General features: G+C 38.4%; 52 protein-coding genes (2 of these 52 cut by a window edge). 22 read left to right on the forward strand and 30 right to left on the reverse strand.

The genetic code is table 11. The annotated features are described in order from the left end of the window. From QL995_RS01315 to QL995_RS01340, 6 genes are all read right to left on the reverse strand, one after another. Nucleotides 1-399, reverse strand: the 5' end (the start) of a protein-coding gene (locus QL995_RS01315; protein ID WP_007580684.1) for an isocitrate dehydrogenase. 609 nt of this gene lie to the left of the window's left edge; only the first 399 of its 1,008 coding nucleotides appear in the window; the start codon lies at nucleotides 397-399; its stop codon lies off the left edge, out of view. A gap of 206 nt (nucleotides 400-605) precedes the next feature. Then, nucleotides 606-2,294 (reverse strand): hypothetical protein, encoded by a 1,689-nt coding sequence (locus QL995_RS01320; RefSeq protein ID WP_197236786.1) that lies wholly within the window; start codon nucleotides 2,292-2,294, stop codon nucleotides 606-608. An 11-nt stretch (nucleotides 2,295-2,305) separates the two neighbouring features. Then, a complete protein-coding gene (locus QL995_RS01325) occupies nucleotides 2,306-2,689 on the reverse strand; it encodes a DUF3192 domain-containing protein (RefSeq protein ID WP_024591078.1) in 384 nt (127 codons plus the stop codon). A 69-nt stretch (nucleotides 2,690-2,758) separates the two neighbouring features. After that, nucleotides 2,759-3,532 carry a flap endonuclease Xni gene (gene xni, locus QL995_RS01330; RefSeq protein ID WP_007580680.1) on the reverse strand — a complete coding sequence of 258 codons (774 nt, stop codon included), beginning with the start codon at nucleotides 3,530-3,532 and terminating at the stop codon, nucleotides 2,759-2,761. 10 nt (nucleotides 3,533-3,542) lie between these two features. Beyond that, nucleotides 3,543-4,886, reverse strand: a complete 1,344-nt coding sequence (gene ppnN, locus QL995_RS01335; protein ID WP_007580678.1) for a nucleotide 5'-monophosphate nucleosidase PpnN — start codon at nucleotides 4,884-4,886, stop codon at nucleotides 3,543-3,545. 65 nt (nucleotides 4,887-4,951) lie between these two features. Further along, nucleotides 4,952-6,487, reverse strand: a complete 1,536-nt coding sequence (locus QL995_RS01340; protein WP_007580677.1) for a GGDEF domain-containing protein — start codon at nucleotides 6,485-6,487, stop codon at nucleotides 4,952-4,954. A 204-nt stretch (nucleotides 6,488-6,691) separates the two neighbouring features. Between QL995_RS01340 and QL995_RS01345 the strand changes: the two genes are divergently transcribed. From QL995_RS01345 to QL995_RS01355, 3 genes are all read left to right on the forward strand, one after another. Then, entirely contained in the window at nucleotides 6,692-8,479 is a 1,788-nt protein-coding gene (locus QL995_RS01345; RefSeq protein WP_197116975.1) for a PDZ domain-containing protein, read from the forward strand. A 180-nt stretch (nucleotides 8,480-8,659) separates the two neighbouring features. Further along, nucleotides 8,660-10,750: a bifunctional diguanylate cyclase/phosphodiesterase gene (locus QL995_RS01350; protein ID WP_290291906.1), complete on the forward strand. Its 2,091-nt coding sequence runs from the start codon at nucleotides 8,660-8,662 to the stop codon at nucleotides 10,748-10,750. Between the two features lie 98 nt (nucleotides 10,751-10,848). Continuing rightward, nucleotides 10,849-13,020 (forward strand): S46 family peptidase, encoded by a 2,172-nt coding sequence (locus QL995_RS01355; protein WP_290291909.1) that lies wholly within the window; start codon nucleotides 10,849-10,851, stop codon nucleotides 13,018-13,020. Nucleotides 13,021-13,144: 124 nt separating this feature from the next. Here QL995_RS01355 and QL995_RS01360 read toward each other — a convergent pair whose 3' ends face one another. From QL995_RS01360 to QL995_RS01375, 4 genes are all read right to left on the reverse strand, one after another. Beyond that, nucleotides 13,145-13,321 (reverse strand): hypothetical protein, encoded by a 177-nt coding sequence (locus QL995_RS01360; RefSeq protein WP_165722958.1) that lies wholly within the window; start codon nucleotides 13,319-13,321, stop codon nucleotides 13,145-13,147. Nucleotides 13,322-13,849: 528 nt separating this feature from the next. Further along, nucleotides 13,850-14,053 carry a hypothetical protein gene (locus QL995_RS01365; protein WP_197188484.1) on the reverse strand — a complete coding sequence of 68 codons (204 nt, stop codon included), beginning with the start codon at nucleotides 14,051-14,053 and terminating at the stop codon, nucleotides 13,850-13,852. Nucleotides 14,054-14,577: 524 nt separating this feature from the next. Next, nucleotides 14,578-15,315 carry a hypothetical protein gene (locus tag QL995_RS01370; protein WP_290291913.1) on the reverse strand — a complete coding sequence of 246 codons (738 nt, stop codon included), beginning with the start codon at nucleotides 15,313-15,315 and terminating at the stop codon, nucleotides 14,578-14,580. Nucleotides 15,316-15,469: 154 nt separating this feature from the next. Further along, a complete protein-coding gene (locus QL995_RS01375; protein ID WP_290291916.1) occupies nucleotides 15,470-16,186 on the reverse strand; it encodes a restriction endonuclease in 717 nt (238 codons plus the stop codon). A 347-nt stretch (nucleotides 16,187-16,533) separates the two neighbouring features. Here QL995_RS01375 and QL995_RS01380 point away from each other — a divergent pair, with 347 nt between their 5' ends. From QL995_RS01380 to gntR, 4 genes are all read left to right on the forward strand, one after another. Further along, nucleotides 16,534-17,805 (forward strand): aminotransferase class I/II-fold pyridoxal phosphate-dependent enzyme, encoded by a 1,272-nt coding sequence (locus tag QL995_RS01380; RefSeq protein ID WP_290291919.1) that lies wholly within the window; start codon nucleotides 16,534-16,536, stop codon nucleotides 17,803-17,805. 257 nt (nucleotides 17,806-18,062) lie between these two features. Beyond that, entirely contained in the window at nucleotides 18,063-18,443 is a 381-nt protein-coding gene (locus QL995_RS01385; protein ID WP_002960288.1) for a BlaI/MecI/CopY family transcriptional regulator, read from the forward strand. Between the two features lie 11 nt (nucleotides 18,444-18,454). After that, nucleotides 18,455-20,071: a M56 family metallopeptidase gene (locus QL995_RS01390; protein ID WP_290291922.1), complete on the forward strand. Its 1,617-nt coding sequence runs from the start codon at nucleotides 18,455-18,457 to the stop codon at nucleotides 20,069-20,071. Nucleotides 20,072-20,276: 205 nt separating this feature from the next. Beyond that, nucleotides 20,277-21,287: a gluconate operon transcriptional repressor GntR gene (gntR, locus tag QL995_RS01395; protein ID WP_290291925.1), complete on the forward strand. Its 1,011-nt coding sequence runs from the start codon at nucleotides 20,277-20,279 to the stop codon at nucleotides 21,285-21,287. A gap of 107 nt (nucleotides 21,288-21,394) precedes the next feature. Here the strand turns inward: gntR and gntU are convergent, their stop codons facing one another. Next, nucleotides 21,395-22,738 (reverse strand): gluconate transporter, encoded by a 1,344-nt coding sequence (gene gntU / locus QL995_RS01400; RefSeq protein ID WP_010552956.1) that lies wholly within the window; start codon nucleotides 22,736-22,738, stop codon nucleotides 21,395-21,397. A gap of 150 nt (nucleotides 22,739-22,888) precedes the next feature. Here gntU and QL995_RS01405 point away from each other — a divergent pair, with 150 nt between their 5' ends. Continuing rightward, nucleotides 22,889-23,422, forward strand: a complete 534-nt coding sequence (locus QL995_RS01405; RefSeq protein ID WP_076924707.1) for a gluconokinase — start codon at nucleotides 22,889-22,891, stop codon at nucleotides 23,420-23,422. A gap of 55 nt (nucleotides 23,423-23,477) precedes the next feature. On the opposite strand, the gene QL995_RS01410 is transcribed toward QL995_RS01405, so the two are convergent. The 10 genes from QL995_RS01410 to hisG form a co-directional block, all read right to left on the reverse strand. After that, nucleotides 23,478-23,666 (reverse strand): DUF1289 domain-containing protein, encoded by a 189-nt coding sequence (locus tag QL995_RS01410; RefSeq protein ID WP_002960277.1) that lies wholly within the window; start codon nucleotides 23,664-23,666, stop codon nucleotides 23,478-23,480. 2 nt (nucleotides 23,667-23,668) lie between these two features. After that, nucleotides 23,669-24,223: a hypothetical protein gene (locus QL995_RS01415; protein WP_290291932.1), complete on the reverse strand. Its 555-nt coding sequence runs from the start codon at nucleotides 24,221-24,223 to the stop codon at nucleotides 23,669-23,671. Between the two features lie 109 nt (nucleotides 24,224-24,332). Continuing rightward, on the reverse strand, nucleotides 24,333-24,947 hold the full coding sequence (gene hisIE / locus QL995_RS01420) for a bifunctional phosphoribosyl-AMP cyclohydrolase/phosphoribosyl-ATP diphosphatase HisIE (protein WP_008138598.1): 615 nt from the start codon (nucleotides 24,945-24,947) through the stop codon (nucleotides 24,333-24,335). Continuing rightward, nucleotides 24,938-25,717 (reverse strand): imidazole glycerol phosphate synthase subunit HisF, encoded by a 780-nt coding sequence (gene hisF, locus QL995_RS01425; RefSeq protein ID WP_007580654.1) that lies wholly within the window; start codon nucleotides 25,715-25,717, stop codon nucleotides 24,938-24,940. Before hisF ends, hisIE begins: the two co-directional genes overlap by 10 nt. Then, nucleotides 25,699-26,433 carry a 1-(5-phosphoribosyl)-5-[(5-phosphoribosylamino)methylideneamino] imidazole-4-carboxamide isomerase gene (locus QL995_RS01430; RefSeq protein WP_290291937.1) on the reverse strand — a complete coding sequence of 245 codons (735 nt, stop codon included), beginning with the start codon at nucleotides 26,431-26,433 and terminating at the stop codon, nucleotides 25,699-25,701. Before QL995_RS01430 ends, hisF begins: the two co-directional genes overlap by 19 nt. A gap of 33 nt (nucleotides 26,434-26,466) precedes the next feature. Further along, entirely contained in the window at nucleotides 26,467-27,057 is a 591-nt protein-coding gene (hisH, locus tag QL995_RS01435) for an imidazole glycerol phosphate synthase subunit HisH (protein WP_002960265.1), read from the reverse strand. Next, entirely contained in the window at nucleotides 27,054-28,115 is a 1,062-nt protein-coding gene (hisB, locus tag QL995_RS01440; RefSeq protein ID WP_290291940.1) for a bifunctional histidinol-phosphatase/imidazoleglycerol-phosphate dehydratase HisB, read from the reverse strand. The genes hisH and hisB overlap by 4 nt, the downstream gene beginning before the upstream one ends. Then, nucleotides 28,112-29,221, reverse strand: a complete 1,110-nt coding sequence (gene hisC / locus QL995_RS01445; RefSeq protein ID WP_290291943.1) for a histidinol-phosphate transaminase — start codon at nucleotides 29,219-29,221, stop codon at nucleotides 28,112-28,114. The genes hisB and hisC overlap by 4 nt, the downstream gene beginning before the upstream one ends. Further along, the gene (gene hisD / locus QL995_RS01450; RefSeq protein ID WP_290291946.1) at nucleotides 29,211-30,512 is read right to left on the reverse strand and encodes a histidinol dehydrogenase; all 1,302 of its coding nucleotides are present in this window, start codon (nucleotides 30,510-30,512) and stop codon (nucleotides 29,211-29,213) included. Before hisD ends, hisC begins: the two co-directional genes overlap by 11 nt. A 5-nt stretch (nucleotides 30,513-30,517) precedes the next feature. Further along, nucleotides 30,518-31,417: an ATP phosphoribosyltransferase gene (gene hisG, locus QL995_RS01455; RefSeq protein ID WP_007580644.1), complete on the reverse strand. Its 900-nt coding sequence runs from the start codon at nucleotides 31,415-31,417 to the stop codon at nucleotides 30,518-30,520. A 419-nt stretch (nucleotides 31,418-31,836) separates the two neighbouring features. Between hisG and QL995_RS01460 the strand changes: the two genes are divergently transcribed. Continuing rightward, complete coding sequence (locus QL995_RS01460) at nucleotides 31,837-32,073, forward strand: hypothetical protein (protein ID WP_101163489.1); 237 nt, start codon at nucleotides 31,837-31,839, stop codon at nucleotides 32,071-32,073. 112 nt (nucleotides 32,074-32,185) lie between these two features. Here QL995_RS01460 and QL995_RS01465 read toward each other — a convergent pair whose 3' ends face one another. Further along, complete coding sequence (locus QL995_RS01465; RefSeq protein WP_356947980.1) at nucleotides 32,186-34,042, reverse strand: cytochrome c/FTR1 family iron permease; 1,857 nt, start codon at nucleotides 34,040-34,042, stop codon at nucleotides 32,186-32,188. A gap of 283 nt (nucleotides 34,043-34,325) precedes the next feature. Next, entirely contained in the window at nucleotides 34,326-35,609 is a 1,284-nt protein-coding gene (locus QL995_RS01470; RefSeq protein WP_007580638.1) for a sodium:proton antiporter, read from the reverse strand. Nucleotides 35,610-35,941: 332 nt separating this feature from the next. Between QL995_RS01470 and QL995_RS01475 the strand changes: the two genes are divergently transcribed. The 3 genes from QL995_RS01475 to QL995_RS01485 all read left to right on the forward strand — a co-directional run bounded on the left by QL995_RS01475 (nucleotide 35,942) and on the right by QL995_RS01485 (nucleotide 38,967). Beyond that, entirely contained in the window at nucleotides 35,942-37,858 is a 1,917-nt protein-coding gene (locus tag QL995_RS01475; RefSeq protein ID WP_101163490.1) for an ATP-dependent DNA helicase, read from the forward strand. Nucleotides 37,859-37,867: 9 nt separating this feature from the next. Continuing rightward, nucleotides 37,868-38,569: a tRNA (adenosine(37)-N6)-threonylcarbamoyltransferase complex dimerization subunit type 1 TsaB gene (gene tsaB / locus QL995_RS01480; protein ID WP_290291958.1), complete on the forward strand. Its 702-nt coding sequence runs from the start codon at nucleotides 37,868-37,870 to the stop codon at nucleotides 38,567-38,569. Between the two features lie 68 nt (nucleotides 38,570-38,637). Further along, nucleotides 38,638-38,967 carry a hypothetical protein gene (locus QL995_RS01485; protein WP_007580633.1) on the forward strand — a complete coding sequence of 110 codons (330 nt, stop codon included), beginning with the start codon at nucleotides 38,638-38,640 and terminating at the stop codon, nucleotides 38,965-38,967. Nucleotides 38,968-39,224: 257 nt separating this feature from the next. Here QL995_RS01485 and QL995_RS01490 read toward each other — a convergent pair whose 3' ends face one another. Continuing rightward, nucleotides 39,225-40,514, reverse strand: a complete 1,290-nt coding sequence (locus QL995_RS01490; RefSeq protein WP_007580632.1) for an alkaline phosphatase — start codon at nucleotides 40,512-40,514, stop codon at nucleotides 39,225-39,227. A 415-nt stretch (nucleotides 40,515-40,929) separates the two neighbouring features. Between QL995_RS01490 and QL995_RS01495 the strand changes: the two genes are divergently transcribed. The 3 genes from QL995_RS01495 (at nucleotide 40,930) to rnd (ending at nucleotide 44,731) form a co-directional block, all read left to right on the forward strand. Then, nucleotides 40,930-41,781, forward strand: coding sequence for an alpha/beta hydrolase (locus tag QL995_RS01495; protein WP_290291963.1), 852 nt, complete (start codon nucleotides 40,930-40,932; stop codon nucleotides 41,779-41,781). 115 nt (nucleotides 41,782-41,896) lie between these two features. Then, nucleotides 41,897-43,549: a long-chain-fatty-acid--CoA ligase FadD gene (fadD, locus tag QL995_RS01500; protein WP_007580629.1), complete on the forward strand. Its 1,653-nt coding sequence runs from the start codon at nucleotides 41,897-41,899 to the stop codon at nucleotides 43,547-43,549. A 51-nt stretch (nucleotides 43,550-43,600) separates the two neighbouring features. Continuing rightward, entirely contained in the window at nucleotides 43,601-44,731 is a 1,131-nt protein-coding gene (gene rnd / locus QL995_RS01505) for a ribonuclease D (protein WP_290291971.1), read from the forward strand. Nucleotides 44,732-44,883: 152 nt separating this feature from the next. Here the strand turns inward: rnd and minE are convergent, their stop codons facing one another. From minE to minC, 3 genes are read right to left on the reverse strand one after another with little or no spacing between them, the layout of a single operon-like run. Beyond that, the gene (gene minE, locus QL995_RS01510; protein WP_004334706.1) at nucleotides 44,884-45,147 is read right to left on the reverse strand and encodes a cell division topological specificity factor MinE; all 264 of its coding nucleotides are present in this window, start codon (nucleotides 45,145-45,147) and stop codon (nucleotides 44,884-44,886) included. Nucleotide 45,148: 1 nt separating this feature from the next. After that, nucleotides 45,149-45,958 (reverse strand): septum site-determining protein MinD, encoded by an 810-nt coding sequence (minD, locus tag QL995_RS01515; RefSeq protein ID WP_007583272.1) that lies wholly within the window; start codon nucleotides 45,956-45,958, stop codon nucleotides 45,149-45,151. 5 nt (nucleotides 45,959-45,963) lie between these two features. Next, entirely contained in the window at nucleotides 45,964-46,668 is a 705-nt protein-coding gene (minC, locus tag QL995_RS01520) for a septum site-determining protein MinC (RefSeq protein ID WP_007583271.1), read from the reverse strand. Between the two features lie 155 nt (nucleotides 46,669-46,823). Here minC and QL995_RS01525 point away from each other — a divergent pair, with 155 nt between their 5' ends. Both QL995_RS01525 and QL995_RS01530 read left to right on the forward strand, forming a co-directional pair. Continuing rightward, nucleotides 46,824-47,105: a YcgL domain-containing protein gene (locus QL995_RS01525; protein ID WP_007583270.1), complete on the forward strand. Its 282-nt coding sequence runs from the start codon at nucleotides 46,824-46,826 to the stop codon at nucleotides 47,103-47,105. Continuing rightward, on the forward strand, nucleotides 47,098-48,114 hold the full coding sequence (locus QL995_RS01530) for a lytic murein transglycosylase (protein WP_290291980.1): 1,017 nt from the start codon (nucleotides 47,098-47,100) through the stop codon (nucleotides 48,112-48,114). Before QL995_RS01525 ends, QL995_RS01530 begins: the two co-directional genes overlap by 8 nt. 39 nt (nucleotides 48,115-48,153) lie before the next feature. On the opposite strand, the gene QL995_RS01535 is transcribed toward QL995_RS01530, so the two are convergent. After that, nucleotides 48,154-48,699 (reverse strand): MarR family transcriptional regulator, encoded by a 546-nt coding sequence (locus tag QL995_RS01535; protein ID WP_010552940.1) that lies wholly within the window; start codon nucleotides 48,697-48,699, stop codon nucleotides 48,154-48,156. A 206-nt stretch (nucleotides 48,700-48,905) separates the two neighbouring features. On the opposite strand from QL995_RS01535, the gene adhP reads away from it, so the two are divergent. Then, a complete protein-coding gene (adhP, locus tag QL995_RS01540) occupies nucleotides 48,906-49,916 on the forward strand; it encodes an alcohol dehydrogenase AdhP (protein ID WP_197188195.1) in 1,011 nt (336 codons plus the stop codon). Between the two features lie 79 nt (nucleotides 49,917-49,995). Here the strand turns inward: adhP and QL995_RS01545 are convergent, their stop codons facing one another. Then, entirely contained in the window at nucleotides 49,996-52,416 is a 2,421-nt protein-coding gene (locus tag QL995_RS01545; protein ID WP_290291988.1) for a TonB-dependent receptor, read from the reverse strand. Nucleotides 52,417-52,634: 218 nt separating this feature from the next. After that, on the reverse strand, nucleotides 52,635-53,912 hold the full coding sequence (locus QL995_RS01550; protein ID WP_197150106.1) for an amidohydrolase family protein: 1,278 nt from the start codon (nucleotides 53,910-53,912) through the stop codon (nucleotides 52,635-52,637). A 153-nt stretch (nucleotides 53,913-54,065) separates the two neighbouring features. Here QL995_RS01550 and QL995_RS01555 point away from each other — a divergent pair, with 153 nt between their 5' ends. The 4 genes from QL995_RS01555 to QL995_RS01570 all read left to right on the forward strand — a co-directional run. Further along, on the forward strand, nucleotides 54,066-55,907 hold the full coding sequence (locus QL995_RS01555; RefSeq protein ID WP_290291992.1) for a DUF885 domain-containing protein: 1,842 nt from the start codon (nucleotides 54,066-54,068) through the stop codon (nucleotides 55,905-55,907). Between the two features lie 97 nt (nucleotides 55,908-56,004). Continuing rightward, on the forward strand, nucleotides 56,005-56,517 hold the full coding sequence (locus QL995_RS01560; RefSeq protein WP_165736055.1) for a YcgN family cysteine cluster protein: 513 nt from the start codon (nucleotides 56,005-56,007) through the stop codon (nucleotides 56,515-56,517). Continuing rightward, on the forward strand, nucleotides 56,517-57,032 hold the full coding sequence (locus QL995_RS01565) for an RNA methyltransferase (protein ID WP_290292000.1): 516 nt from the start codon (nucleotides 56,517-56,519) through the stop codon (nucleotides 57,030-57,032). Before QL995_RS01560 ends, QL995_RS01565 begins: the two co-directional genes overlap by 1 nt. A 74-nt stretch (nucleotides 57,033-57,106) precedes the next feature. Further along, nucleotides 57,107-57,671 carry the 5' portion of a transporter substrate-binding domain-containing protein gene (locus tag QL995_RS01570; protein WP_197237184.1) on the forward strand. 329 nt of this gene lie beyond the right edge of the window, so the window shows 565 of its 894 coding nt (coding positions 1-565); its start codon is at nucleotides 57,107-57,109; its stop codon lies off the right edge, out of view.

Consider the following 57,671-nt stretch of genomic DNA (forward strand, 5'->3'; position numbering starts at 1 on the left):
ACTTACTATTTGGCCTGCACCTGAGTACATACCTTGCGTATTTTCACGAATAGTAATGATATCAATATCGTCGTAACGTGCTTTAGTGCCAACAAATGATTTAACAGGGCGTACGTTAGCGTATAAACCAAATTGCTTACGAAGTGTAACGTTAATAGACGTAAAACCTTCACCTACAGGCGTTGTTAATGGGCCTTTAAGAGTGATTTTGTTTCTAGCTATTGTATCAACCGTGTCTTGTGGAAGTAACTCACCTGTTTTTTCAAGTGCAGCTAGGCCAGCATCAACAAATTCATAATCAAAGTCGCAACCTGCGGCTTTTAATATTTCAAGTGCTGAGTCGATAATGCTCGGACCGATGCCGTCGCCTTTGATCACTGTGATGGTTTGTTTGGCCATTGACTTTTCCTTTAAAGAGTTTGATTTGCACATAAATTATTACCCTGAGAGGGTAATCGCTTGTTAGATCATTTATGTGAACGTGCTTGAAAATTTAAGGGCGCATTTATATCAACTTATCACCCATTTTGCTAGTTTATACAAGAAATACTGGGTATACACCAAAGTTATAATGGGTATAAAGACGTTAAATAGGGCCCCATAAATTAAATACTATTAAATAACGCGAGAGATTCTAATTTTTGATTAAAATCAGTTGGGTTTTGCCAATTTAGTATTTTCAGTTGTTCGTTTAATGTTTGCAGTTGCCACGCTGTTAGCGCGAGTTCTGGTTTAAAAACACTCTGAGCAACAATTTTAAGTGTGATCCAGAGTTTATGAGAATCAGTTAAGTGTTTTTTAGGTGTTTGCTCTGCTTCTAAAAGTGCCGTTGTCCATGGGTTGTCACTTAATAAATGAGTAAGCTGTTGCGTTAGTTGCTCGTTATTAATTGAATCTACTCCAAAAAATGAGCAAATAGGGGCACTCAATGTTTTATTTGGTGTGTCGTCAATCAGCGTTTTACGAGAAAGCTGTGTACTGCATTGCGTTAATAAAAAATGAGCATAAGCATATAAAGGTAATGTAATGTGTTCAAACTGGTCGTGTTTATTTTTACTGACTAATAAGGCCATTATTTTCACTAAACCATTTAATCTGTTAGTAACGTAGGCTTGTAGAGGGTGTGGGGTAACATTAACTAATTGTTCAAAAACAACTCTTTGAATTATCGCGGGCGCATTATAATAACCGACCATCGATAAACTATGCTTTAAGTCTTTAGCGGCCTGATGCTCCTTATTATAAGGTTTTACTGCCTCACATAAATTAGCAACTACCTGAGGGTGAGCCGCCATTAGCTGGTTTAGCCCTTTATAGCTATATTCGTGCTGTGACTTAATATTACTTATTAGTTCAAGTAAAGACTGTGCTTTATCAACGCCAACCACACTTTTTGACTTAACATGTTCACTGTTAAACACTTTGAAGCTAATGGTTTTATCAGCGCAATGCCATTGTTTTGGGTTGTCGTTAAGGGTTGCTTTAACGCTAAACCAAGCCAATTTATTTGGATTAGCGGTACTAATTAAAATATGTTTTTGCTGCGCATCAGTCGCTAAATAAATCATGGTTTGCTCTGCATAAAAAACGCGGCTTCCCGGTAACAGTGGCCCCAAATGAGCTATAAGTGATTTGATTAGCTGCAGTGCAAACAAATTTGGTGTGCGAATATACAAGTCAGTAAGTGCTTTAAATAAACTCATGTGTTTATTAGCCGTATTACTAGTAATGTTCATACTAATAATATTTGCTAAAGCAATTAGTGTTATGCCCCCATCGTAAAGCATTATTTTAGGAGCACTTACCAATGCTTGTTTATATTTACTTAACTTAGCTAATAATTGCGTAACGGGTTTGGCAGAATCGCCACTGGATAACATTACTTTAGCAGCTAACTGATGACGCATTTTCCATATGTTTTTATCAGAGTCTTGAAAAGGTGTTTGCTCACAGAGCTTGTTTAATTGCGCTCCAACACATAAATGCTCAATGAGTGAAGCCGCTATGTATAGCTCGCTTAGGGCATTATTATAATGTTGAGATTTACAAAGTGCAGCGGTTATTACACTCTGACTAACAACTAAGTTGGTGGCATAAGAATAATTAGGATTATAAAGTGTTAAACGAGCTTGTAATGCGAATGGCTGTTCGCTATAGAGCACTCTATATTGCTCAGCTAGCTTACTTGCCATGGGGTATAAGGCTGTCCATTTTTGTTTATTGTTATAATAGCTTAAAAACAGCTGCGTATTATTAAGCAGCTGCTCTAAAGTAGTTGAAACAGCTTCATCCATTAAACCTTCACCTAATTTTGTTCTTGATATTTATTATATGCACTAGGACCCCATAAAAATAGCTGCCCATTTTTAAATAATAACCCAGTACATTCATCCATAGTGGTTATACCGTCAGATGTTTTATGCTGTGTACGGTAAAAAACTATCTGAAATACCTGTTCACCATCTCGTTTGGCATAAGTAAGGTCGGGGCTGCCTAAATAATCAAGCACAGTATTTAGTGTTGTTGGCTGCTCAAGTGATAGTTTTTCGATATAACGTTTATTAAAAGCTTCTCGGTCTTGCCAGATCATAGCCTGAGGATCGTCTTTATAAAAGGTGATCACCAACGCTGCTATCAGTGCATATAGCCCTAAACCTAAGATTAAATATCGGATAAATTTTTTCAATATGGTTTACTCTGACTCCGGTAACTAATAATAGTATACGTTTTGTAATGTTTAGAGGCTATTAACTTGCGACTAATTAAGTCTTAACTGCTTTAAACTAAAGCCTAAATTTATATCGGTGCGTAAACTAACCAAGTGCTTTGAGATTACGTACATATCCATATTAGCGGCTAACTTTGCTTTAATACTCGGGCTTAGAGACTCATCTTCGGCCGCATGCTCAATTGAATTATAGTTATTAACTATTTGCTGCGCAGACTTAGTACCTATTCCTTTTACTCCCGGAATATCATTTGTTTTATCGCCCGCTAATGCCCAAAAATCAACGAGCTTATTTTGCTCAACACCAAAACGCTCTTTTATACTTGTCTCATCTAAATAGAGTTTTTTAAAGTAATCATAAACTGTAATGTAGGGGCCTAAATAGGGTAAAAAACCTTTATCAGTAGAGACAACAGTATTAGCTATTTGATTATTTGATGCCTTAAACGCAAGCGTTGCAATAATGTCATCGGCTTCATCGTTAATAGGCTCAAATACAACAATACCGGTTTCTTCTATTGCGGTTTTAAAGTGCTCTAAGGCATCTTTTAGCACTTGAGGCATTGGGGCGCGGGAGTGTTTGTAGTCTTTATAAAAATGATAACGCCAGCTTTTGTCACCATCAAATACCGCAATCGCATGGGTTGCATTACTTGTATCTAAAAGCTTTTTACACGCATGAGCTACACGTGCACAGCACGTTTGTATCATTTGTTCATCACTGTGATGTTTTTGATTAGCGTCAACGGCGTAAATGCGCCTAATTAAATTAAGCGCATCAATAAGAAGTAAATGGGGTTTCAAACTATAAAACTCATGCTTTTATTTTGTAACACGGAATGTATTTGCTGCCAGGGAGTTTCATACGGCCTTGATCAACAAATGCTTGTAATAACGTATCCATATTTTCCATAAGGGCAGGCTCGCCACTTAAAATGTATGGACCGTTTTGCTTAATGGCTTTAACGCCTTCGTCTTTTACATTTCCAGCTACAATACCTGAAAAAGCTCTGCGTAAATTAGCCGCTAATAACTGCTTTGGTTGATCAAGATGTAAATCAAGACTTGCCATATTTTCGTGTGTTGGTGCAAAAGGTTGTTGAAAATCGTTATCGATTTTTAACGTCCAATTAAAGTAGTAGGCATCGCCTTCACTTTTACGGTAATCACGAACATTGGCCATAGCCGATCTTAGCTTTTGTCCAACTAACTCAGGATTATCAATAATAACTTCAAACTTATCTAATGCTTCTTTACCAAGCGTCATTTCAACAAATTCACACAGCTCTTTAAAGTACGCTTCACTTTCTTTAGGGCCAGTTAAAATAACAGGCAAACATTGTTTGGTGTTATCTGGATGAAGTAATATGCCTAATAAATATAGCAATTCTTCAGCAGTACCTGCGCCACCAGGAAAAATGATAATAGCGTGAGCTGTTCTTATAAAAGCTTCAAGGCGCTTTTCAATGTCAGGTAAAATAACTAATTCGTTAACAATAGGGTTTGGTGGCTCTGCAGCAATAATGCTTGGCTCTGTTAGGCCTAAGTAACGGTTATTGGTATTGCGCTGTTTTGCATGGCCAATAGTGGCACCTTTCATTGGGCCTTTCATGGCACCAGGGCCACAACCAGTACAAATATTTAATCCACGTAAGCCAAGCTCGTAACCTACTTGTTTTGTGTATTTATATTCAACTTCGTTTATAGAGTGTCCGCCCCAGCAAACAACCATACTTGGCTCGCTATTAACACGCAAAGCACCTGCATTTCTGAGCATATCGAATACCATATGAGTAATGGCTTTTTGCTCTTTTAAATCTTTTTCGTATTTTTGACAAATAAACAAAATATCGCGAATAACAGAAAATATATGCTCGTGAATTCCGGTAATTATTTCGCCATCAACAAATGCGGTTTCGGGTGGGTTTTCAAGCTCAATTTTAATACCTCGTTCGCGGCTTACTAAACGAATATCAAAATCTTTGTATTTGTCGTATATATCGCTACTTTCGTCGGTATGGCTACCTACATTAAGCACTGCTAGTACGCAGTTTCTAAATAACTTATAACGCTCACTAGCAGAAGATTGCTCTAATAAATCAACTTCTAATTGCGACAGTAAATCTAAAACCCCAGTTGGGTTTAACTGTATTAACATAGACGTTCTCCTTACTGCTAAATCGTAAAAAACTACTTGTCATAAAATCTATAATGGCTATGACATTATTTACTGGTACAAAGTCTATCTCGTCCTGAATTTTTGGCCTCGTAAAGAGCATCATCTGCTCGATCAAATGCCTTTAACAGAGTATCGCCTTTTTTGAACTGAGTTGCACCTACCGAGATTGTGATCTCAATTTGTTTTTCTCTAAATTTAAAAGGTATATTTTTAATTACCTTTCTTACTTTATCCAGAGGTAATGTTGCGTTTTCAAGCGACACACCTGGCATTAACAGCACAAATTCTTCACCGCCGTAACGCGCTATAAAATCGGACTTTCTTACCGATTTTTGCAACGCTTTTGATATAACCTGTAAGGTAATGTCACCTGCGGTATGGCCAAATCTATCATTGATAGATTTAAAGTGGTCAACATCAATAACCGCAAGCGTAACATCTGATGGCTGCACATTAAACAAATGCATTTCGTGATTGTAACGTTCATCAAATGCAGCTCGGTTAGGCAGTTTTGTAAGCCCATCAAGTAAACTTTTAAAGCGCTGTTCGTTTAAGCGTTTTTTATACGTTGTTAACTTATCTTCTAAAGTAACAATTCGTTTGTTTATTTCACTAAAGCTAGTGCTAAGCATTTCTCTGTCTTTTCGTTCTAACTTTTCTTTTGCTAGAAAATCTTCGCTTAGTGATTTTAATTCGTTATCTACGAGTTCTTTTAAAGATGAAATTGACGTTGCTTTTTGTGTTTGTTCGTTGAGGTTTTTAATTTTTAGTTCAATACTTTTATTCAACGAATCAAACTCAATACTCATCGATTCTGAGTGTCTACTAGTAGAGACAATAGAATTATGTAGATCTTCGAGGGTTTGATTTAATGAAACTAAAAAGCTTTGTGCAGATTTACGCTCTTTGCTAATGTTTTTTACTACAACTTCAATTATGTTAATCGCAACATCGAGTAATGCATCGATTGTGTCACTTTCCGTAATATTATTTTTTATACTATTAATTTGTAGTGTAGCTTCTTCTTCAAGTATAAGTTCGTTAGCCAGCTCAAGTAGTTTTTTTGCACGAGCTTGTTTTACAGGGCGCTGATTATCGGCTTGAGGGTCTTGCTTAGTTAGCAATGCTTCATGATAAAAAAGAATAAGTTGATCAAGTAGCGGAATGTACCCATGGGTTGACTGAACGTTATTAATCTCTTGATCGAGTAAATTTCTCAGGGCTCTGCGAGTATCGTCAGGTAAACCTTTAGTTTTTTGTAACTGTTTACCTGCATTTTGTACACTGTTGAATAAATCACGTTGCTGAGCTTGCTGAATCGATTCTTGATTCTTAAGTAATATCAAAGTTTCACTAACAAGAGGAGAGAGATCTTCAAAGCTCATACCTTTATTGAGTGCACTTCTAAATTTAGCAAGGCGATTATCTAACTCAATATCAAGCCCTTTACAGCTTAGCGAAAGTTTAGCTGCAAAGTCGCACAAAATATCCACTTGATGTTTGCGTGCACTCTCAATAGCCATACGAGCATCAATTGCTTGTTTGAGTTTTTTATCTGTTGGATTAGATCTTTCAGACACCTAAGCGTACCGCCATCAAATTAATTTTATTATCTTCAGTTTACAACAAATTTTTATTATGTGTAGTTATCTAGTAAAAAACTTAGAAATTTTAATAAGCTACTACGTATAAACTCGTATACGGGGCAATTTGTCGTATTTAATTCACTTTTAAATAGGGGCTTGCTAGTCTTGCAGGCAATTAAGTTTCCACTAAGAGTCTCTATGAAAAAGTTATTAGCCCTATCTATTTTAGCTGCATGTTCAGCACCTGTATTTGCCGACGTAAATTATTCTTTAGAAATCTCACAACCACAACATCATTTAGGCGATGTAAGTGTTGAGTTTCCAAAAACAGCGCAAGCACATCTTGATATAAAACTTCCTGCGTGGCGAACGGGTCGCTACGAAATGCTAAACCTTGCCAATGGCATTCGTTACTTCAAAGCTAAAGATGAAGATGGCAAAGAGTTAAAATGGGAAAAAATTGATCACAGTACATGGCGTGTACACCTTAATGAGCCAACCGAAGTTAATATTGACTACCAGGTGTATGCAAATGAGCTTGGTAAGCGCGCTCGCCACATTGACGACAGCCATGCATTTATAGATGCATCAGGCTTTTTTATGTTTAGTGAATCATTCCGCCAAGAGCCAGTAACCGTTAATTTAGAAGTGCCTAAAAAGTGGCGCTCTGTATCGGGTATGGATAATTTAAAAGGCAAAAATTCATTTAAAGCAGCAGATTACGACGTGCTTGTTGATTCACCAATCGAAACGGGTATTAACCAACTACACACATTTGAAGTAGATGGCCGTGAATACGATTTAGTTATATGGGGCGACGGTAACTACGATGTAGAGCAAATGCTTACTGATCTTAAAAAATTAGTTGCTACTGGTAATGTAATTTGGGATGGCTATCCATATGAACGTTATGTATTTATGGTACATGCTACGTCGGGTGCTGGTGGTGCAACAGAGCATTTAAACTCAACAATTATTCAACGTCCACGCGATAGATTTGGTAGCCGCGAAGATTACCTAGCCTTTATTAGCACCGCTGCGCATGAGTTTGTTCATACGTGGAATGTTAAAGCATACCGCCCTCAAGGTTTAGTGCCGTACGATTACACTAATATGAATTACTCTAAACTGCTTTGGATTGCAGAGGGTTCAACAAGTTATTTTGAAGATCATTTAATGGTTCGCTCTGGTATTGAAACCACAGATGAATTTTTTAAAGTGATGAGTAAAACTATTAATCGTCATTTACAAACACCGGGCCGTGAAGTGCAAAGCGCAAGCGAAACAAGCTTTGATAAATGGATTAACCAAGGTGGCGATCATGCACGTAACTACAGCACTAATATTTATTCTGAGGGTTCATTACTTTCATTAGTTTTAGATATCGACTTGCTAGAAAAAAGCCAAGGTAAAATAAGCTATCGCGACGTACACAAAGCACTTTATAACAATCATAAAATGCCAGCTGGTTTTACAGATGTAGATGTACTTAATATCTTAAAAGATTTAACAGGGCGTGATTACTCAAGCTGGTGGCAAGAAAATGTTGAGTCGCCTGCAAGTATTAACTTTGACGACTTACTTACTAAAGTAGGCTTGAAATTTGAACGTCCTGAAAAAGCAAAAGCGCTTGCAAGCATTGATGCTACCGCTAAAAACACAGGCGAGTTACTTACGTTAAGTTACGTTCGCCGTGGTGGCAGTGCGTGGAAAGCAGGTTTAACTACCGATGATAAAATTGTCGCTATAAACAAACATCACGTAGGTAAAGATTTAAAAACCAGCTTAGAAACGTTTAAAAAAGGCGATAAAGTAACCATTGACTATCTTCGTCGCGATGCTCTTGAAAGCTTAACATTAGTATTATCAGAAGATTTTGATAAGCCTAAAAAAGTAGTTGCTGATAAAGAGGCAACGCCTGAGCAAAAAGCACTATTCAAAGCATGGATTGGCGTGGAACATCCAAATGATGTGACAAAAAAATAAATTCAGTTTTTATAGCGTTTAAATATAGTTAACAATTATTAAAAAAGAGCTTCGGCTCTTTTTTTGTTTTGTATAATGGCGTATATAATGTACATGGAAATTTAATATTAAAATTAAATTTAATTATTATTTAGTATTTCTCTATTATTAAATAAAATTATTTATGGATATAGCCTCAAAATGAAATTAGATAACCCGACTTCAAACTTAACCCATCAATTTGTAATTAACGACTATTTGCATCAGTTATTTGATGCGGTAAATGTTATTTCTGTTCAAGGTTATGACAATCAACGTCGTGTTATTTATTGGAATGAAGGCAGTGAGCGACTTTATGGATATACCAAAGAAGAAGCCATAGGACAAAAAATAGAAGACCTTATAATTCCAGAGCCAATGTGTGAATTAGTTATTAACGCACATAGTGATTGGGTAAAAAAAGATATAGAAATTCCAGCATCTGAAATTATCTTACAAGACAAAGATGGAAACAATGTATCGGTTTTTTCCAGCCATGTTATGTTTACAAATCAATATAATACAAAACAAATGTACTGTATTGATATTGATTTATCTGAGGTTAAAAAGGCACAAGCAGATGCGTCATTTAATGAGCATATGCTAAAAACTATTTTTGGAGCAATTCCTGACTTATTTTTCTTGATGGAAAATGATGGAACTATTATTGAGTATCATGCCAGTAATGAGACCGATCTCTACACCAAGCCAAAGCAATTTATTGGTAAAAAAATGGGTGATGTACTCCCTCAAGATGTAGCCAAAAAATTTGAAACTTATATCAGCCTTGTATTAGAAAAAGAGCAGATGATGAGCTTTAAATACGAACTAGCTTTGCCCCATGGGCTCGTTTTTTTTGAAGCAAGAATAAATAAAATAACAGAACATAACCAGTTAATGGTTATTATTCGAGATATTACAGAACAGCATAAATCAGATGAAATAATTAGACATCAAGCGTATTACGATAGTCTAACTTTACTCCCAAATCGTTTTTTAGCACTTGATCGTTTGTCGCAATTACTTATTGAAGCACAAAGAAATAACGAGAAAGCGGCAGTACTGTTTTTGGATTTAGATGATTTTAAAAAAATAAATGACTCTTTAGGCCATGAAACAGGAGACAAACTTTTAATTGAATCAGCGCAAAGGCTGCAAGAGGCACTGCGAAAAGACGACACGGTAGGGCGCCTAGGTGGAGATGAGTTTATCGTATTACTACGAGGTATAACTGATCACCATGCAGCGCTAAAAATTACTGAAAAACTGGTCAATAACTTTAGAGCCCCTTTTAAAATTGAGGGCCGGGAACACATACTAACAGCGAGTATTGGTGTAGCCATATACCCAGAAAATGGTACAACCGTTGCTGATTTATTACGAAATGCTGACACTGCAATGTATCAAGCAAAATCATATGGTCGTAATACTTATTCATTTTTTACTAAAAAGATGAACGTAATTATTCAGCGCCGACTCGTAATAGAAGAGCAGATGCGTGGCGCCCTTGAGCGTAATGAATTTGAGTTATTCTACCAGCCCCAATTTGACGCAAAAAATAAACACATCATTGGTGCAGAAGCGTTATTACGCTGGCATAACCCTGTGCTAGGTAATGTAACACCCGATGAGTTTATACCTATTGCCGAAAATACAGGATTAATTGTACCTATTGGCAAGTTTGTAATTAGTCAAGCATTACACTTTTTAAACACATGGCAAAGTACCTGTAAACGCCAACAAAAATACACCATGGCTGTTAACTTATCTCCTCGTCAATTTAGAGACGTAGGGTTGCTCAGTTTTATTCAAAACTCATTGAGTGAAGCAAACGTAAACCCCGAAAGTTTAGAGCTTGAAATAACTGAGGGAGTATTGATGAGTTGCCACACTAATGTTGTTGATATACTGACTGAAATTACTGCATTAGGCATTAACTTATCAATGGATGACTTTGGTACAGGTTATTCATCATTAAGTTATTTGAGAGAATACCCTTTTAATGTACTTAAAATAGATAGAAGTTTTATTGACGGTATTGTACTAAACAATGAAGATTGTAATCTCGTAAAGGCAATTATTGCCATGTCGCACAGCTTAGGACTGACAGTGGTAGCCGAAGGTGTAGAAACAAAAGAGCAGCATACTTTATTGAACGAATTAGGTTGTGATTTTATGCAAGGCTTCTATTTTAGTAAACCAATACCAGCAAAACAGTTTCTTGATTTTTCGATGAATTTTGATAAAAAGTAAGATTAAACACTCGATTGTAACAATTCATTGCACGGCTATTGACCTTATTGTCCCATCGCGAGTAACCTGTTATAGAAACAAATAAAAAGGATTCTATAATGCGTTTAAAACCTCTTGTAGCTACATTAGTAGCCACATTTTCTTTATCACTTTCAAGTAGTGCCATAGCCGACGAAGGCATGTGGCAACCACACCAACTTCCAGAGTTAGAATCAATTTTAAAAGCCAAAGGGCTTGAAATTGATGTTGAATCTATTTCTAAATTAACCGAATTCCCAATGAATGCGGTAATTAGCCTAGGTGGCTGTACAGCATCGTTTGTATCGCCTAAAGGTTTAGTTGTGTCAAACCATCACTGTGTTTATGGCTCGGTACAATACAACTCAACACCTGAAAACAATATTTTAGAAAATGGCTTTTTAGCTAAAAGTCCTACAGAAGATTTACCTGCAGCGCCGGGCTCACGCGTATATGTAACAAAAACGGTTACCAACGTAACAGATGAAGTAATTAAAGGTACTAACGAGTTAACAGCAAAAGCACGCTACGACGCACTCGAAAAAAATGAAAAAGCGCTAGTAGCCCAGTGTGAAGCCGACGAAAGCTATCGTTGTAATGTGTATTCGTTTCATGGTGGTTTAGAGTTTTACCTAATTAAGTCACTTGAAATTAAAGACGTACGCTTAACTTATGCACCGGCAATGGGCGTAGGTAAATACGGCGGCGATATAGATAACTGGATGTGGCCGCGCCACACAGGCGACTTTGGTTTTTACCGCGCTTATGTAGGCAAAGATGGGAAACCAGCTGAGTACAGCGAAGACAACGTACCTTACGTACCTGACTCTTACCTAAAAGTAAGTGCCAAAGGCGTGCAAGAAGGCGACTTTGTAATGGTTACAGGCTACCCAGGACGTACTAACCGCTACCGTATAGCAACAGAGGTAGATAACGTATTTAACGACAGCTACCCTAAAGCACGCGTTCATAACTCAAAATACGTGTCGCTTATTGAAGAAAATTCAGAAGACGGCAGTAAAGCGCGTATTGCATACGAAAGCACCATTGCAGGTTATAACAACTATATTAAAAACTATGGTTCGATGATCGAAAGCTTCAAAAAAGGCACTATGCTTGAGCGCAAAAAACAGTTTGAGCAAGAGTTAACACAATGGATCAATAGTGATGGTGAGCGTAAAGAACAATACGGAAGCGTATTAGGTGAGCTATCTGAGCTAATTGCGCAATCACAAGAGCACAGTGAACGCGACCGCATGTTAGGTTATGTACATCGCTCACAAATGATCAGTACAGCACGACGTTTATACCGCCTAGCTTATGAAAAACAACAGCCAAATAGCGAACGTGAATCTGGTTATCAAGAACGTGACTTACCTCGCATTAAAGCAGGGCTTGAGCGCATGACGCGCCGTTATGATAGCAAAGTAGATAAAGCTATTTTACTGCACTTTTTAGAGCTGTATGCAGCACTTCCAAAAGAAGAGCGTTTTAGCGACGTTGATAACGTATTTAAAGTACAAAATGGGTTTGATAAAGCAACCCAAAGCGCGTTACTTGATAGCATGTATGAACAGTCAAGACTTGATAATGCCACTGTTCGCAATTCATTGTTTGAGCAATCGTTTAGCCAGCTAAATCAAAGCCAAGACCCATTTGTGCAGTACGCTAAAGCAATATTTAAAGTAATGAAAGCAGAGGAAGATAAATCAAAAGCACTTGCAGGTAAATTACAAGCAGCTCGCCCAGAGCTAATGAGCGCAATCATTGCGTTTAACAAAGCTAAAAACAAACCTGTATACGCCGATGCTAACAGCACACTCCGTGTTACCTATGGCACCGTAGGCGGCTACTCACCTCAAGACGGCTTGGTAGCAACACCGTTTACCTCGCTTGAAGGATTACTTGCTAAAAACACCGATGTTGACCCATTTAATGCACCTAAAAAGTTACAAGAGCAAATTAAAGCCAAGCTTTACGGTGATTACACGGGTGGCATGAATACAGTACCCGTTAACTTTTTATCAAATGTAGACACTACCGGTGGTAACTCAGGTTCGCCAACACTTAACGGCAAAGCAGAGCTTGTTGGTTTACTGTTTGACGGTGTTTACGAAAGTATTATTGGTGATTGGGATTACAACCCTGAGCTTAATCGCTCAATCCACGTTGATTCGCGCTACATGCTGTGGGTAATGGATAAAGTAGATAATGCACAAAACTTGTTGGACGAAATGACAATCGTAAAATAAGTAATTAGTGAGATAACAGAAGGGCGCTTACCGTAAAGGAAGCGCCTTTTTTGTTGATGTTTGATTCGTTTATGACTGCTAAGTGCCATGATCGGATAATCGAAACCTTAGTCGCTTGTTATATTTAAATTTTACGCTCAAAGGCTAGATATAAAGTTGCAAATAAAAAACCACTAAAGCCTTTTTCCATTTTTGATAACACCCACCCATCTCTTGCCAACTCGTTTGCTTTAGCGTTTGCTCTATTTAACATACCACCTGTAGCCCAGATTTGAGAAACTGCAATAAACTTATACTCCATGTAACACTCCTTTAAATATAACTGCTTTTTCAGAGGACTCTTTCTCTATTTTTAAGCGAAAACGTCCTTATTTTATGAACTTCTATTAATAGCAAAAAGCATAAGTTATTGCTAGCTATATATATTATGCATATGATGGGTTATTTGAACATATAAAAAAGGGGGGAAGTAGTCATTAATTAATTACTCACTCAATGACTAATTCTCGCTCACAGCACGCTTAAGCAAAGTACCACTTGCTGTCATATAAATAGAAATTAGCAAAGACGACCTCATTTTCTTACCTTTTTTGTTGGTGTTTGATTCGTATATTTATGACTGCTAAGTGCCAGCTGCTGACCTTCAAGGCGTGAATCTAAAACTTTGTTGGGTGGCGCCTTCTGCTTAACCAACCTACATTTTGACGTAGGTCGGATAAGTGGCGAAGCCACGCCATCCGACACAGTAAAATACCTTGCTAATTATTATCAATATTTTTTGTCCGCATTTTTTAATTTGCCTTGTTAACTGGCTTTAAATTACTGTAATTTATTTAGATGGGTTTTTACCGTACCTATGCCCGTGCTTGTAAAATAAATAAAAATGAACGATGAACATAAATATAAAATAAAGTACACCGAACAGTAACCCTTTATTTAAACCTTCCGCCCAACCAATCATGCTTCCAGAGAATAAAGCAACACCAAAATGAGTAAGTAATATTTGAAAATGTATTCTCAAAAATGCTGACAAATTATTACTCCCTACTAAAAATATGCTCAATACTAAAGAGCCAGTTAACAGTTATATCAGAGGACACTTTGCCTATTTTAGCGTGAGAACGTCCTTATTTTATGAGTTTCTATTAATAGCAAAAAGCATAAGTTATTGCTAGCTATATATATTATGCTTGGGGTGGGTTATTTAGTCATGTAGTAAAGGGGAAAGTATCCTTTTAGTATTACTTAGCTGATGGCAAATCTTCTGAATTGCCGGTTATCGCTCGACACCGACTATTAGCTGAGTGCCAAAAGCTAACCTTCAAGGCGTGAATCGATACTCTGTTGGGTGGCGCCTTCTGCTTAACCAACCTACATTTTGACGTAGGTCGGATAAGTGGCGAAGCCACGCCATCCGACACAGTAAAATACCTTGCCAATTATTATCAATATTTTATGTTGTCGACTGGCTGGAGAGTGCCACGAGCAGACATTGGTAATGAGGCTGTAGAATAACTCTAACAACCAACAGTAAATTTTCCTGCTTTATACCGTCATTTATACACAATACTTACTTTTTTCACTTTTAGAGAAACCTGCAATTAATGCAAGCTTGTTAATGCGTTTTTCAATTTTATTATCTTCCGTGTAATCAACCACTTTTGTAATTAGTAGATACGACTGATTAAAAATAAATGAAAACTCAGTGCCATTTTTTTCTACTATAATAAAGCATTCCTCAAAGATATTTTCAACATGACTATTTTGTGATAAATCTTCAAAGGGGTTAGTTCCGTGCTTTGCTCTGTAGCTAGATAAAAGCTCTTTAATTAAGTGTGGACCACCCCAGGTAACCAAAACAATTTTATTATCCGTACTTAGTAAGCTTCCATGTTTTTTAAAATATTCTCCTTTTGTAAGGAATAGTCCATATTTATATATATCTTCGCCTTTAAATGGCAGTTTTACTTCCATCCCATCAGGGTGCTTAGTGGCACTATCTAACATAGAGAGGACCGTTTTATTTTTTTTACCAACCATTTTAGCTAATTTAGATATGGCTTCACGACCACTACTACCGGGTACATTTATTCTTGATAAAAGACCAAAAAGCTCATCAATTTTACTTTTTTCTGAATTACATTTCCTGCAAACATGAAAATCACCTTTGGCATTCGTTCTCGTTTTACTTACTGCTATTTGAGGAATTAAATGCTCAACAGAGCGGCCATCATCGCTATTTTTAGACTTTCTAACTTCTTTACCGCAATAGACACAATTTTTGTTTTTTATCATATTTTAAATAATCAGTTTAGTGGGACAAAAGTCTTTGAGTATAAGGCATGCTAACACTGCATTAAACGGGTAGAAATCGTGGGTTAATACTTGTAGCGAAACGAAACGTAACCACTAAAAAGGGTGAGGAGCAAAGTTCCGTTTTAGCAACTTGTTAAATGCTGGGTATTACACGCTTGATTTTCGCCCAGTTTAAGGCTTCGTAGACTAATTCCTGGATATATTTTACTAACATATCTTCATCTGTAATGATTTCCTCTATAGGTGAATAATTCATATTTAATGAAGAGTAGTCAGAAATAACAAAAATTTTATATTTTTTAGTGCCTAACTTTAAGTCTTGTAAGCTTTTGTGTGCTTGGATTAGGTAATAATTGAATACCACTGCCTTTTGACCATCAAAACCATACTCCAAAAAACCAAAACTATATTCTTCAGATGGCTCTGTAAGATTAGAGTATATCCTGCACGCTTTTATTAACTTTACCTCTGCAGATTCCCTTTGCATTTTCAAAAAGTCATCTGTAGCATTTTGGGCGAAATCATCTAAGGAAGTTAAAGTTATATTGCTCTTAAGTGCTTGCTTGATAGCACCTGATTGAAAGCCAGTTTTTGAAACAAGAATACCTCTATCAGCTCCGACATCATCAACGATAGCTTGAAGTGCTAAAACTTTCTCTTTGGGAACAGCTGAATCCCAGTATTTACATTCAACAACCCACTTGGACGGCACTCCAAATTTTTTAAAGGTTACAAGTACATCAATGTCATGTTCTCCTCGAGCACCTTCAAGTTTTTCTTCGACAAGAGCTTTACACCCTAGGCTTCGAAATACTTTAGCAGTTTCTTCTTGATAAATTCGCCAATCCAATTTATTTCTCCCGAATGCAAGGTAAAGCACTTAACAGCTTTATCAGAGAGCACTTCCCTATTTAGCGCGAAAACGTCTTTATTTAATGAAATTACATTAATAGCAAACAGTTTAAGTTATTGCCAGCTATAAATATTATGCCTTCTGTTATTTATATAAACATGTAAAAAAGAGGAAAGTGTCCCTGACTCTTATTAAGTTAATGACAACTCATTTGAATGTCCGGTTATCGCTCCGAGCTGCCTTTAACTTAAATCAAATCACCTTAACACCCTTTAATATATTTCATGTGCATTTTATAACCAAGAAGTGCTAGGTTAGTGGTAAATTAATTGAAGGGAATAATTATGAAATTAGAGTCATTAGCACTGCACCACGGTTACGAATCTGAGGCAACGACCAAGTCGGCAGCCGTGCCTATTTATCACACTTCTTCTTATACATTTGATAACACGCAGCATGGCGCTGATTTATTCGATTTAAAAGTACCTGGAAATATTTACACCCGCATAATGAACCCAACCAATGCCGTACTTGAACAACGTATTGCAGCAATGGAAGGGGGTATTGGTGGGCTAGCTGTTGCCTCTGGGATGGCTGCTATTACGTATGCTATTCAATGTTTGTGTGAAGTCGGTACTAATATTGTAAGCACCAGCCAAGTATATGGTGGCACGTATAACTTATTTGCACATACACTACCTAGGCAAGGTATTGAAGCACGCATGATTAAAGCCGATGACTTTACCGCGTTCGAGAATGCAATTGACGACAACACCCGCGCTGTTTTTTGTGAATCTATTGGTAATCCTGCAGGTAATATTGTTGATATTGAACGTTTATCACGTATTGCACATAGCAAAGGTGTGCCGCTTATTGTTGATAATACCGTGGCTACGCCGTATTTATGCCGCCCATTTGAGCTGGGCGCTGATATAGTGGTTCACTCACTTACAAAGTATATAAACGGGCACGGTACTGCTATTGGCGGCATGATTGTCGACTCAGGAAAATTTGATTGGAAAGCGAATGCTACACGTTTTGCAATGATGAACGAGCCCGATCCGTCGTATCACAATGTAGTTTATACCGAAGCTTTTGCTGAAGCTGCATTTATTGGTCGCTGCAGAGTAGTGCCACTTAGAAATACTGGCGCAGCGCTTGCCCCTAAAAACGCATCTGACATTTTAATCGGCCTTGAAACCTTAGGCTTAAGAATGGATCGCCACTGCGAAAATGCACAGCAGTTAGCTGAGTATTTAGAAAATCATCCAAAAGTGCTTTGGGTTAATTACGCAGGGCTTAAATCAAGCCCGTATAACGAAATGAGTCAAAAAATTACCAGTGGTAAAGCATCGGGTATTTTAAGCTTTGGTATTGCTGGTGGCCTAGAAGCAGGTACTCGTTTTATTGATGCGCTAAACATGATTTTACGCTTAGTTAATATTGGCGATGCCAAGTCGCTTGCGTGTCATCCTGCATCAACTACACACCGCCAACTAAATGATGAAGAACTTGCTAATGCGGGTGTAAGTCGCGATTTAATTCGTTTGTCGGTTGGTATTGAGAACATTGCTGACATAATTGCCGATGTAAGCCAAGCGCTCGATAAGGCATAGTTACCTCACTACCTTTCATAAAAAACTTTAAAGCATAAAAAGCGTTAGTTGAAATAAACTATCGTTTTTTATGTTTTTCTAAAATCTATTAATAAGTATACCTCTTTATTTTATCTACCTTTTTTATAAAACCTTCCCAAGACTTTTATATTTATACCGTTTGTTTTTTATTCACATGTCAATTTTGTATTGACACTAAGATTACTTACTACTACATTTGTAACAGTACCACTACAAGTGTAGTAATAGGAGCGACAATGAAACTTAGTGATTTTGAAATGGATATTATGCAGCTGCTCTGGCAGGAAGAACCCTGTACCGCGAGTCAACTACATAAGGTGCTTTTAGCTGATAAGCAAAAAGATAAAAAAGTAGCCTATACAACAGTTAAAACTATTGTAGATAGGTTAGAACACAAAGGAGCGATTGAGCGTTGTGGACATGAAGGGCGAGCTATTGTTTTTAGAACAATAGTTACTCAAGACACATTATCGGAGCAAGCTATGCCTAGTTTTATGCAACGATTTTTTAAAGGTAATTCTCGTAGTTTAATTGCCCACTTTATCAAAGAAGAAAAACTAAATGATGAAGATATAGAATATTTACAAACGCTTTTAAAAAATAAAAAGTTAGATTAAAGGAGAGGGTAATGACGGATTATTTACTAACTTGCACACTTATTAGCTTATGTATTTTGCTTACAGTAAAAGGGCTAAAAAATGCCCCAGCACGATTAAACTTTTACATTTTAATGATTGTCTTGGCATGTTGGTTTGTCCCTTGGCAGTACTTTTCCCAGTTACCCTTATTTGAAGGGGCAAATCGTTACACATTTAACGTGGCGCAATTGATTCCCGATGTTAAAGCACTAATACCGAATGCTGAACAAGTAGCAACTAAGGACGAATTACAAAGCGATATGGGTATATGGGACTTATTGCCATCACTTAGTAATGTTTTTATGGTTTTAGTTTTAGCTGGTTTTGGATTGTTTTTATTACGCGTGGGCTTATATGTAAAGCTTATAAAAAATTTATACATTAACTCAAAGCCAAGTCCTGAACTTAACCACATCAACAATCAGTATCCAATTAGACTAACAACCCATACAGAACCTGCTTTTGCTACCGGGTTAATAAAGCCTGTTATTTGGTTAGAGTCGACGATGACACACCGTAAAGAATTAGACTCAGTCATTCAACACGAGGTAACTCATTTACAACAAGGCGATATTTATTGGACGTGGCTTATTTGTTTTATAGAAAGCGTTTTTTGGTGGAATCCTATTTGCCTAAAGTTAACTGGTTTGGCAAAAGAGCAACTCGAACTTAGCTGTGATGAGTTGTGTATGCAAAAGTTAAAAGGTAAATACCAATTGGATTTAGCCAGTTTATTGCTACAAGAGCAAAGTGCTAAAAGCTCGCCTAACTTTTTTACCCCCCCACTTTTGAATATTGCTCATTCTAAGAGTTTTAATATTCAGAGGATCAAAATGTTAAACAAGGAAAAAACAATGAAAAGTAAATATTTGGTTATGGTTGCGGCGGCAATGTCTTTTAGTGCTTTAGCTGCAGCGCAAATTGTAGACGGTAGTTCAGATAATAAACAGCCAAGTAATAATACGTCTCAGGCTCCTGTTAAAAGTGAAGAATATAAACAACAACTTGCACAGCTTCTAAAAAGTGCTGCTGGGGCAAAAAGTGATACACCTGAACTGTTAAACCAAGCTGCGCAAGGCATTCAAGATTGGCACTTGAATAGAGACAAACTTACGGGGTTTGAAGAAGCTGAAATCAAGCTACAAAGCTTTAGGCTGCTAAATCACGTTTACTCTAAACTTGAGCAATATGAAGACATACTGAGTGCTTACGAAAAATGGTACGAGCCGGGCAGTAACCCACCTTACTTTTTAAAAAATTCACTAGCAACGGCCTATATACAGCTAGGGCGTTATGAGCTTGCTGTTGCAGAGCTTGAAGATTTAGCAAAACAGCTTGAAGGTAAGCTACATGTTGGCTCTGCTGATAACTTAGCACTGGCATACATTTACCTTGCTGATTACGATAAAGCGTTAAAAACCCTAGAGCAGGTTGATGAAAAAGACAATGTATACGGAAATATCCTTAAATATTATGTTTATGATAAACAAAATAACCGTAAAAAGATGGATGAAATTAAAAGTAAAATTCCAGAAGTATTTGCAGTTACCCCCGCGTTATTACCACAAAGCGGTGTACCTGGTTCGCAATTGTTGAGATTGCTATAAGTTTTCAATTACGATGAGGCTCGGAGTATCTGAGCCTCTGTTTAATGTTATTGGTACAAATACAGTTTTATTCATTAAAATAGATCTAGGTTATTTAAATCTCTTGGGTAATCGCTTAGCGATAACCTAAATAAAAATGGCTAAAAGTAGTGATTTTTCACAATAGTTGGTATGTTACAAGTAACATTTTATTTAATTGTGTGTGATGAAAAAAAACAAACGTTCTTCTCTTCAAGATATTGCCGATGCGGTTGGTGTAACCAAAATGACGGTTAGTCGTTATTTACGTAACCCCGAAAAAGTATCAGAGTCTACTCGCACTAAAATTAGTGCAGCTATTGATACGCTAGGTTACATTGCAAATAAAGCCCCTGATTTACTCTCTAATGCTAAAAGCTATTCTATTGGTGTACTAGTCCCATCGTTAACGAATCACGTGTTTGCTCAAGTTATAAGAGGTATTGAAGATGTGACAGGGCCTGCAGGATATCAAACAATGTTGGCCCATTATGGTTACAATCCTGAAATTGAAGAAAGACGGGTTGAGTATTTATTGTCGTACCACGTTGATGGTTTAATTTTATCAGAAACCACACACACAGACAGAACGCTAAAAATGATTGAAATGTCAGGTGTACCTGTGATTGAAATAATGGATACTCATCACTCTCCTATGCAGCAAGCGGTTGGTTTTGATAACGTTAAAGCAGCTTTTGATATGACGACAGCACTTTTAAATAAAGGCTATCGCAATATTGTTTATATAGGTGCGAGGCTCGATGTACGAACACGCCTAAAATTTCAAGGTTATTCAGATGCTATGTTAGCTAAAGGCTTTACGCCTAAAAGTGTGATGACTGATCAAGCTTCATCTTATAGTTTAGGCGCCGAACTTTTACAAAAAGCGCGTACTGACTACCCAAATACTGACTGTTTGTTTTGTACTAATGATGATTTAGCAATTGGGGCTATTTTTGAGTGCCAGCGAAACAATATTTTAGTGCCTAGCCAAATGGGGATTGTGGGTTTTCATGGTCATGATATTGGCCAAGCAATGGTGCCTCAATTAGCAAGTGTGATCACCCCTCGTTATCAGATTGGTAATGTTGCGGGAAGAGAGTTGTTGAGCCGGATTAATTCCGATTTGGACACTAGCATGAATTATAAGCAAGTAATTGATACTGGTTATATAGTTCATCTAGGTGAGAGTGTTTAAATACTCTAATTATATGAGCCTAATTACATGAGCTTAATTACCTAAGCCTAAATAACAAAAAGGCTCAGGTAATTTTTATATGTGTGATAGCTCTACGCACTGTAAATTTACAAAAACAGAGAAATAATCATAGCGACAAGTGCGCCAACAGTACCAATAATGGTTTCCATTACTGTCCACGTTTTAAGAGTTTGCATTTCGCTCAAACCGAGATAGCGACTCGCTAACCAAAATCCTGAGTCGTTTACATGGGAGAGCACAATAGAGCCCCCACCAATAGCGATGGTGACAGCGGCAAGCTGCGCTCCATCAAGGCCTAAAGGCTGAAGCATTGGAATAATTAAGCCACACGCTGTAAGCATAGCTACTGTCGCAGAGCCTTGAATAACCCGCACAGCGGCTGATAATACAAAAGCGAGTATTACAATCGGTAAGCCTGAGCCAGCTAAGTAATTACCCAGTGCAGTACCTACTCCTGAATCAACTAATACTTGTTTAAATACCCCACCGGCACCAGTGACAAGAATAATAATTCCTGCAGGTTGTAAGGCACTACCACAAATTTCCATGATTCTAGCATTAGGGACACCGCGCCTTGCACCGAGCAAATAAAATGCCATTAGGCAGGCAACTAAAATTGCTGTAAATGGATGACCTATAAAGGCTAACCAATTATATAAATCAGAGTCTTTTTCAACAAAGCGACTACCAATAGTATTTAAACTAATCATAATTAATGGCAAAGCAATCAAACCTAATGCTAATCCAAAACTAGGTGTGCCTTTACCAACTCTTTGGTTATCGTCGATTTGTTCGTGCTGTGGGAGTTCTACATGAATAGATTTAGAAATAATAGAGCCCCAAATTGGACCCCCTATAATCATTGCCGGTATGGCAGCAATAAGGCCAAATAAAATCATATAACCATAGTCAGCGCCTAATTGAGAGGCAACCAAAATCGGCCCTGGCGCAGGAATAAGAAACGCCTGACAAGACGCTATTCCAGCAAGTAGCCCAATACCAATTTTAACAACGCTGCCACCGCCTTTTCTTACCACTGCAAAAACAATACCGATTAAAAGTACAACGGCCACATCAAAAAACAGGGGGAGGGCACAAATAAAGCCCGTAAAGGTAAGCGCCCAATTAGCGTTTTTTTCTCCAAAACGGTGTAAAAGTGTGTGGGCAATACGATCCAGCGCACCGGTTTCTTCCATTACTTTGCCAAACATGGCGCCTAAAGCGACCACCACCGCTACAAAGCCTAGCGTTCCAGCCATTCCCTTTTGAATTGTAGCGGCAATTATTTCAGGGCTCATTCCTGAAAATAATCCTGCAATCATAGAAACAAGGATCAAAGAGACGACAGCATGTAGTCGTACTTTCATTACTAAGAAAAGCAATAAAAATATGGAGCCTGCCGCTGTTAGTATTAATGATAAATCTGACATTTTTCCCTACTTATATTCAGTGTGAATTATGATGTTTAGTGTGTGTTTAACTTCACTTTCGCATTTGTTACGGGTAACATGTTACCCGTAACTCAATATAATATATACATTGAAAATAATTAATTATTAAATTAAGGCGAGGGTAAATACATGAGTAACACAAATGTAGGTCGTGTTTATATTGTAATGGGGGTTTCAAGCACAGGAAAGTCAAGTGTGGGTGATGCATTAGCAAAGCGCATTGGCGCTAAATTTATCGACGGAGACGACTTACATCCCAAGGCTAATATATTAAAAATGTCATCTGGGCAGCCTTTAAATGATGCTGATCGTGTGCCTTGGCTAGAAAGAATACGTGATGCTGCATTTAGCATTGAAAAGAAAAATGAAATTGCGGTAATAGTCTGCTCTGCATTAAAAAAGAAATACCGAGAACAAATATGTGACGGAAATATAGGTATTACCTTTTTACATCTTTATGGTGATTTTGAACTGGTTAAAAGCCGTATGCAGGACAGAAAAGGGCATTTTATGCCTGTTGATTTACTCAAAAGCCAATTTGAAGCGCTAGAAGTACCAAAAGAAGATGAGCCCAATGTTATAAATATAGATATTAATAACTCATTTGAGCAAGTAGTCGAAAGCTGTATTAGCGCAACTAAAATGAATAGCCACAACAAGTAAAAAGTTTTTAGTTAATCAGTTAACTGTTACTTTTAACATTTAGGGGCTTTATTTGTTATGAGTTAGCATCTGCTCGTGGTGTTTCTAAAATCGCTTTTTTTTCATCTTCAGATAATATTATCCAATCAAAAATTTCTTCGTTGGTACGCCCACACCCGGTGCAGTAACCGCTGCGCCTTTCGCATATTCCTAGGCAATCGGTTTTAAATTTAGATGGTTTTTTGTTTTGATTTAATTGGCGCATTATTAAAGTCCTAACGGTGGAGCAATTTCAAAGCGAGTAGAAAACCCATTACCTTCTTGATTAGTAGCAAGTGTAATTACTGGGGTTATAGTATCAAGTACAAAGGTGCTGTAAATTGAACTTGCTGTTTCTTTTTGGCTTTCAAACCAACCTGTTTTGGTTAAGCATTGGCGTAATTGCTTAGCCAGTTTTTGATGGGACTTTACGGTTTTCGTTTGTGTATTAACAGGTGTTTGGCATTGGTAGCTTGCTTGCTCTGACTTATTTAAAGTAACTGTACAGGTTGCTCCAATCATATGAGTATTAGTACGCCACTGATTAGTGAACTGGTTATCTACTTTATCTGTTTTGATTGAATTAAAACCAGACTCATAACCATTTATTAGGTTATTTATGATGCTGCATTCATTGGGTGTTACTGTGGTTTTTACAGACTGATTCGTTGTAGTAGTGGTTGCTGTAGTTGTAGTCTGATTAGTTTTACTGGTACAGCCCGCTAAAATAAACGCGATAACTAAAATAAATGCGACAATAGAAGGAGTAATATAGTTTTTCATAGTTCACAGTAACCGATTAATTTAGCCACGCACTATATCACACGTGATTTACTGTAAAAATAAAAAGACCCATAAGATATGAGCCTTTTTCAATTTGCTTTAGCAGGTGCTATTTATGGCGACCTTGCAAGCATTTAACTACATCTTCAAGGGCTAAGCCTTGGCGTTGTAGCAATACTGTAAGGTGATAAATTAAATCAGCAGATTCGTTTGTTAGCTCATCGTTATCGTGTTTCATAGCGGCAAGGGCAACTTCTACGCCTTCTTCACCTACTTTTTGACAACTACGGCTTAAGTCTTTTGCAAATAATGATGCTGTGTAGCTTTTTTCAGGGTCGTCATTTTTACGCGCAACAATCACATCTTCTAACTGTGCTAAAAAGCTTAAACTTGGTTTTGCTTCATCACCAAAACAGCTTTGTGTGCCTAAGTGGCACGTTGGACCTTCTGGGTTGGCAAGTACTAAAATTGAATCGTAGTCACAATCGGTATGCACAGATACTACGTTTAAGTAGTTTTCTGATGACTCACCTTTAGTCCATAAACGCGATTTTGAACGCGAGTAAAACGTCACTTTATTACTCTCAAGCGTAACGTTTAGTGCTTCGCTGTTCATAAAGCCTTGCATTAAAATAACACCAGAGCGGGCATCTTGAATAATAGCAGGGATCATGTCACTTTTAGCGAAATCGACTTGAGCTTGGTTTTGTTGTGTTACTTGCATAATCTTGCTGCCACTTGGTTATCTGTTAAAAATTGTTTTAGTTCGCCAATGTTAATCACATTTTTATGAAAAACGCTGGCGGCTAATGCACCATCTACTTTGCTTTGTTTAAATACATCAACAAAATCTTGCATTGATCCCGCACCGCCAGAGGCGATTAAAGGAATGTTACATAGCTCGCGAATTTTACTTAACTGCTCGTTGTCGTAACCGTTACGAACGCCATCTTGGTTCATACAGTTTAATACAATTTCGCCTGCGCCTAAGTCTTGTACGCGTTTAACCCATTCTTGTGTTTTATAACGTGTACGGCTTGATGCATTAGGATCGCCAGTTAATTGGTAAACTAAATATTCACCAGTCGTTTCATCAAAAAAGCTATCAATACCGACAACAACACATTGCTTACCAAACTCATCGTGTAATTCTTTAATAAGTTCAGGGCGTGCAATAGCAGGGCTGTTAATGCTTATTTTGTCAGCACCGCGCTCTAAAACACGCGCTGCATCAGCCACTGACTTAATACCGCCGGCTACACAAAATGGAATATCGATATTGCGTGCAATACTCTCTACCCAGTTTACATCAAGTAGGCGTTTTTCAACGCTTGCACTGATTTCGTAAAAAACCAGTTCATCGGCACCAGCTTCGCTGTAGGCTTTAGCCATTGTCAAAATGTCGCCAACAATTTCATGGCCTTTAAACTTAACGCCTTTAACTACTTGACCGTCTTTGACGTCTAAACATGGGATTATGCGTTTTGATAACATGCCAATGCCTCCTCAACGCTAAATGCGCCATCAAGCAATGATTTACCTAAAATAACGCCGCCCACACCTAGCTCTTTAAGTTTTTTAATGTCGTCAAGTGAGCTTACACCCCCTGAGGCTTGCACTTTGATTGCGCTGTTATGGCGAGTTAAATCTTCGTAAAGCTCAAATGATGGACCCGTCATGGTGCCATCTTTACTGATGTCCGTGCATAAAAAGTCAATAACACCTAAGCCCACGTAAAAATCTACCAGCTCAAGTAAACCAAATTCAGATTCACTTAACCAACCGTGTGTAGCAGGTGCCCAGCCCGTGGCTGTTTTATTTACATCAAGGGCAATTACAAAGTGCTCTGCGCCAAATTGTTCAATCCAGGTTTTTACTTGTTCGCGTTTTTCTACTGCCATTGAACCAATAACAACTTGGTTTGCACCGGCTTTTAGCCAATCACTTACATCTTGCTCTGAGCGAATACCGCCGCCCACTTGGTACGGTACGTTAAGTGCTTTGGTTGCAGCTTGAATATGTTTCCACTGTTTTTTACTTGGATCGCGTGCACCTTCTAAATCAACAAGGTGCAGTTTACCTGCGCCGCTGTCGGCGTATTCTTTTAAACGCGCGCCAAGTTCGAAAGGGTAAAACTGTGCTGTGTCGTACTTACCTTGATACAAGCGCACAATTTGATTTTGTAATACGTCTAATGCTGGAATAATCACAAATAATCTCTTTTTTGTTAGTTAATGGGCAGCTTACAACTGCCAATCAACAAAATTTTGTAATAAACGTGCGCCAACTTTTGCGCTGCGCTCTGGGTGAAATTGCATGCCTGCGTAATTGTCTTTTGCAACAATGGCTGAAAAGGTTTGACCGTATTCGCCGCTCACGAGTGTGGCGTCATTTACAGTGTGCGCAAAGCTGTGAACAAAATACACTTGCTCATCAAGCGTTAGCCCTTTAGTTAATGCATGCTCTTTATTAACGCTTAAGTTATTCCAACCCATATGCGGCGACGTTAAGTTGCCTACATCAAGTGCTTTTACTTGCCCTGGTATTTTACCTAGGCACTGTACGTTACCTTCTTCGGTGCTTTCGCACAGTAACTGCATACCTAAGCAAATCCCCATAAGCGGGCGCTGGTATTCATTTATAGCTTGTTGCCAGCCGTTATCTACTAGGCGTTTCATAGCAACTGACGCGTGACCTACACCTGGTAATATAGCGCGCTCAAAACCCGCTAATTGCTCTGGTGAAGTAATTACTGTTGGCGTTTGGCCTAAGCGTTCAAACGCAAAGCGTACTGAATTTATATTGGCACAACCGGTATTAATTATGGCAATCATAAACATCCCTTAGAGCTGGCTGTTTGTTGGGTCGTGTCTTGTGCTACTGCCATGCGAAGTGCACGTGAAAATGCTTTAAATAAGCCTTCTACTTGGTGATGACAGTTACCGTCGCTTACCGATAAAATAAGGCTAATGGCGGCGTTATCACTTAAGCTTTTGAAAAAGTGCTCAACCATTTGCACGTCTAAGTCGCCTGCTTTTTCGCGGCTAAAGTTAGCGTTTAATACAAATGATGCACGGCCCGATAAATCAATTTGTGCTTCAGCTTTACACTCGTCCATAGGAAGCGCAAAACCATAGCGTGCAATTTGCGATTTAGTACCTAGGGCTTGTTTAAGTGCTACACCTAAGGCAATACCAATGTCTTCAACAAGGTGGTGCTCGTCTATGTGTAAATCGCCTTTGGCTTTAATGTTTAAACCAATGTTTGCGTGCGTGCGAATTTGATCAAGCATGTGATCAAAAAAGCCAAGGCCGGTGTCTATGCTGCCATTTTTAGTTTGATCTAGGTTTATTGCCACATCAATTTGGGTTTCTTTGGTATTGCGTGTAACACGACCTTCGCGGTTTGCAGTGGTCAATTTAGTTACTATCGCACTCCAATCGCCGTCGTATAAAATACCTTCACAACATAAGTTTTGAGCAAGGCCAATATCAGTTTCACGGTCGCCAATAACAAAAGAGAGCGCTAAGTCTACTTTGCCTGAGCGCATAAGCTCGGTAAGTAATCCTGTTTTAGGTTTACGGCAATCGCAGTTTTGCTCGTTAAAGTGAGGGCAAATTAATACTTCGTCAAAGCTAATGCCTTGGCTTTGCATTATGTCCATCATTTTGTCTTGTGCAATATCAAAGTCAGCAGTAGGGAAGCTATCTGTGCCCAAACCATCTTGGTTAGATACCATAACTAAACGGTAACCTGCAGCTTGTAATTGTAACAACGCAGGAATAACACCAGGTAAAAATGCTAGCTTTTCAAGGCTATCTACCTGTTTGTCGGTAATTGGCTCTTCAATAATAGTGCCGTCGCGGTCTATAAATAAATAGGGGTTACTCATGATACTTCGTTTCCTGCTAAAGATGCTGTGGAAGCTGGCGTTTGTAAGCCATCTAACCAAATTTTTACTTGTTCAAGTTCTTGTTCACTGCCAATTGAAATTCGTAGCCAGTCGTCTTCACCGTATAGCGTAAAAGCGCGCATAACCAAACCTTGCTCAAGTGCAATTTTAAAATAGTTTTTATCGGCTAATTCTAAAGTAACAAAGTTACCTTCACCAGTGAGAATTTTTAATGCAGCAGGGGAGGCGTTTAGCCAATCTACCAACTTAGCTTTTAAGCTATTTAAAATAGTAACTTGGCGGCGCATTGATGTAATTGCATCAGGTGCAATTGCTTGCGCTGCAATACTTGCTACTACGCCCGATACCGGATACGGCGCAATGACTTTACGAATTGGCGCAAGAGTTGCTGCTTGTGCAAGGGTAAAGCCTGTTCTGAGGCCTGCCAACGCAAACGCTTTAGAAAGCGTGCGCAAAACTACTACATTACTAAATTCATTAATAAGCTTAGTCGCGCTTTGCTCTGGGCAAAATTCTATATAGGCTTCGTCAACAATAACTAATGCAGAACCCGCAAGTGCTGTTGCAATCGCTTTTACTTTATCAAGTGGCGTTAAGCTGCCCGTTGGATTATTTGGGTTACAAATAAATACTAGTTTTGAGCTGCCAACAGCTGCAACTATTTCGTCAGCACTGCCACTTAATAATAATTCTTGGGTAAGCGCGTTAATACCAACGTTGTGTGTATCGGCGGTAACTTTGTACATGCCGTAGGTTGGTAAAAATAGCGCAATACTATCTTTAGCTGGCTCACAGTATGTGCGCACTAAAAGCTCAATGCCTTCATCTGCGCCGCGCGTCATTAATACATTTTCGCTTTCAAGCTCTGTATAAGCGGCGTAACGGTCAATAACCAGTTGCGGTTGTGGATCAGGGTAGCGATTTAAATCCTCAATACTCAGTTCAAGATTTTTAGCATACGGGCTTTCGTTAGCATTTAGCCACGTAGTACCGGTTAGCTTCTCACTTTTTGCAGAGCTGTATGCAGCAAGGGCTGCAATATTCTTAGGTAATAAGCTAGACGCTTGTGCGCTCTCATTGCTCATTTTTAATTGCCTCTAAACGAATTGAAACCGCATTAGCGTGGGCATCAAGGCCTTCTGCATCTGCAAGTGGTAAAATAGCTTTTGAAAGCTGCGTTAAACCACTTTTACTAATTGTTTGCACTGTGTATGTACGAAAAAAATCAAGTAAGTTTAAGCTCGAGTATGTTGCACTGTAACCATATGTTGGTAACACGTGGTTAGTTCCCGATGCGTAATCGCCTGCAGATTCTGGCGTGTAGTCACCTACAAATACTGAGCCTGCGTTTTTAACTTTATCTAGGTATGGTGTTGCATCGCCTAGTTGTAAAATTAAGTGCTCTGGTCCGTATTGCGCCGATACATCAAATGCTTGCTCAATTGAATCAACTAAAATAAGTGAAGAATTAGCGAGCGCTTGCTCGGCTGTTTCTTTGCGACTCAAATTAGCCAACTGGCGTGTAAGTGCCTGCTGAGTTTGTTCTATTATACTTTCGCTGTTACATAATAAAATAACTTGCGAGTCTGCGCCGTGCTCTGCTTGTGAGAGTAAATCGGCGGCTATAAATTCTGGGTTCGCACGTTCATCTGCAATAACAAGTACTTCAGACGGACCTGCTGGCATATCAATTGCCATACCTGGAATAGTTTGCGCAACGAGCTGTTTAGCCATTGTTACAAAGCTATTTCCTGGGCCAAATATTTTGTTAACTTTAGGAACCGATTCGGTGCCATAAGCCATTGCTGCAATTGCGCCTGCGCCACCACTTTCTATTAAAGTAGTAATGCCACATAACTTAGCTGCATATAAAATAGCAGGGTTAATCGCTTTATCACCTTGTACTGGTGTAGCAAGTACAACGGTTTTTGCGCCGCTTAACTGCGCTAATACACCCTGCATAATAACCGACGATGGCAGTGGAGCACTGCCACCGGGTACATAAATACCGACTGCTTCGATGGCTTGATATTTCAGTTCACATACAACGCCTGGTTGGGTCGATAATTTAATATCTTTTGGCAATTGCGCTTCGTGAAAACGTTTAACGTTTGCATAAGCGGTATCAATTGCGTATTTAAGCTCTGCACTTAGTGCTTGCTCTGATGCGTTAATTTCATCAAGCGGAACACATAAGCGAGGGTTAGATCTATTATCAAACTCTTTAGCCATGCTAAGTAAGGCTTCATCGCCTTGCTCTTTTACGTTAGCTAAAATAGTTTTGCATATAGCTTCAACCTTGGCACTGGCAGAAACTGCAGGGCGCATTAGCGCCGCTGCTTGTACTTGTGAAGATTCCTCATTCCAACGAAGCATGGCACTTACTCCATCATTTTTTCAATTGGCATAACTAAAATAGAGTTAGCGCCTAAGGCTTTTAACTGCTCCATTGTTTCCCAAAATAATGTTTCGCTGCTTACCATGTGAAGTGCTACGTATTCATCGTTACCAGCAAGGGCAAGTAGAGTAGGCTGACCAGAACCTGGTAAAATTTCACAAATTTCATCAAGTTTGTTTTTTGGTGCGTGTAGCATGATGTATTTGCTTTCTTTAGCTTGTCTAACACCACGTAGGCGCGGCATAAGCTTATTGATTAGTGCTAGTTTGTCAGCATCTTGAAGATCTTTATTTTGAATTAAACAGGCGTTTGATTCTAAAATTGTTTCGCCTTGAATCAAGCCGTTAGCTTCAAGTGTTGCGCCAGTAGATACTAAATCACAAATTGCATCAGATAAACCCGCACGCGGTGCTACTTCAACAGAACCCGTAAGCATTACTGTACTTGCGTTAATGCCTTCGCGCTTTAACCACTGAGTTAAGATTTCTGGGTAGGTAGTCGCAATACGTTTGCCTTCAAACCAGCTCTTATCGCGAGCGCCAAGCTCTTGTGGCCATGCAAGTGCAAGACGACAGTAACCAAAGTCTAGTTTTGAAAGTTTGGTTACTTCACTTGGAACACCTTGGCGTTCACGTTCTGCTTGAACTTCTACTAGTACGTTTTCGCCAACTATGCCTAAGTCACATACACCGTCCATTACTAAACCCGGAATATCGTCATCGCGCACACGTAGTACGTCAATTGGCATATTAGTTGAGTGTGCAATTAAGCGTTGTTCACGAAGGTTAAGTTTAACACCTAACTGTTTAAGCAGATCTTGACAATCTTTAGATAGGCGGCCGCCTTTTTGGATGGCGATACGTAGACGATTACTGTTGTTCATTATTCATTTTCCTTTAATTTAAAAACTAAAAACCCCGAGGGGAACCTCAGGGCGAAAATGAATCAATGTTATTTGAATCGCCAGAGGTTCCTTTTAGGAATAACCTCTCAGCGAAAGACCTGACAGGTTATTCCGGTGAATGGTGGTGATGATGTACTGTTGTCAGGTTTAAGCGCATTTTTTATCCTATGTAACTGCCCGTTGTTTTGTTAACGTGCAGTTGTTATCTGTTTAAATAAATTTCGCATTCATAAAAACATAAACAGCTATATTATGGCAAGTTTTTTTTAGCTTAATTAAAGCATATGTTATAACTGTCGATAATATTAAGATAATAAGCGCAATTTTCGCCAACAATTGGTTGTTTATCACTCAAACCAAGTGGTTAACGAATAAAATGAAAAAATAAGGAAGTACTTATGGATATTATGATCCCTTATTTAGGAAGAATAACTAGGCTAGAAGTTGAGTCAAAAAGTGCTTTTCATATTGCGGGTGTGCAAAGTGGGGCTGCCGCTGAAAAAGTTGAACTAGAGAATAAAAAAAGGCGTGAGTTACAAAAAAAGAAAAAGCTCAATATGCTTGATGATCAAAATAGTAAAAAAAAGTCTAACGTAGATGATGACGAAAACACCCATTTAGATACATGGGCTTGATAATACCAACTTTACTAAATACATAAGCAATTAACTCAAAAAGGCCCTTGCGGGCCTTTTTACTATGTATTTTGCTTATGCCAATTAGCTTAAACTTTTAAGCAGATTGGCATTACTCTTGGTTTTTGCTTTTAAATATATAAAAGCTAAATATAGCGAACACACATACTTGAGCCACAATACCTTGCCATGTTGACTTTATACCAAGCCATGCAATATCAAAGCTCATTGGTAGCGGCGCAATACCTATTATGTCGGCCTCTTGTAATGCAATAACGGCTTTGCCCATAAGCACAAACGAGAGTGCAAATAATAGGTAAGTGGTAATGGCAAAAAACTTAGCAACCGGTAATTTAATTGAGTACTTAATCAATACCCACGTAATAATAGCCAGTATTGCTACAGCTATCGCAAAACCCGAAGCAATAGATGAATATTGAGCAGGCGAGCTTTGCGTTAATAAAGACTGATAGAACAGTACGGTTTCGAATACTTCACGGTATACGGCTATAAACGAAAGCCCTGCTAAACCCCATAATGTACCCGATTCAAGGCGCTTATCTATATTGTCTTTGATGTATTTTTGCCATTGCTGCGCACTGGTTTTACTGTGCATCCATACGCCAACATAAAGTAAAATTACAGCGGCAAACAATGCACCAGCACCTTCCATAACTTCGCGACTTGCACCACTTATTTCTATTAATGTTTGCGCCGCAGCCCACGTTAAACCACCAGCAATAAGTGCGGTTACCCAACCAACATGTACATATTTAAGCGCGTCTTGGCGTTTAGTTTTAATAAGTACGGTCATAAGGGCAATAATAACGAGGAGTGCTTCTAGGCCTTCGCGTAGTAATATAACTAAACTCGCTGAGAGGAGTGCACCATCAGTTAGTTTGGTTTCGTTTAGCATGCTATCTGCTTTAGCGAGTTGAGCTAGCGCTGCACTTACTTTTTCGCCAACGATGGCTGTATCTTTCTCGTTTTTAAATGTTTGGCGCAGGTTCATCAGTTGTACTTCGATATTTTTACGCAGTGTTTCGTCGTAGGCATTTAAGTTGTTTTCAACAAGCTCAAAGCCATCTAGGTAAGCGCTAATTGCTAAATCACTTGCTTGTGAGTAATTGCCTTTAGCATGCGCGGCTTGCGCTGCAAGTAACTGCGTGCGAGTAACCGTTATCGGATTCTTTTTACCGGTAAATAGTTGCTCTGGATTACCACGAAGCCATTTAACGTAATGTGCTTGTGTTTCACTTTGACCTGCCGATAATTGTGCAGGGTTTAAGTTTACAATCTGCGAAGCGGTAATGTTTTGCTCTAGATTTTGTGGTTTTTGAACATCTTTAAATGCCAAGCTACCTACATAAAAAGCTAAAGACCAACGTTGTTGTTCATTAAATTGAGTAAAAGCAACCATTGGCGTGTCGTTAATACCATTACTTACAGCGTCAAATAAACCCATTAATGAGCGGTTAGTTGCACGTTCTTCATCGGTAAAGTTGGTAGGCTCTGGCGATAAGTTTTTTGCAAGCGGGCCGTCGCCTTGACCACTTGGGCCGTGACACATTGAACAGTTAGCAGCAAAAAGCGCTTTAGTTTGCTCGACAGGAAGTAGTGATGTAGGTAACGATAGTTGCGGCATAAAGGTCAGTAGCGACTCACGAAGCGCTGAGCTTGCTGCACGTACATCGGCAACACTCGCTTTATTGGCAATCGCTGTATGCAGGGCTTTAGCTTGTGCTTTTACTGTATCAAACTCATTTGTTTGGCTTGATAGCTGTCCAGCTTGCTCAATAATAACGTGCGAAAATTCAGTCATTTCTTGATATTCGTCAGGATCAAGTATTTCACCATTCCCAACAGCTGCCACGTAATCAACACCTACATACTCTGCAAGCTGTGCAATTTGTTTTATTTTTGTTTGCTCATTAGGCGAGGCTGAAACACTAAAGCTTGCCATGACCATTATAAAAAGCATAAAAAAACATTGAAATTGTCGTTTGCTCAGAGACACCAAATTTAAAAACATGTGAGAATTATTTATGGACATCGAAAAGCCCTGTAGAGGAAAAGTCAAAATTATAATTGTTTTCATTTGCATTTCAAGCGGATTAATTTAAACAAAGCAGATAAATAAAAAGGATAACAATTTATAGAACTTTAAAGTGTTTTTGTAACACGTGAGTAACAGTAACCAAGTGATTTTTATAATAACTTGGTTACTGAATATGTTGCAGACAAAGCATTTATTACTTGGCTTGCTCAGCTGACTTAATGCTGCTTTGAATAAGCGGCGAAATAGTTAATCCTTGTACAATAATAGAAAATATAACCACTACGTAAGTAACAATAACGATTAGGTTATGTAGGTCTGAACCGCCTACAAAAACTTGCTCGCGTGGGATTGCTGCCGCCATTGCCAGAGCAAGGCCACCACGTAGTCCACCCCAGGTCAAAATTTTAACACTGTGTTTATCGTAAGTTCTAAAGCGTTTAAAAATTACAAATGGTGCGCCTACACTTATAAAGCGTGCTAGCAGTACAACAGGTACCATTAATAACCCTAAACCAATTTCGCCAAGCGTGATTGGCATAGTGACTATTAGCATACCTATTATTAAAAACAGTAGAGCATTTAGAAAGCTGTCGGTTGCATGCCAAAAATCTTTTACGTAGCGGGTGTCTTCGGGACCCGTACGCTCGGTTGCTTTAGTGCGGGTAATATTACCCATTAATATGCCACTGGTTACCATGGCAAGTGCGCCAGATATTTCCCAAATATTTGCTGCAGCAAAACCTGCTGTTGGGATAGTTAAGGTAATTAATAAGCGAATATTTACATCGCGGCTATTAATAATTAAAAAGTGGCCTACTAATGCAATGACTAAACCAAACGCAATGCCCCCTATTGCATCAACAAAGAATAGCTCTGCTATGTCACCAAATTGTGCATCTGTGCCATAAAAAGCAACAGAAAATATAGTGGTAAATATAACTAAACCAATACCATCGTTAAATAGCGACTCACCTTCTACTTGAACTGAGATGCCTTCTGGCGCTCGCATTTGTTTAATAATAGCAAGTACAGCGATAGGGTCGGTTGGGCTAATAAGCGCACCAAACAGTAAACAATAAATAAAAGGGACATCAAAACCAAAAACTGAAAATAAATAAAAGCTTAAATAACCCACTATAAATGTGGAGGCAATGGTTGAAAACAATACCAGGGCAGTAATTTCCCACCGCTGCTTACGCAGGGCAAGTAGGTTTATTTCGAGCGCACCCGCATAAAGTAAAAACCCCAACATGCCTTTAAGTAGTAACTCGTTAAAGTCAATACTGGAAACAATTTGGGTCATTGCTAATGCGTTCTGATCGCCTAATAATTTTACTGCAATAATCAGTAATAAAGAAATAACCACAGAGCCGGTAGTAATGGCAATAGTAGTTTGCATTTTGAGGATGTACTGGTTTGCAAAGGCTATAAAAATTGCAATTGCAGAGAGAAAACAAATGAGGTACCAAGCATTCATTGATTAACCTTAACTATTTTTTAAACGACACACAAAAAGGAGGATTATAAACCCGCGTATGTTACTCCTGTAATATTTGAGAGTCACAGTATTTATGCCTAAATATAGCTTTTAATGAGGATTGTTTTTAGTAAGAGTTAATAGGAAATGTGGCTTTGTAAATATTGTCATTATTAAATTAAATGTACGTTATAAATACAGTGTTTGTTGTAAACTTTAGTGGTTAATCACATTATTGAAACGTGTGTTGCATCATAAAATAAAAGTCGATTTTGTAATTACTTGCCCTAAATGCTTTGCTTACGTAAAATCCCGCTATTATTTATTTTAAAGTGATTGGTATTATCAAACAGCTGTTTAGTGCAACCGGACCTTTGGCGTCATCGTTAGATGGATATACGCCTCGCCAACCACAAATTGATATGGCAGTAGCTGTTGCAGATGCATTAAAAAACAGTTCGCAATTAGTTGTTGAAGCAGGCACGGGTACTGGTAAAACATTTGCATATTTAGCCCCTGCACTTAAATCAAAAGGCCGAACGATAATATCGACTGGTTCTAAAGCCTTACAAGAACAGTTATACCACCGCGATTTACCTCAATTAGTGAAAGCGCTTGGTGCTTCTAAAAAAACCGCCTTATTAAAAGGGCGTGCCAATTACTTATGTACCTACCGACTTAATCAGCATGTTGCGCATGTACCTACTGATGACTCCGACGTAATGCACCAACTAGCGATGGTGGCTAAGTTTGCCAGTGAAACGCAATCAGGCGATTTAGCCGATTGTATTGGTATAGAAGATGACGCGAAAGTACTGCCTTATGTAAATTCAACAGCCGATAATTGCTTAGGTAAAGAGTGTCCAGATTTTCAAAGCTGTTATATACGCAAAGCACGTTTAACTGCGGCCGATGCCGACGTAGTTGTGATTAACCATCATTTATTTTTTGCCGACATGGCCGTAAAAGAAAGTGGCTTTGCTGAGCTTATGCCAAAAGCTGACGCGTATATATTTGATGAAGCCCATCAGTTAAGCGAAATTGCCAGTGATTATTTTGGTGAGAGTATTAGTACTAAAAAGCTGGTGGATTTAATTAATGATTTACGTGCTATTTATAGAGCCGAAATTCCCGATATGCTGCAGCTAGGTAAAAGCTTAAATAAGCTTGAAACAAGCGTTGCTGATTTACGATTACAGTTTGGTGTTGATGGCAGTAGAGGCGATTGGCGAGAAAAGCTAAGTGATAAACAAATATGCGCGGCGCTTCACCGCGTCATTAGTGATTTAGATTTTGTTTATCAAGTACTTAAACTTTGCCTAGATAGAAGCGACAAAATTGAGCACCCGTTTGAGCGTGCACTTGCGTTTAAAGGGCAGTTAGAGCGGGTTTTTGATACAGCCCAAACCGGTTTTAGTTACTGGTATGAAACAACGCGCCGTTATTTAACTATTAATATAACGCCATTAAATGTATCAGCTAAATTTGCTCAAATGATGCAAGACACGGGCGCAGGCTTTGTATTTACTTCAGCAACACTTTCGGTCGACAACAAACTAGAGCATTTTAATGCAAGCCTTGGTTTAAAACCAAAGCAAAGCATGATGGTAGATAGCCCATTTGATTACCCTAATCAGGCGTTGCTGTGTTTACCGCGTTACTTACCTGAATCGCACGCTGATAATATGCCCCATGCAATTGTAAAATTAACACTTGAGCTTATAAAGTCAGCGCAAGGGCGTTGTTTTGTGTTATTTACGAGCTATCGAATGATGCACTTAGTTGCCGAAGGGCTCACTACGCAAATAGACTACCCAGTTTATATGCAGGGGCAAATGTCTAAGCGTATTATTTTAGAGAAATTTACCCGCCATGGTAATGCTGTATTACTTGGCACGGCTTCTTTTTGGGAAGGTGTTGATGTACGCGGCAGCACGTTAAGCTGTGTTATTATAGACAAATTGCCATTTGCAGCCCCTGACGATCCATTGCTTCAAGCTAAAATGCAAGATTGCCAAATGCAGGGAAAAGACCCTTTTTCACACATACAATTACCGCAGGCTGTTATTGCGCTAAAACAAGGTGTAGGGCGTTTAATTCGAGATAGTAAAGACAAAGGCGTACTTGTAATATGCGATAATCGCTTAGTTACACGCCAATATGGCCAAGTATTTTTAAAAAGCTTACCGCCGATGCGCCGCACGCGAAGCTTAGAAGATGCCAATACATTTTTAAAACAAATTAATTAGAGTAATAAAATGATCAAAAGTAATATTCTTGCCCTTGATGCTTCAACTGAAGCACTTTCAATTGTTTTACATTTTCAGGGCCAAACATTTCATCATTTTGAAGAATGTCCGCAGCAACATAGCCAAAAAATACTTCCACTTGTGGATGAGCTATTAACTAAAGCAAACTGTAAATTAAAAGACTTAGATGTCATTGGTTTTGGGCAAGGCCCGGGTAGTTTTACTGGTGTGCGTATTAGTGTAGCAATAGCACAAGGTTTAGCGTATTCAACTAATTTGCCGCTTGTAGGTGTGTCTACTTTGGCTATTATGGCGCAACAAGCATTTGAACAAAACGGTAGTCTTAGTGTTTATCCAAGCATAGATGCACGCATGGGTGAGATATACTTTGCACATTACCAAGCGCAAAATAATCTAATGCTTTTAGTTAACCAAGAATGCGTTATAAAACCTGATTTACTAAACAATGACTATATATCGACTACTGAGCCATCTATAGCCGTGGGCACAGGCTTTAAAACCTATCCTGATGCGCTTAATGACTTTGAAAACGTGACAATTAATACTGATATTACATTGCCTGATGCGCGTTATATGTTAGCGCATGTTGAAGCCGCGTTTTTAGCGGGTGATGTTGTAAAAGCGAGTGACGCTCAACCTAAATATGTGCGCGATACGGTAACGTGGAAAAAGCTACCAGGACGTGAGTAATCATATTATTTGCAAATTGGTTGTTTTTAAATCATAATTTTATGCAATATTAAGGTTGGAGATGCGTAATGACGCTGCCTATTGGTTCAGGTTTTTTTACCGGAGATATTCCGGGTAGGGTTAGCCCTACTAAAGTTGTTACTAATAAACCACAGAGTTTATTAGACCAGCCGGCTGCTCAAAAAACGAATACCGATTATGTAAAAAGCAGTGTCGAGGGTGTCGAACTGGCTAATCAACTGTTTAAAAGCAGCGCTAAAAGCAATGAATACAGCCAAACAATTTACGACCAACCGACAGCTCAAGTAAGTAAAGCGATTTCTACTTATACTGAATTTGCCAATTTAGAACGCAGAGCCGAAGTACAAAATTTAATAGGCGTTGATATATACGCTTAAAGCTCATTCAAACGTTTTAGATAAATACAGTGATAAAATTCAATAAAAAGCCCGAACATGTGTTCGGGCTTTTTACGTTCAAAACGAGGTGAAATTATACCAATTCGCTTAATTAAGTGATCTATTTTGAGGGAAGAAAATCGTGTCGATAACAAGGCAAAAATTTCGTTATTTAGTTGTTCTATATCAGAAATTTTTAACGTAGTTAACGTCAGATTTAACCCCTCAAATTGATTAAGTATTATTGCGGATTGGTATTACTGTTCAATAAAGCCAATTAGCTTATCGGCAATATCAGTATTATTTTGTGAGCCAATAAATTGCTCACTGCCTTTGCCATAGGCAAATACTTGAACGTCTACAGCGGTGTGTCCGCCGGTTGTCCAGCCAGTAAAGCTCGCATCACTAATAATACTTTTAACAGCTAAATTAAGCGCTTTTTCGCCCATTTTTTTAGCTTGCTCTAGTTTGATTTGGTTTTCAGTTGTAAATTCAATATTGGTGTTAGCAGTCCATACTGGTTTTAAGTCTTTAGACTCCATAAGTTTGTCTGTTAACTTACTAGCCGTTGCCTTAACACCTTTAATTACGTCTGTTTCCCATTTAAATTGGCCGTGCGAACCAATAGTTAAACCGCCCGTTGAGTGATCGGCTGTAACTACAAGTATCGTGTCTTTATTTTTATCAACGTACGCTTTTGCTTTTTCGATTGATTTAGCAAAGTCGTCCATTTCAGCCATCGCACAGGCTATATCGTTAGAGTGACCACACCAATCAATTTGGCTGCCCTCAATCATCACAAAAAAGCCTTCTTCGTTCTGGTTATCTAGCAAACCAAGCGCTTTAGATGTTAACTGAGTAAGGCGAGTTGGGTTTATATCAAGTGCAAATGGCAGGCCTTTGCTTGCATACAAACCAATGGCAGGTATTTGTGTAATTTGGCCCAGATTATTAATATCGTCACCGTATTGATAACCTGCCGCTTTAAATTCTTCAACTAAATTACGGTCATCACGAATAAAATATTTAGTACCGCCACCTAGCATTAAATCAACGGGTAATTTACCAGCAATCTTATTATCAATATAATCGTTAGCAATATCATCATAGTTGTAACGAGATTCATTGTGAGCTGTAAAGCTAGCAGGTGTTGCATGGTTTATTTGTGACGTTACAACAAGCGCTGTTGTCATACCACGCTCTTTTGCTATTTCAAGCATAGTTTTAACTGGTTTCTTGTCTGTATCTACAGCAACTGCGCCATTATAACTTTTATGACCGCTACTAAGCGCTGTAGCACCCGCAGCACTGTCTGTTACATAAGTATGGTCGTCAGGGTAGGTATGAGCCATGCCTTTTAAAATAGTGTCAAAAACCGTGCCTTCTACTTCTTTTGTTGCAGGGTCATCTTTAAAATAGCGATAAGCCGTGGTGTAAGCCGGACCCATGCCGTCACCAATCATATAAATTACATTTTTAGGTGCTGATTCTGCGTAAGCACCAGAAGCGGTGCATAAAAGTGCCAATAAACTGATCTGTTTTTTCATGGTTGTACCTTATGAGTGTACCTTATTTAATAGCCGCTGATATTGTATACAGATAGGATGATAAATAAATGAATATCTGAGATATTTATAATTTATACTTTGATTTTATATACATAGAATTGTAGTTAACGCTGTTAGTTCTATTTATTTAAATTATACTAGTTATAAGCTATCTATATATGGTGCTCTCACCTTTTATTTGTTTAAAAGGTACTCAAAATTAATATGTTAAAAAAACTTTGCTTATTATTCCATTTTTAAGTTATTGAAAATATTGAGTTTGGTTTTCTACTCAGTGCTATATTTGATACCAGGAAGATAATTAAAGCGTGAATTTGGCACCATTTTCTAAGTTAGTGGTCTGACAACTTGTATGCTATAAATAATGATGCTCTAAATTAATAAAGGACTTACCGTGCAGCCATTTAATATTGAAACCAATAATTTAAATATTCATGGCTTAAAAGTAGGTTCAGGGAACGAAATAGTTATAGCGTTGCATGGGTGGTTAGACAACTGCCATAGCTTTATGCCAATGTTAAACAACGTTAACCCAAAACACACTTGGTACTGCATTGACTTTGTTGGGCACGGTTTATCGTCTTGGCGAAGTGATGATGCACACTATTATTTTATTGATTATATTGATGATGTGTACCAACTTATAAATGCGCTTGGTGTTAAAAAAGTACATTTAGTAGGTCATTCAATGGGGGCTATGGTTGCAGGACTTTTTGCTAGCTGCTTTAGCGATTATGTAAAGTCTGTTACCTTTATTGAGGGAATTGGTTGTGTTACAACCCCGAGTGAAGGTGTGTGTGAACAGTTAAAAAGTGCAGTACTAAATAGAGCGCGTTTAAAAAATAAAAAGTCGAGAATTTATAAATCGAAAGAACTTATTTATGAAGCACGCGCTCAAACAACCGATTTAAATAGCGAGCTTATTACGCTATTAATGCAGCGAAATATAAAACAGGTTCTAGATGGTTTTGCGCTAACAACAGATCCAAAGCTCAAAAATCACTCAGGTTTTAGGTTTGATGAGGCGCAATGTATTGGTGCAATAAAAGATTTAATTGCACCATGTCAATTAATTTTAGGTAACGAAGGTTATTCGTTTGTAAAACAAAATTTGGCAAAGTATATTAGTTATTACAATAGCTTGAAGGTCATTAATGTAGATGGTGGGCATCATTGCCACATGCAAAGCAGTGAACACTGTTTTGAGCATATTCAAGACTTTATGCTGCAAAATGGTGCATGTTAATTGTAAGTTTGTGTTAAATGTGGGATTATTCCTGCATTAGAGTATTTGCTCAATTGTTAAAGCGCCTTACTTAGATTAAGGTTAATAAAAATATAATTATAAACAGGGGCTAAGAGTGGAAAAAATCTGGCTTAAGCGCTACCCAGAGGGTATGCCTGAAACAATCGATCCTGAGCATTACAACTCGTTACTCGAAGTGTTCGAAAAAAGTTTTAGTGACTACACCGATTTACCTGCATTTACGAATATGGGTAAAACGATGTCTTACGATGAAATAGACACAGCAACAAAAAAAGTTGCTTCCTATATTCAAAACGATTTGGGTCTTAAAAAAGGTGACAAAGTTGCCGTAATGATGCCTAACTTACTACAAACACCAGTCACAATTTTAGGTGTTTTGCGTGCAGGTTGTGTGGTTGTAAATGTTAACCCACTTTACACAGTACGTGAATTAGAGCATCAGCTAAAAGACTCTGACACTACGGCTATTTTCATCCTAGCAAACTTTGCTGACACACTTGAAAAGTCACTTGCTCATACTGATGTTAAGCATATTGTGGTCACGCAAGTAGGCGATATGGTTGGCGGGCTTAAAAAGCATGTCGTTAACTTTGTTGTGAAGCACATTAAAAAAATGGTGCCAAAGTTCAACTTGCCTAACACAATTAAATTTTCAGACGTTTTAGCTGCAGATGAAGCTAAATATACGCGCCCTGAAATGAGCTTGTCTGATCTTGCATTTTTACAGTACACCGGTGGCACAACAGGTGTATCTAAAGGGGCAATGCTGAGCCATGGCAACATGGTTGGTAACCTTGAACAAGTTTCAGGTTGTTTAGACAAAGTGTTAAACCGTGGTGAAGAAGTGGTTGTGACTGCTTTACCGCTTTATCATATATTTGCCTTAACAGCTAACTGCCTAACATTTATGAAGTACGGTGGTTTAAATATATTAATTACAAACCCACGAGATATGCCTGGGTTTGTTAAAGAGCTGGGTCAGCACAATTTCACAGCTATTACCGGTGTTAATACATTATTTAATGGTTTATTAAACACACCAGGTTTTGCTGAACTTGATTTTAGTCATTTAAAAATGTCTTTAGGCGGCGGTATGGCCGTTCAACGTCCTGTTGCTGAAAAATGGCAAAAAGTGACTGGCTCAAAATTAATGGAAGGTTATGGCCTTACAGAATGTTCTCCTTTAGTTACTATTAGTCCTTTTGATTTGAAAGCATATAATGGCTCTATTGGTTTACCAGCGCCTAACACTGATATTAAATTGGTTTTAGATAACGGCGAAGAAGCCGCTAAAGGTGAACCTGGCGAGCTTTGTGTTAAAGGCCCGCAAGTCATGGTTGGTTATTACAAACGACCAGATGCAACCGCTGAATGTTTAAAAGACGGCTGGTTTGCTACAGGTGATATTGCGACTTATGATGACGAAGGTTTCTTCTTTATTGTAGATCGTAAAAAAGACATGATCATCGTATCTGGCTTTAATGTTTTTCCTAATGAGATTGAAGAAGTAGTGGCTATGCACGAAGGTGTGCTTGAAGTAGCTGCTATCGGTATTCCTCACGATGTAAGTGGTGAACAAGTTAAAGTTTTTGTTGTGAAAAAAGACCCTTCTTTAACTGAAAAAGATATAATAAGTCACTGTCGTGATAATTTAACTAATTACAAGGTCCCCAAGCTGGTAGAGTTTAGGGATGAGTTACCTAAGACTAACGTAGGTAAGATACTCCGAAGAGCCTTGAAAGATTAGCAACCTATAAAAAAGCCGACATATGTCGGCTTTTTTATTGTAGGAGATTAAGTGCAATACCAATTGATCGAAACCCAAAATCAACTGAACACTTTTGTTGAACAAATAAAAAAAAAACCTATTTTAGCTATTGATACTGAGTTTATGCGTCGTCGTACTTTGTATCCAGAAGTTGCACTTATCCAAGTTTTTGATGGTGAGCATTTAGCGCTTATTGACCCATTAGCGGAACTTTCACTATTTGATTTTTGGGAAATACTTAAAGATCCTGCAGTTTTAAAAGTACTGCATTCTCCTTCAGAAGATATTGAAGTTTTTCAAAAGTACGCAGGCTTTGTCCCAGCCCCATTATTTGATACACAATTTGCGTTGCAGCTACTCGGTGAAGGTAACTGTATGGGTTTTGCTCTTATGGTAAAAGAGCTGCAAGGTATTGAAATAGATAAAAGCGAGTCACGCACTAACTGGCTGCAACGCCCGTTAACTAAAAAACAATTAGACTACGCGGCTGCTGATACTTTTTACTTATTACCGTGTTTTGAGCTGATTATCGATCGTATTAATGCCGCTGGCTTCTTTGACATTGTAATAAACGAAAGTGAATTGATTGCCAAAAAACGTGCATTTCAAACACCTGACGAACTTTTATATAAAGATATTAAAAATGCATGGCAACTTAAACCGCACGAACTGGCGGTGTTAAAAGAGCTTGCTGTATGGCGAAGAAATAAAGCTATCAAGAAAAATTTGGCGCTTAATTTTGTGTTAAAAGAACATAACATGACTGAAATTGCCAAACGTGGTCCTTCAAGTTTAAACGCTCTACGTCAAATTCCAGGTGTTGAAGCTATTGAAGTTAATCGCTCTGGTGTAGATATAATAAAGTGTATTGAAGCTGCCAAAGAAGTTCCAGATGCTCAGCACCCTGATGTACTTAAGCGCTTAATTGATTTTCCTACTTATAAAAAAGTAGCAAAAGATATAAAACAAAAAATCACTAAAGTAGCTAAAGAGCATAATATTCCAGAAGATGTTATGGCTTCTAAAAAGCAAGTCAATCAACTGATTAGTTGGAATTGGAAGCTAACTAATGAGCAAAAACAGAGTCATATAAAGCCTGATTTATTGAGCTCTTGGCGATATACCTACGTTAAAGACGCTTTAAAAGAATGGGATACTTAAGACTAAATATTTTCTTCAACTGTGTGATACTTATCTATAGTTTTTGTGTTACATAGTTAAAAGTTTTAGTTGCACGAAGGGGATTAAAGCGTAGGTATTTAGAAAGTTATTGCGAAAATAAAGAGGGCGCTTATAAAGCGCCCTTTCTTCAATTACTTCTTTTCTTCATCAGGTAGTGTAACGTTTAGCTCAAGTACGGCTAAATCGTCTTCGTTCTGATCAAACTGAACCTGAACTGCATCGGTACTTACGTTCACGTATTTACGGATCACATCTAAAATGTCTTGTTTTAATTGTGGTAAGTAATCCGGCGTTCCTCGTTGAGAACGCTCGTGCGCGACAATGATCTGCAATCGCTCTTTTGCTAGTGACGCACTGTTTTTCTTTTCTGAGCGGAAGTAGTCAAGTAAAGACACGTTAACCTCCAAAAATCCGTTTAAATAAGCCTTTTTTCTCAACGTCTAAGAAGCGAAAATCGACGGTTTCACCTAGTAAGCGGTTAATTGCATCAGAATAAGCTTGGCCTGCATCAGATTCTGTATCCAATATAACAGGTTGGCCTGAGTTTGAAGCACTTAATACCGCTTGCGATTCAGGAATAACACCTAATAGTGGGATTGACAGAATATCTTGCACATCTTCTACCGATAGCATTTCACCTTTTTCAACACGACTAGGATTATAGCGTGTTAATAGTAAGTGTTCTTTAATGTTTTCTAGGCCTTCTTCAGCACGTTTTGATTTGCTGTGTAAAATACCTAAAATACGATCTGAATCTCGAACTGACGACACTTCTGGATTTGTTGTCACGATTGCTTCGTCAGCAAAGTACATTGCCATCATAGCGCCAGCTTCAATGCCTGCTGGTGAATCACACACAATGTAATCAAAGTCTTCTTTTAATTCGTTTAATACGCGTTCAACACCTTCACGAGTTAATGCGTCTTTATCACGAGTTTGTGAAGCGGGTAGTAAAAATAATTTATCTACACGTTTATCTTTAATAAGCGCTTGGTTAAGGTTTGCCTCACCATTAATTACGTTTACAAAGTCATAAACAACACGGCGTTCACAACCCATAATTAAATCTAAGTTACGTAAACCAATATCAAAGTCGATAATAACTGTTTTATAGCCTTTTAACGCTAAGCCTGTGCCAATTGCAGCACTTGATGTTGTTTTACCAACACCGCCTTTACCTGAGGTAACGACAATTACTTTTGCCATGAGATTTATCCTTTAACCAAAGCTGAAATTTCTAATGATTCGTCTTTTTGTTGTATTTGCACTGCATTTCCCCAATGTTCACCTTGTAGTGAATCACTGATCCAGTAGTTACCATCTATTGAAACCAGCTCGGCCTCAAGTTTTTGGCAAAAAATGTGTGCTTCTTTAAAACCTTTTGCGCCTGCAATAGCGCGACCGCGTAGCGTGCCATAAATATGCACATTTCCATCGGCAATAACTTCAGCACCATGACTAACCGCGCCAAGTACTATCAAATCTCTATCTTTTGCATAAACTTGTTGTCCAGAACGAACTGTACCGCTAATAATTTGCGCTGGTAAATGCACTGTTTTTTCTACAATCGACGTATTAGCCTCTTGTTTAACAGGTTCGCTCTTAACGTCTTGTGAATAATTCAAAACAGATAAGCCAGCAGCTTTAGCTTGTGTATGTTGCTCATCTGAGCCATTACATACACCAACAGCGTTAAAGCTCATACGCTCGATTAATGACTTTAAGTGTACAAAATCAAGTGAACTGTTTTTAATTTCAATTAAATTAACAACAATAGGAGCACCCTCAAAAAACTTAGGGGCCTGGGCTATTTTTATATATAGTTGTTCTGCTAAAAGGTTTATATCAGTACTATAAAGATGCAAAACTGATAACGTAAAAAGATTCCCTTTTAACTCAAAAATTTGGTCCGACATACACGCTCAATTGAATTGTCTGATTAGAAATTAATTTTAGATAAACGTAGGCTGAATAGGGCCTTTATTGAAATTTCTAATCTAATTTTTCTAACTTATTATTACTCTCATGTTATAGTGTGCGGCATTGTTAAGCAAGAATTTATAGGGTCATAATGCTCACTGCAGTATATAAAAGTAAGAAAAAAGCGGATACGTTCTTATTTGTTGAAAAAAGAGATGATTTTGACAAAGTTCCGGAACCTTTAATGGCTATGTTTGGTCAACCTCTTTATGTGATGATCATCAACTTAGCAAAACGTGAGCATTTAGGTGGGTCTGATTTAGAAGCAGTAAAAGGTGCACTAAGTGATCAGGGTTATTATTTACAACTTCCTCCACCGGAACAAAATTTGCTAAGTCAGTTACGAAAAGAAAATGGAGTTGATAGTGATTAAAAAACTTATCGTTATATTATGTGGTGTATGTTTAAGCTCATCTGTGATGGCAAAAACACAGGCCGAATTTCAAGATTATTTAGCAAATTTAAAGCAAGAAGCCATCTCAAAAGGCTATGAAGCAAAACTTATTGATGATGCTTTTGCAACAGCAACATATAAAGAAAAAGTGGTTTCGGCTGATAAAAACCAGCCAGAAGTAAAAGAAACCCTCGAAACGTATTTACCAAAACGTGTACCACAGTGGAAAATAGACCGCGCACGCAAGCTTTATGCAGAAAACAAAGATGTACTTGAAAAAGTAGCGAAAGAGTTTGGCGTACAAGCACGGTTTATAGTGGCTCTATGGGGACTTGAAAGTAATTTTGGCGCCATTCAAGGTGGCCATAATGTTATCGCATCGTTAGTAACGCTTGCTTTTGATGGACGCCGAGAAGCGCTTTATAAACGCCAACTTTGGGCTGCACTCGACATTTTAAAATCGGGCCATATCACGCTTGATAAATTTAAAGGCTCATGGGCAGGCGCAATGGGGCAAACGCAATTTATGCCAACTTCATTTAATGCTTACGCGGTTGATTACAATAATGATGGCCGTAAAGATATTTGGACCACAAAGGAAGATGCTTTTGCTTCAATTGCTAACTATTTAAAGCAAGAAGGCTGGAACGACTCTCTTACGTGGGGTCGCCAAGTACAGTTACCTGAAAACTTTGATAGTAAATACGTTTTAGTACGTGGTACAAAAACGCGCAAGCAGTGGCTAGAATATTGGAACGACTCAGAGCGCCCATTAGCTGATTGGCAAGCACTGGGTGTTCGTAAAGCTGATGGCTCTGATTTACCTAATGTGGACGTACGTGCTGCGCTGGTTATGCCTGATGATATAAATGGCCGTATGTATTTAGCGTACGACAACTACAAAGTATTTATGCATTGGAATCGCTCGTATTACTTTGCTACTAGCGTAGGTTACTTGTCGGATAGAATTGGTTATCCAAAAATCTAATTATTAAATATACCTATAAATAAAGCCGCAATTGCGGCTTTATTCTTTTTTGAATATCTTATCTTTTAAGTCAATAACTTTACCAATTCCAGAACCTAGCTTCATCAGCTTATTAAGTTGCTCTGGTGTTAAACGTTGCAGCTCTGATGACCATTTAGTGACAGTTTCAAGTAGGTTGTGAATTTCCCCCATTTGTTTTTGTGCATAAAGCTCATCGTCGTTACTGGCTTCGTCTAATAAGTTATCGCGTAGTAATGTTAAGGTGGGCTCAATTTCGCGCTTTTTACGTTCTTCAAATACGCGATTTGCCATATCCCAAATATCGCCAGCAGGGGCGTAGTACTCTTTTCGATCGCCAGGAATATGCTGCACTTTAATTAATTGCCACGATTGCAACTCTTTAATACCCATGCTTACATTACCGCGAGAAATACTAAGCGCATCTGCAATCTCATTGGCTGTCATTGGATTTTTAGTAATAATCAGCAAACCACACATTTGCCCAATCGTACGATTGAATCCCCAGCGGCTGCCCATCTCACCACAATGCATTACAAAGGCAAAATTCTTTTCGGATAAACTCATAGCTTAGTAACTTTCAGTAATTTCAGAAAGTAAATGCTAGCACGCTCATTTTGGATAGCAAGTTCTTAGCCATTTTATAAATTGATTTTAACGACTAAAGTATGATTTAGATTAATATTTATACATCTATATTGGGATATGTTGTACACAACAATACGTAAATAAATCCTTATTTTTAATTTTTTTTCACATACGATGGAATGACTATGAAAGCTGCAATTAATAATGAATACAAAGGTAAATTACAAATAACAGATCTGCCAATTCCTGAGGTTGGAATAAACGACGTTTTAGTAAAAATAGCCGCTTGTGGCGTTTGCCACACCGATTTACATGCTTGTCATGGTGATTGGCCGGTAAAGCCAAAAATGCCATTAGTTCCAGGGCATGAAGGAGTTGGTGTTATTGATAAAGTTGGAAGCAACATTAAGCACTTAGAAGTTGGCGATAGAGTGGGTATTCCTTGGCTCTATAGTGCATGTGGGCACTGTGAGTTTTGCCTAGATGGCAAAGAAACACTGTGTTTATCGCAGCATAATACTGGCTATTCTATTGATGGTAGCTATGCAGAATATTGTTTGGCTCACGGTGATTACGTTGTAAAAATACCTGAGGGATTAGGCTTTTCTGAAGCTGCTCCATTATTTTGTGCAGGTGTTACAACCTATAAAGCATTGAAAGTATCCGGTGCTAAACCTGGGCAGTGGGTTGCTATTGTTGGTGTAGGCGGGCTTGGACATTTAGCAGTACAATACGCTAAAGCAATGGGTTTTAATGTAATAGCTGTTGATACAGGTAAAGAAAAACTCGCACTTGCTAAAGAGCTTGGCGCAGATATAACACTCGACTTTAAAGAAGTTGTTCCTAGCGACGCTATTTTTGAACAAGTAGGTGGCGCGCATGGCGTTGTGTGTACTGCGGTATCTAAAGCTGGGTTTGAACAAGCTTATAAAAGTGTACGCCGTGGCGGTAAATGTGTATTAGTAGGATTACCTCCAGAGGATATGCCACTTCCTATTTTTGATACTGTGCTTAATGGCGTGTCAGTAGTGGGCTCTATTGTTGGTACACGTAAAGATTTGCAAGAATGCTTGGAATTTGCAGCGCAAGGTAAAGTAAAAGCGATTATTGAAGAAAAACGCTTAGAGGACATTAACGAGATTTTTGATGATATGCTCAAAGGTGAAATTAACGGTCGCATAGTGGTTACTATTTAATTTAGATTAAGCGTTTATAAAACACAAAAAAAGCACGGCTTCTAAATTAGAAAACCGTGCTTTTTAAATTCTAAACCAATTAAAGTGTGTAACTAAAACTTAGTTTTGCATTACGCTCTTCGCCTGGCATGCCACCTAAAAACATTGCTTTTGAGTAATATTTTTTGTTAAACAAGTTATTTAAGTTTAACTGCATATGCCATTTATCAGTTGTATACGATACAGCTGTATCGTAAATCGTGTAACTTGGTACGTAACCATCAGGAATCGAGAACGAACTTGAATTAGTACTTCTGTTATCTACAAATGTAATACCACCACTTATATTTACAGCTTCAGGTAAGTTAAACATATCCGCGTAGTAGGTTACCCATGTACTTGCTGTTACGTAAGGCACACCTTTTTGGCGTGTGTCATAACTGCTGCTGTTAGGATTGCTTTTGTCACGTGCATCTTGATAAATACCGTTTACGTTTACTTTCCATTTATCATTTAAGTAAGCGTTTAAATCAAGTTCAATACCTGTTGTTTCTTCTTTACCATCATAATAGCTTTCAGGTACATTTGAGCCTGATGTTAAAGCGTCATAAAGCGGATTTGCGTATTCTAAATTAGTACGAGAGCTTTCGAATATAACAACAGAAGCTAGTAGTTGATCATCAAACGCTTTAAATCTAAAACCTAAATCGTTACTCATTGATTCAGAATCTTCTCTGTCTGCTTCATTACCCGCCACAGAGCCTAATACACTATACGCTGTACGGCCTTTTGAATGATTTACAAATACAGATAAATCTTCAGATGGCTGATACGTTGCACCTAGGTTATACGTTAAGCCTGAATCTGATGTACTCGCTTCAGGTGTTGGCTCTGCGCGGCTTGAGCTATAGCGCTCATCTACACCAAAGTGCTCATAAGTTTGCTCAATGCGGTTATATGCTACACCAATACGCGTTGTAAGCTCTTCAGTAAGATAACCAACATGTTGAATGCCTAAGCCCCATGCTTGTACTTTTTTATTGTAGTCGCTGGTTTTAAGTGGATCGAAGTCATCAAAGCTGCCAGATGGCCAATTTGGTTCTCTTATATCGTAAATATACGGCAATGAACCTTGGTACGTTACATCACCAGCATCGTTTGTGAGTACGTAATCTTGATCCCATATTGAGAATTGTTTAAAACGAATATCTCTATCTTCGTAGTTTGCGTTAACAAGTAATTCGTTATCTACGTCGCCTAACATAAAGTCATAACGTAAATCTAAAAAGTACTGCCATGATTTTTCATCTGCTTCTACTTGGCGGTATTCTTGGCGGCGTGCTGCATACGGGTAAAGTACACCGTCTTCAACTAACGGCGCACGTGGGTCATTATTTATAATTCCATCACGAGTAGAGTAAACGTAGTTATAAGCACCTGTTTGGCGCGCAAAACTTGATGTGTAGTTACGGTACTGTAGCTGCTGGTTTAAAAACAAATCGTCAGTAATGTAATAGTTATGCGTTAATTTAAAACGCAGTTCTTCACCTTCGTTAGCATCAGCCATTGGTGAAATAATACCATTTGTGCCAAAGCTATAAGGTGTTAATCCATCAGATGAAGATAGCGAATTAGCAAGTTGGTCGCGTTGTGCATCACTTAACTGTACGCCGCTTCCTGTCGGATCGTTTACTAAATCGGCACCGGTTACTTCACCCGCGCTTAAACCATTTGCAGTTTCTGCATTGTAAATACGAATAGGGTGGCCAATAGAATCAACCGCTATTTCATCTTTTATATATGCTGCAGAAAGCATGATGTTTTGCCTGTCGTTTAGCACGTATTTAAGCGAGGTATAAATTTCGTCGCGATCTTCTTTTAAATCGCGAAAGCCGTCACTTGACGCTGTTTTAGCCATTACACGATAGGCCAAGTCATCTGTTATAGCGTTAGTGCTATCAAACGATAATGAATAGCTATCCCACTGGCCAAGCTCAGCCGATACTTTGTGTTTTTCTTCAAACTCTGGCTTTTTCTCAATTAGGTTAATTACGCCACCCGCACTACCAATGCCATATAAACCTGTTGCTGGGCCTTTTAAAACCTCAACAGATTCAACATTTGTAAGTGAACGAGTTGGGTTGAATGTATTACCCAGGCCTGCACCACCATACATACCATCGTAGGTGTAGTTTGCATCTAAACCACGAATTACTAAGTTATCACCAATACCGTAGTTATTACCTGCTTGTGTTAAACCACTTACGTTTCTAACTAAATCTTGTAGGCTATCTACACCTTGAGATTCAATAAGTTCACGGTCAATAATCACAACCGGTGCAGGTGTTTCCATTAAAGACATGTCTGATTTAGTAGCAAGACCTGAGCTCATCACCACGCGGTTTTGTTTTTCGTATACGCTGATGCGTTCAATATCAGCATCAACTTGTGTATTTTGGGCAAATGCCATATTTGCATTTAAACAAGCAAGAGTAATAAGAGAGTACTTAAACGTTTTCATAGAGTGATAACTATTCGCGTTATTGAATTTGCGCGAATGATAATGGTTATTGTTTTTAAAGTGAATAGAAAGTTCATTTTATTTGATTAAATAAAACTGTTCGGATAATTAATAAACAAAGTTAAGCCTATAAAAGGTACGTTGTACCTTTTATAGGATGTTTGAGATGGGTGAGGGGTTTATTAAGGCTAAGTAAGCTCAGCCTTAATAGCGTGTATTTACAATTGGTTTTTATAAACAACACCTGCTTTCATTACGAAGGGTACTGACTCTAAGGTTTTAATGTTTTTAAGAGGGTTTGCTTTTACAGCAATTATATCAGCAGCAAATCCGGTTTTAATTTGTCCTAACTGAGTATCCATTTTTAATAACTTAGCGCTATTAATAGTGGATGCTTGAATGGCTTGTAGTTCTGTCATGCCAAATTCAACCATGCGGCTAAACTGTTTTGCATTATCTCCGTGCGGGTAAATTGCTGCATCCGTTCCAAAGACCATTTTCACACCCGCTTTTACAGCACGGCTAAAGCTATCACGTTGCCTTTTTGATACTTGGCGTTCTTTATTTAGATTTTCTTCGTCAACACCATTTTGCTCGCCATAAGTCAAAGTGTATTCGGTGTTATAAATATCCATAGAAAGCCAAGTTCCATGCTCTTTGGCAAGGGCTATGGCTTCGTCATCTAAAAAGCTGGCGTGCTCTACGCTATCAACACCTGCTTTAATGGCTGTTTTAATCCCGCTTGTACCGTGTGCATGAGCTGCAACAGGTAAATCTCGCATATGGGCTTCATCAACGATGGCTTTCATTTCTTCAAAAGAATACTGCTGTGCACCTACTTTAGTCCCTTTTGAAAATACTCCACCTGTGGCGCAAAACTTAATAGCGTTTGCCCCGTATTTAATGTTTTCGCGTACTTTTATACGCGCAGCCCATGGACCGTCTGCAACGCCACTTGAAGTATATTTAAGCTCAGGAGGTAGGCGGTTGTTATCACAGTGCCCGCCAGTAATTCCGAGTGATGGGCCTGCAGCCCAAATACGAGGGCCAACTATGTCACCTGCATTTATGCCGTCACGCACCGCTATAACGCTGTAACCTTCTGCGCCAACATTACGTACAGTTGTAAATCCGGCTTCTAAGGTTCTTTTAGCAAAATGAGCCGCTTTAATCGCCATACGCGGTACCGATTGGCCTAAACGTTCACTGCGCGGCACTGTCGGATCGCTTGTCAAATGCACATGCATATCCATTAAACCTGGCATAAGGGTTAAATCAAGTAGTTGAATATGTTCATCATCTTTAGTCAGCGTTGGTTTTTTATTTTGTTCAATGTTTGTAATTACGCCATCATCAATAGTAATCAAGGGCGATTTAATGAGTTTGCCATCTTCCACATTAACCATGGCTTTAGCCGATAGGTATGTAACGGCATGGGCATTAAAAGTAGTTAAACAAAGTAAGGCAATAGAGGTGCTGAGTAGTTGTTTTTTCATTTTATTTTTCTTTTAAATCATATTTGAATTAATAGAAATGTAACAAGCTCAGATAAAAGTGCAAATTAATACGATGAACGCAATCTATCGTAATTACTTTATTAAGTAAGGCTTAATGCGCATAATCAAAAAACGTTATTAAAAAGGATTATCATGAAATCAATTAAATTAGCATTAGTTGCCAGTGGCGTTATGTTTGCTTTAAGTGGCTGTATGAATACTGAGCTTAGTACACACACTAATACCAGTGCGCAGTTAAACACCGTTAACGCATCGGCAGGTATTGTTTCAGAGCTTTCGGCAGAGCAACAGCTCGATGTACTTGTTGCACAGTATTACGATGAATCGCTTACATATAGCCCCATCAGCGCAACGTATAATGGTCGTAACGAGTTTAACGATCAATTTACGCCTGAGATTTCAAAAGAAAATAGAGCTAAAAAAGCGGCTTTTTATAAAAAATATCAACAGCGCTTAAACTTTATAGATAAAGCACAGTTAACAGGGCAGTCGCTTTTAAGTTTTGAAATATTAGAGCGCGACCTTGCACTTAAATTAGAAGGCATGCAGTTTCCTGATTATTTACTACCAATTAACCAAATGGCGGGTGCGCATAACACCTTTGCAGGTTTTGGTTCAGGTCAAAGTGCTCAGCCGTTTAATACCGCTGAAGATTACACGGCTTTTATCTCGCGCAGCGAAGGTTTTGTAAAGTGGCTAGCTAGTGTAGAGCGCTCAATGGCACAAGGCATTAAACTAGGTATTACGTTACCAAAACCACTTGCTGAAAAACTGCAGCCACAATTTGCAGCTCATGTAGTTAAAAATGCCGAAGATTCACTGTTTTGGGGACCAATTAAAAAATTACCAGACTCGTTTAGCGCACAGCAAAAGCAAAAAATTACAGCGCAGTATCGTCAATTGATTATGCAGCACTTAGTTCCGGCTTATAAAAGCATGAGTGACTTTTTAGCTAATCAGTATATTCCTAATAGCCGAGAAAGCGTTGGTTATAGTGACTTACCAAATGGTAAAGCATGGTACGAATACCAAATTAAGAAAAACACGACGCTTAGCTTATCTGCTGATGAAATTCATGACATTGGTTTAAGTGAAGTGTCGCGTATTTTAAGCGAAATGAAAAAAGTAAAAGAAACCGTGGGCTTTAAAGGTGAGCTACCTGAGTTTTTTGACCATTTACGTGATTCAGATGAATTTTACTACGACACGCCTGAGGAGTTAATTGCGGCATATGAAAACGTTAAGAAAAAAATAGACGCACGTTTGCCTCTGCTTTTTAACATCGCACCCAAAGCACCTTACGTTGTAAAAGCGGTTGAAGCATACAGAGCGCAGTCTGCAGCTGGTGCATCATACGCATCTCCGGCGCCTGATGGCTCTCGCCCTGGTATTTTTTATATCAATGCTTATAACTTAAAAGCGCAGCCTAAATTTTTACTCGAAACTTTATCGATTCACGAAGCAGCCCCGGGCCATCACTTTCAAATAGCACTTCAGCAAGAAATAGAGGGCTTACCTGATTTTCGCAAATTTGGTGGTTACACTGTGTTTGCAGAAGGTTGGGCGCTTTACGCAGAAAGCTTAGGCAAAGAGCTAGGTTTATTTACCGACCCTTATATGTGGTACGGACGTTTATCGGATGAGCAATTACGCGCAATGCGTTTAGTGCTTGATACTGGTTTTCATGCAAAAGGGTGGACGCGTCAACAAGGTATAGACTACATGCTTGCAAATTCGTCTATGGCTAAAAGTGATGTAATTGCTGAAGTAGAGCGCTATATAGCATGGCCAGGCCAAGCGCTTTCTTACAAGTTAGGGCAATTTAAAATTCAAGAATTACGTGATTTTTCTAAAAAAGAACTCGGCAATAAATTTGATATTAAAGCGTTCCACACGCAAATATTAATTGATGGCGCATTGCCAATGCCAATCCTTGAGGAAAAAATTAAGCGTTGGGTTAAATCTCAAAGCTAATTTGTAGCGCAAAGCCTGTACTTTGAAAGGGTATTGGCTTTGCGCCATTTACAGCAATACGGTAGAATGCGCGCTCTTTAGGGGGCACGAGTAAACTATGTTTGATCAACAATTAGCAAATACACAATTTTGGCTTAAAAAAAGCTTAAGCGACATGAGTCAAAACGAATGGGAAGCCATTTGTGATGGATGCGGAAAATGTTGTTTAAATACGTTTATTGATAGCGAAGATGAAGACGAATTTACCGCCACCGATCAGTTACGCGAAGGTGAGCAATTAATATTTACTAATATTGTATGTCAGTATCTTGATAACAACACCTGTGGTTGTAGCGAATACGAAAACCGCCAAACGCTTGTTCCTTCTTGTGTAAAACTCACAAAAGAAAACCTTAAAGACATCTTTTTTATGCCACAAAGCTGCAGTTACCGTCGTTTACATGAAGGCCGGGGTTTGGCTTCTTGGCACCCATTATTAAACAGTGGCGATAAAGCAAAGATGCATGAGCTAGGTATTTCTGTAAAAGACAAAACAGTAAAAGATTGCGATGTAAAGCTAGACGACTTTGATTTGTACATCGCAGAGTGGCCAACAAAGGACGCTGAGTAATGAGCAAACAACAAGCGGTAATTGGGTTAATCAATCCTAAAAGCCCGACTAATGTTGGCGGTGTATTACGTGCAGCAGGTTGTTACGATGCCAAACAGGTGTTTTTTACAGGTAATCGTTACTTAAACGCTAAAAAGTTTCATACCGATACTAAGAACGCACTTGAGCGTATCCCTTTAACTGAAACTAATAGTTTAGAAGCGGTAAAACCAGAGGGCGCAACCGTTGTTGTTATTGAGCTTATTGAAGGTGCAACACCTTTACCTGAGTTTAAGCATCCTGAAAATGCGTTTTATGTTTTTGGCCCAGAAGATGGCTCTGTATCAAAAGACGTTTTAAAGTGGTGTGATGAAGTGGTATATATTCCAACTATTGGCTGCATGAACTTAGCGGCTACCTGTAATGTTGTTTTGTATGATCGCTTAGCTAAATTAGGCGGCGTTGAGAGTAGTGACGATACTATTATTAGCTCACGTGATACAAACAATAAAATGAGGTGGCAAAAAGCTGATTAGTTAAGGTTTATTTGTGCAAAAATGTTAGTTTTGGCTAAACTTAAAAACATTATAAATCATAAATAGATACTAAAATGCGCTGGTTTTATTTTATATTATTACTGACAAGTAGTAATTGTTTTGCTGAAACATCAGTTGAGTATTATCAAAATGGTACTCAACATGTTTTAACTGGACATTACCACAAATCAGGAGTGCTCTATGAAGCGAAAAACCCCAAACAAACACTCCATTTAGCCACACTCGATTGGCCTCCTTATATTGGTAATAATTTATGTAATAAAGGCTGGGTTTATCAATTTTCAATTGCTCTATTAAATAGTAAGGGCTACAGCGTATATATTGAATTTTTGCCTTGGGCTAGAGCTGTACGAAATGTAGAACTAGGCAAAGCTGATATATTAATGCCTGAATACTTTATAGAAGATACAGCCCCCTCCGATTATGTTACTGGTAAAACACGTCGAGAATTACTCGGTTTATCTAATTCCTTTAAAGGTGGCGAAATTGCATTTTTAAAAAGGAAAGGCGATATAGACCGTTTCACTGGAAACTTAAAATCGCTTAAAGGGCAAAAGATTGGTGTTGTTCGTGGGTATCAAAATACGCCTGAGTTTGATGCCATGATGGACAATGCTG

The organism is Pseudoalteromonas sp. APC 3358, from assembly GCF_030408075.1.
In the GTDB taxonomy this organism is placed as follows: domain Bacteria; phylum Pseudomonadota; class Gammaproteobacteria; order Enterobacterales; family Alteromonadaceae; genus Pseudoalteromonas; species Pseudoalteromonas arctica.

What these genes read in the sequence shown, in the direction of transcription:
- QL995_RS01465 (WP_356947980.1), bottom strand. Translation starts at nt 34,042, where the DNA reads ATGGTCATGGCAAGCTTTAGTGTTTCAGCCTCGCCTAATGAGCAAACA.
- adhP (WP_197188195.1), top strand. Translation starts at nt 48,906, where the DNA reads ATGAAAGCTGCAATTAATAATGAATACAAAGGTAAATTACAAATAACA.
- ppnN (WP_007580678.1), bottom strand. Translation starts at nt 4,886, where the DNA reads ATGTTAATACAGTTAAACCCAACTGGGGTTTTAGATTTACTGTCGCAA.
- QL995_RS01345 (WP_197116975.1), top strand. Translation starts at nt 6,692, where the DNA reads ATGAAAAAGTTATTAGCCCTATCTATTTTAGCTGCATGTTCAGCACCT.
- QL995_RS01525 (WP_007583270.1), top strand. Translation starts at nt 46,824, where the DNA reads ATGCTCACTGCAGTATATAAAAGTAAGAAAAAAGCGGATACGTTCTTA.
- tsaB (WP_290291958.1), top strand. Translation starts at nt 37,868, where the DNA reads ATGATCAAAAGTAATATTCTTGCCCTTGATGCTTCAACTGAAGCACTT.
- minD (WP_007583272.1), bottom strand. Translation starts at nt 45,958, where the DNA reads ATGGCAAAAGTAATTGTCGTTACCTCAGGTAAAGGCGGTGTTGGTAAA.
- QL995_RS01490 (WP_007580632.1), bottom strand. Translation starts at nt 40,514, where the DNA reads ATGAAAAAACAGATCAGTTTATTGGCACTTTTATGCACCGCTTCTGGT.
- QL995_RS01560 (WP_165736055.1), top strand. Translation starts at nt 56,005, where the DNA reads ATGTTTGATCAACAATTAGCAAATACACAATTTTGGCTTAAAAAAAGC.
- QL995_RS01355 (WP_290291909.1), top strand. Translation starts at nt 10,849, where the DNA reads ATGCGTTTAAAACCTCTTGTAGCTACATTAGTAGCCACATTTTCTTTA.
- QL995_RS01550 (WP_197150106.1), bottom strand. Translation starts at nt 53,912, where the DNA reads ATGAAAAAACAACTACTCAGCACCTCTATTGCCTTACTTTGTTTAACT.
- QL995_RS01485 (WP_007580633.1), top strand. Translation starts at nt 38,638, where the DNA reads ATGACGCTGCCTATTGGTTCAGGTTTTTTTACCGGAGATATTCCGGGT.
- minC (WP_007583271.1), bottom strand. Translation starts at nt 46,668, where the DNA reads ATGTCGGACCAAATTTTTGAGTTAAAAGGGAATCTTTTTACGTTATCA.
- QL995_RS01360 (WP_165722958.1), bottom strand. Translation starts at nt 13,321, where the DNA reads ATGGAGTATAAGTTTATTGCAGTTTCTCAAATCTGGGCTACAGGTGGT.
- QL995_RS01385 (WP_002960288.1), top strand. Translation starts at nt 18,063, where the DNA reads ATGAAACTTAGTGATTTTGAAATGGATATTATGCAGCTGCTCTGGCAG.
- QL995_RS01405 (WP_076924707.1), top strand. Translation starts at nt 22,889, where the DNA reads ATGAGTAACACAAATGTAGGTCGTGTTTATATTGTAATGGGGGTTTCA.
- hisH (WP_002960265.1), bottom strand. Translation starts at nt 27,057, where the DNA reads ATGATTGCCATAATTAATACCGGTTGTGCCAATATAAATTCAGTACGC.
- hisF (WP_007580654.1), bottom strand. Translation starts at nt 25,717, where the DNA reads ATGTTATCAAAACGCATAATCCCATGTTTAGACGTCAAAGACGGTCAA.
- hisC (WP_290291943.1), bottom strand. Translation starts at nt 29,221, where the DNA reads ATGAGCAATGAGAGCGCACAAGCGTCTAGCTTATTACCTAAGAATATT.
- QL995_RS01565 (WP_290292000.1), top strand. Translation starts at nt 56,517, where the DNA reads ATGAGCAAACAACAAGCGGTAATTGGGTTAATCAATCCTAAAAGCCCG.
- QL995_RS01545 (WP_290291988.1), bottom strand. Translation starts at nt 52,416, where the DNA reads ATGAAAACGTTTAAGTACTCTCTTATTACTCTTGCTTGTTTAAATGCA.
- QL995_RS01410 (WP_002960277.1), bottom strand. Translation starts at nt 23,666, where the DNA reads ATGCGCCAATTAAATCAAAACAAAAAACCATCTAAATTTAAAACCGAT.
- hisIE (WP_008138598.1), bottom strand. Translation starts at nt 24,947, where the DNA reads ATGCAAGTAACACAACAAAACCAAGCTCAAGTCGATTTCGCTAAAAGT.
- gntR (WP_290291925.1), top strand. Translation starts at nt 20,277, where the DNA reads ATGAAAAAAAACAAACGTTCTTCTCTTCAAGATATTGCCGATGCGGTT.
- QL995_RS01370 (WP_290291913.1), bottom strand. Translation starts at nt 15,315, where the DNA reads ATGATAAAAAACAAAAATTGTGTCTATTGCGGTAAAGAAGTTAGAAAG.
- QL995_RS01415 (WP_290291932.1), bottom strand. Translation starts at nt 24,223, where the DNA reads ATGAAAAACTATATTACTCCTTCTATTGTCGCATTTATTTTAGTTATC.
- QL995_RS01390 (WP_290291922.1), top strand. Translation starts at nt 18,455, where the DNA reads ATGACGGATTATTTACTAACTTGCACACTTATTAGCTTATGTATTTTG.
- QL995_RS01555 (WP_290291992.1), top strand. Translation starts at nt 54,066, where the DNA reads ATGAAATCAATTAAATTAGCATTAGTTGCCAGTGGCGTTATGTTTGCT.
- QL995_RS01460 (WP_101163489.1), top strand. Translation starts at nt 31,837, where the DNA reads ATGGATATTATGATCCCTTATTTAGGAAGAATAACTAGGCTAGAAGTT.
- gntU (WP_010552956.1), bottom strand. Translation starts at nt 22,738, where the DNA reads ATGTCAGATTTATCATTAATACTAACAGCGGCAGGCTCCATATTTTTA.
- QL995_RS01380 (WP_290291919.1), top strand. Translation starts at nt 16,534, where the DNA reads ATGAAATTAGAGTCATTAGCACTGCACCACGGTTACGAATCTGAGGCA.
- QL995_RS01470 (WP_007580638.1), bottom strand. Translation starts at nt 35,609, where the DNA reads ATGAATGCTTGGTACCTCATTTGTTTTCTCTCTGCAATTGCAATTTTT.
- QL995_RS01535 (WP_010552940.1), bottom strand. Translation starts at nt 48,699, where the DNA reads ATGAGTTTATCCGAAAAGAATTTTGCCTTTGTAATGCATTGTGGTGAG.
- QL995_RS01320 (WP_197236786.1), bottom strand. Translation starts at nt 2,294, where the DNA reads ATGGATGAAGCTGTTTCAACTACTTTAGAGCAGCTGCTTAATAATACG.
- hisG (WP_007580644.1), bottom strand. Translation starts at nt 31,417, where the DNA reads ATGAACAACAGTAATCGTCTACGTATCGCCATCCAAAAAGGCGGCCGC.
- hisB (WP_290291940.1), bottom strand. Translation starts at nt 28,115, where the DNA reads ATGAGTAACCCCTATTTATTTATAGACCGCGACGGCACTATTATTGAA.
- QL995_RS01350 (WP_290291906.1), top strand. Translation starts at nt 8,660, where the DNA reads ATGAAATTAGATAACCCGACTTCAAACTTAACCCATCAATTTGTAATT.
- hisD (WP_290291946.1), bottom strand. Translation starts at nt 30,512, where the DNA reads ATGCTTCGTTGGAATGAGGAATCTTCACAAGTACAAGCAGCGGCGCTA.